Source organism: Nannocystis punicea, assembly GCF_026965555.1.
GTDB classification, from domain to species: domain Bacteria; phylum Myxococcota_A; class Polyangia; order Nannocystales; family Nannocystaceae; genus Nannocystis; species Nannocystis punicea.
On record NZ_CP114040.1, the window covers coordinates 8982853 to 9040523 of the forward strand.

Genomic DNA, 57671 nt, shown 5'->3' on the forward strand with positions numbered 1-57671 from the left:
ACGCGCCCGAGGGCCGGGCCGCGGAACAGGTCGTACGATTCGCAGGCTCCGGCGCTGCAGGTCGCCGGCATCGGCCGCGTATCCGCCGCTCGGGCGGCGGCGTGCGGGACGACGTCGGGGGCTCGGCGCGGCTTCGGAAGCTCTTGGAAGGCGGAGGCCCTGCGGACCACGAGCGACTCGATCCGGCGCTCGGCGTTGGCGAACGAATACTTGTACGGCTCATTCCCGCGGAGAAAGTCGTAACGCACGAAGCCGAGCTCGATGGCGGCGCGGATCGAGTGGGCGTGGAGCAGCATGCCCGGAGAGGCGTCCTCGGCGGCGGGATCGCGGGCGCCGAGCTGGAACATCATCTCGCGCTTCTCGCGGTCCATCATGCAGGCGGCCCCGCCGATCGGCGTGTCGCCGCGCCAGAGGATCGGCAAGAACAAGGTATCGTTCGCCAGAGCGTCGGCCAGCTCCTCGCGCGAGCTGCTGAGGATCACCTCGAGGCGGTCGCCCTTGCGAGACGCCCATCGCTCGCGCCACATCCCCAGCAGGATCTCGATGTCACGCTTCAGCGTCGACGCGTCGGCGTGCGTGATCCGGAGCGTCGTGCCGTCGAGCGTTCGCATCAACCGGCGCAGCCGCTGGCGAGTGTTCGCGCTCAGCTGGGCGAGGTAGCCGTCCCAACTGTCGGGCAGATCGGCGTAGGGGCAGATCGCGTTGTCGACGCCCGACGACATCACCATCGGCTCGCGGGCGATGCCGAACCGGCGGGCCGCGAAGACGCTCAAGAGCCCGCGCATCCGCTGCGCGGACGCCCGGAGGCACTCGAGGCTCAACACCTGCCAGTCGAGCCCCAGGAGGTACGCCGCGAACGCGTGCCCGGCTCGCTCGTCGTGGCCGGGTTCACAGATGAAGCCGGTGTAGTCGGCCGCACCGCGGCCCGCCATCATCAGCTCGGTATGGGTGTGGCCGTGGCGGTCGGTCCGGGGCCGCGGCCGGATGGGGAAGAACGCGACCGGCGCGGCGTCGGCGGTGGGGCGGGCCACGAGCACGATCCAGCCGGGGCGACGCTCGAGGCGCTTCGACATCCACGGCCACGAGAGAAAGAACTGCCCCTCTGGATCGGCCGCATACACCCGCGTCCAGTCGGCCTGGAGCTCGTGGAGCGCAGAGAGGCTACGGACGACATCGACCTGCATGCGGATTTTTGTACGCCAACCTCCAAAACGTGCCACACAGCGGGGCTGCGTGAGAGGGTGCCGCGCACACACCCGAGACGGCACGGCCTCCCGGGAGGGACCACCGATTGCCGAAGAAGCCGACCTGTGATCGCCGCGACACCGCGGCCTCGGCGACCACGCTCGACGAGGGCGGTCGGCCTGTCGAGGCGCCGCGCCCCGTGCTGCAGCGCGGTGAACGAAATCGACCGTCCTTGGCGATGCCGCCATCACCGGTGACAGGCGAACACGCTCGACGCTCGGTCTGTCGCCGCGCCGCGCCCCGGGATGTCGAACATTGTGAACCAGGAGCTCGAAGGCCCTCGATTCGCCCCCGTCCTCGCGAGTGACGGACATCGCACCGGCGGCGGGCCGCGGAGGCGCCTGGGCATGAGCGACTATTACGAATCTCCAATCATGGGTGTCTCACGACGACGCGGCCGTATGCGCCGAGGAGATGGGCCATTACACCGAGCTGCTCCCCTGCCCCGCGGATCGACGAAGGCTCGCATGACCACCTCGACGAGGTGCCCGTGTGCGAGAAAACCAAGCTGCAGCCGAGCGTGTTCCATGGCTGGCAGCGGGCGCTGTTCGAGCGCCCGCCGCAGGTGTTCGTCGAATCCCGCGCGACGCCGGCGGAGACCGTGACGAGCAAGCACGCGAGGACTCGGCCCGGCGTGGTGGGGATCGGGCTCGCCCGCCGGCACCCGACGCCGCGGGCCGGCCTCAACCGGACGTTCGCAGCGCCGCCAGCGTGAGCTGCACCCGTCGCCGCAGCGCCGCCTGGGACGGCAGCGTGTGCGCGTCGCTCAGCGCGCCGATGCAGAAGGCCGCCAGCTCGGGCGGCGGGATGTCCTCGCGCACCAGCCCCTCCTCGATCGCGTCGACCAGCAGCGCTTGCAGGAGCGAGTTCAGCTGGATAAACCCGCGCGCCACCGCCTCGGTGTGCCGCATCCGGGCCACCAGCTCCGAGCCGTGCTCGGCGTGGGCCAGCCGCGCGTAGGTCTCCAGCACGCGCTCCAGCCGCTGCCAGCGCGTGCCCTGGCGCTCGCGCGCGGCCTCCAGCTCGGCCAGGTGGCTCGCCACGTCGCGCTCGTGGAGCGCCACCAGCACCGCGTCCAGCTCGCGGAAGTACTTGTAGAGCGTCGCTCGACCGATGCCCGCGCGCTCGGCGATGGCCAGCATCGTCGTCGCCCCCAGCCCCTGCTCGGCGATCAGCGCAGCCGTCGCGTCGAGGATCGCCGCGCGCATGTCACGCCGGTGCAGCGCGATCGTGTCCGTCCAGATCTTCGGCACTGGTAGATCCTACCCTTCCTTCGGTCTTGCCGAGTACGGCTGTTGCCCCGGAGGAAGGGCAGGACCCCCGTTCAAACCGTGCATGCGGATTTCCCGCACACGGCTTACCGGTGGACTTTCGGGCCGTTGCATTACGCTGCCTCCGGGTACTGCACGGTCCCCCGCAGACGATGGAGGCCGTGGTTGTGGAAGAAGTCGCGTGTCCAGACCTCGGCCTCCCCCGCGTGGAGATGTCGACCTTTGCTCTTCACCATGAAGGCGCGGAGTCGACTCCATACGTAGGTGTCGATCTGGTTGAACTTCGCGGCGGCGTTCCCGGTGAGGAAGTAGTTGGCCCAGCCGCGCAGCACCGGATTGATGTCGCGGATGATCACCCGCACATCTTTGACCCCGTGGCGGTTACGACCGGTCAGCTCCTTCACACGCTGTCGCACCCGCGTCAAGCTGCGCGTCGAAGGCCAGCGCTGGAGGAAGTACGCCCTGCGGCGTTCCTTCTCCCAGATCAGACCGGACATGCGCTTACGCAGGTGACAGCCGAGGAAGTCGAAGCCTTGCCGTCCCCGGCTCAGCTCGACGCGCCTCGTCTTCTCCGGATGCAGCTCGAGTCGAAGTCGACGCAGGATCTCGCGGACCCTGACCTCGGCCTCCTCGCACGCCTTCCTGGTCCTGCACAGGATCACGAAGTCATCGCAGTAGCGCACGAGCTCGCCCAGGTGGGCGTGCCGTCGCTGCCACAACTTGTCGAGGACGCCGAGGTAGATGTTCGACAGCAGCGGTGAGATGACCCCGCCCTGGGGTGTCCCCGAGAGCATCGCCGTCACCTCGCCGTCTTCCATCACGCCGGCTTCGAGCCATTGCCGCACCAGCTTGAGGACCCTTCGATCCGAGATCCGCATCTCGACGAGCTTCATCAGTCGCTCGTGATCGATGCTGCCGAAGTAGTCGCGGATGTCGGCGTCGAGCACATGGTTTCCACCTCGCGCTCCCAACACGCGCAGTCGCTCGAGCGCCTGCGTCGCGCTGCGCTTCGGCCGGAAGCCGTACGAGCACGGAAGGAAGTCCGCCTCGAATATCGGCTCCAGCACCAGCTTCGCCGCCATCTGCACCACTCGGTCCCGGACTGTCGGGATCCCCAGCGGCCGCTTCTTCCCGTCCGCCTTCGGGATGTACCGCCGCATGACCGCGCTCGGCCGGTACGTCCCCGCCTCGAGCTCTGCACCGATCGCTTCGAGGAAGCGATCGACGCCGAGCTCTTCCACCTCGGCCAGCGTCTGGGCATCGATGCCCGCTGACCCCCTGTTCTTCTTCACCCGCTTCCACGCCTCCTTCAGGACGTCACGCCTGAAGATGCGGTCGTACAGCGCATGGAAGCGTCTACCCGGATGCCGCTTGGCTGCGGCCCACAGTCGGCGTCGAAGTTCTCGCACTTTGTCACGCGGCCTGCGCCGCGCGGGGTTGTTGGGACCTGTCCTGCAGGCCATGCCCTCGCGCTTACCTTCTTCTCCGACACGACCACCCCAGGGGCCCTTCCCTCCGGCGGCGTTGTTCTGCGCCGCCATCGCCGGTACTACGACCCCCTCGGACTCCCGCTGCACAGCGCTCGACTTCGCCTTCGGCTTATACGAGCCACCTTGCCCCGACACGGACCGTGCAGACGGGCCTCTCCTGTTCCGCATCGCTCCTTGAACGCGTGCTGCGCCCCGTACCCCGGGAGGACCCATCGCGCTTTCTGTTCCGGACTCGTGCGCGGTGGACGTGGCCTTCGCCGCGAAGTGATCGGCTCGGCTCCCCCATTGTTTCTCTGACGAGGCTGCAGGCTTCACTTGATGTTGCGGCCCGCGTTCTTGCTCCCTCCGTAGAGGCTCTTGACGCCCCGCTCGGGCCACGAGGATCTCTCCTCGCGCCTGGGGCCTGCTACCGGGCGCTCCGGCGCTTACCCGGACGGGACTTTCACCCGCTGGAACGGTGCAGCATGACGCGGCCGACCCGCCCCCTCCGGGGTCCTGCTCGTCCGTGTCTTCAGGACGCACCACCGGCGCAGCATATCGCAGCCGCCGCCGGACGGTCCGGCATCTTCGTACACAGAGTGAATTTGACAGTAGACACTGTGTCTTGATAAACGATCGCCCGCGGCGCTCCGGGCCGCGAGGAGACCTCTTCATGCTCACGATCATGGCGTTCCTGGCCAAGCGGCCCGACCTCACGACCGAGGCGTTCATCGACCACTACGAGAACCACCACGTGCCGCTGATCTGCCGGCTGGTCGGACCGCCGCCGGTCTACCGCCGCAGCTACCTGCGCCGCGACCACGCGGTGCTGCCCGGCGCGGCGATCGGCTTCGACGTCGTCACCGAGCAGAAATTCGCCGACCGCGAAGCGCTGGACGCGTGGCTGGCCGCGGTGTCCCGGCCCGAGGTGGCCGCGCAGGTGCGCGCCGACGAGGAGCGCTTCCTCGACCACCGGCACTACTTCGCCTACGTCGTCGAGGAGCACGTCACGACCGGCACCTGACAAGGTCGACGGGGTCACGCTCGGGCTCGTCGAAGAAATGGCGGCGCAGGGGTTTCACGTCAACATCTCGAAACTCTGAACGCTGCGCCTCGGCGCGCTGACGGCCGCCACGAGCCCTCGCCCGGGGCGGCCGTTCGCCGTCCGCACCCGACCTAGGGTCCGCCTCCGCGTCGCGCCCGTCATGATTCGGGGGACAGGCGAGCGTCCCCTCGAATCCACGAAGACGACGCGACGACCGAGGCCGACGCGCCGCCGCGCCGCGGGAGCCCGCGTCACTGCAGGCGGATCAGGCGAATGTCCTCTTCGGCGACGTTCACCCACACGATCGCGTGAATTTCTGGGAAATACTCGAGCTTGGTCTCGGTGTTGCCATTCACCACTGCGGGGTAGTCACCCGCGATCTCGGCGCGCTCGAGCGTCCACGTGTTCTCGTCGATCCACGCCCACAGCATGCCCTCGCCGCTCGCCTCGAGGTTGGCCAGGTACTGGCCGGTCTCGGCCACGTGCGCGAGGGTCCTGCCGTCGAACCCCGACTGCGGATCGAACTCCAACGCCATCGCCGACGGGCCGTAGGTCAGCTCGTGGCCGACGATCTCGCGGGTGTCGAGGTCGGTCACCAGCATCGAGGCCGGGCGCCCGGCGTCGTATTGCAGGGTGTGCAGGGTCTGCCCGCGTTGATCCATCGCGTTGCTGAGCGCGGCCCACCCGCCGCTCGGGTAGCCGCCCTCCCAGCGGAAATCGGTGCCGCCGGCCAGCACCGACCAGGTCTGCGCGGCGTTGTAGTTCTGGGTGGCCGACATGTAATAGCGGCCCTCGGCGGCGTTCCACCACCCGTGCATGTTCTCGCCGGCGTAGCCGGTCTCACCGGAGTAATTCGCCGCGGCGTCGAAGGGGAACTTCGGCAGCGACCAGGTCGCGGTCTCGACGTCGTACTCCCAGTAGCGGCGGCAACCCATGAGGATCTTGCCCGCATTGCCGAGCTCGGGCACGAACACGGTCGAGCCGTAGGTGTGGCGCGAGGTCGGGGTGCGCGACGAGATGTCCGGGTTGTCGGGGTCGAAGAACTCGTCGCTGTACACGCCCTCGGGGTTCTCGGGGTTGTTCTCGTAGTACTCGACGGCCGGGTTGAAGTTGGTGAAGTTCGCGCTGTACGCCTCGGGCCACTTCGAGCTGTCGCTGGGCAGCCGCTCGATGCTCCACTTCATCGCCCGCAGGTCGAGCTTGTACACGCCGTCGTTCGACGAGCCGTCGTGGCCGCCGCCGACGGTGACCCAGCCGCGCTCGCTGCCCTTGCGCGTGTCCCAGGCCATGCCGACCCAGTCCGCGAGCACGCCGTGCCAGTCCTCGTTGCCGCGGTCGCTCCAGCCGGGGATCGCTGCCTTGACCTCGGCGTCGAGCGCGTCGAGCCGGGTTCCGACCACGCGCACCCAGCGATTCAGCGGCACTGTCTGCCACGAGACGCAGTTGACCCGGCCGTCGCCGTCGCGCCCCGGCGTCCACGCGTCGCCTTCGAGCACGCCGACGTCGTCGCCCATGCCCCAGGCGCTGTCGAGCTCGGCGTCGCAGTCGAAGCCCGGCGTGCCGGTGGTCCCGGTGGTCGTGTCGCCGCCGTCGGTGGTGCTCGTGGTCGGGACGCCGGTGGTGACGCTGCTCGCCGTCTCGCCGGCGCCGCCGGTCGGGTCGGTGCCCGCTGTCTCGCTGGCGCCGCCGGTCGTGTCGGTGCCCGACGTCGACGTGCTGCTGTCGGTCGCCGTGGTCGATCCGCCGCCGCCACCGCACGCAGCCACCAGGACCAAACTCCACACACCCATCCTCGTCCCTGTCGTCATGCCGGCGACTCTCCTCCAAGTGCACGCCGGTGGTGCGCGGCGTCGGCGTTGGCCTGCGCGGGGGCCTACGACCCCGCGCGTGCGCCTGCGCCAGGCTCTCGGTCGCGCGGGGCGGCGCATTCGTGGGAGTCCCGAGGGCGAAGGCGAACCCCGGTCCGAGACGCAATACGGCGCTCGTTCGTCGCTGTATTGTCGCTCGCTCGCGGACAATCGTTCGTCGGCGATCCACGGGGGCTGGTTCGAGCATTCGTCGCGAGCGTCACCCGGCGACGACGCATCATTTCGCGCCAGGGCGAGCGAGGAGAACAATCGAAGGAGTGCTCCGACGCTCACACTCGAGCTCGTCGAGCCGGTGGCTCCGCTCCGGCGATCCACGCACCCCGATCTCGCGCTCGCCGTGAGCGTGTCGTCGCGCCGGCAGATCGGCCGCACTCGACGGCGCGTCGCCGAAGCGACGCCGCGAAGGCTGCGGCGCGCCGTCGGCGATCCGCGGCATGAGTTGCGAGAGCTCGAGTCACGACGCGATCCGCGGTGCGGACGCGATCGCCGGGCGCCAGAGACCGGCCAGCGAAGGCGCGCGCAGCACCAGCGCTGCGGCCGCGGCCGCCGCGGCGAGGCCGAACACCCCGCTCACCCCCGCGTGCTCGAGCAGCAGGCCACCGAGCGCGGAGCCGGTCGCCATGCCGATGAACACCACGGTGAAGAAGGTCGCGTTGAGCCGGCTGCGGGCGGCGGGGTCGAGGCTGTAAACGAGGGTCTGGTGCGCGATCAGGGAGGCCTGCACGCCGAGGTCGAAGCCGACGGCCGCGAGCGCCACCAGCCACAGGCCAGCGGTGCGGCCGAGCAGCGGCAAGGCCAGCAAGGCGAGGAACGAGACCAGCACGAGCGCCGCGCCGCGCCGCGTCACGCCGTCGGGGCCGTGACGGTCGGACAGGCGCCCGGCCAGCGGTGCCGCCAGCGCCCCGGCCGCGCCGGCGAGGCCGAAAGCGCCGGCCGCGGTGCTGCCGAGGTGGAACGGCGCCGCGTGCAGCCACACCGCCAGGGTCGACCAGAAGGCGCTGAAGGCCACCGACAGCAGGCCCTGGGCGAACGCCGCGCGGCGCAGCGTGGGATGGCTGCGCCACAGGGTTCGTAGCGAACCGAGCAGCGCGGGGTACGGCAAGCGGGTCGTCGGCGCGAACCGGGGCAGCCGCCAGCGCAGCGCCAGGGCGACCAGCGAGAGCGCCGCCGCGGCCAGGGCGAACATCAGCCGCCAGCCGAGCTGCTCGGCCACCGCGCCGCTGACCACCCGCGACAGCAGGATGCCGAGGAGCAGCCCGGTCATCACCGAGCCGACGGCGCGACCGCGACGCGCGTCGGGAGCGAGCGTCGCGACCGCGGGCACGATGTCCTGCGCGGCGGTGGCGACCACGCCCACCGCGAGGCTGGCCGCCAGCAGCAGCGGCAGGTCGGGCGCGAGGCTGCTCGCCAGCAGCGCGGCCGCGAGGAGCAGGACCTTGACGACGATGACCCGCCGGCGGTCGAAGCGGTCGCCGAGCGGCGTCAGCAACAAGATGCCGAGCGCATAGCCGAGCTGCGTCAGCGTCGGCACCAGGCCCACCGCCGACGGCGTGGCGTCCAGAGTCTCGGCCAGCAGCGCCAGCATCGGCTGCGCGTAGTAGATCGAGGCCACGGTCAGGCCGGTGCTTGCGGCCATCAAGCCGAGCAGCGGGGCGGACAGGCGGTTGTCGGCGGGAGGATTCGCGAGCGCCGTGGGGTCGAGCGGGAGGTCGTGCATGCGAGGTCCTGCGGGGAGGATCGGTGTCGTCACTGTGCAGGACGGGCCCGGCGCGGTGTAGGCGCCCGCGCGACACAACTGTTATACGCTCGCCGCATGACCGCGGAGCCGACCTCGACCGACCGGATCGCGCTGATGCAGACGTTCGTGCGCATCGTCGAGGCCGGCAGCCTGTCGGCCGCGGCGGCCCAGCTGCAGACGACGCAGCCGACCATCAGCCGCCGCCTGCAGGCGCTCGAGCGCTTCTTCGGCGTGCAGCTGCTGCAGCGCTCGACGCACGCGATGAAGCTCACCGAGGACGGCGAGCGCTGCTACGAGCAGGCCAGGGCGCTGCTCGAGAGCTGGGCCGCGTTCGAGTCGCACCTGCGCGGGGCGAAGGACGAGGCCGAGGGCCTGCTGCGGGTGGTGGCGCCGCACGCGTTCGGCCAGCTGCAGCTGGTCGAGCCGCTGCTCCGGTTCCTGCAGCGGCACCCGCGGGTGGACGTCGAGTGGCTGCTGCGCGACGACTTCCGCGACCTCATCGGCGGCGGGGTCGATTGCGCGATCCAGGCCGGTGAGGTGCGCGACCCGTCGCTGGTGGCGCTGCGCTTGACGGAGATCCCGCGCATCGTGGTGGCCGCGCCGGCGCTGGTCGCCGCGGGCCCGCCGGCGGACGACCCCGCCGCCCTGGCCGAGCTCCCGTGGCTGGCGTTCAGCACGTTCTACCGCCGCGAAGTGGCGCTGACGCACCGCACCACCGGCGAGACCCGCCGCCTGCCGATCCGCCCGCGCCTGGCCACCGACAGCCTGTTCCCGCTGCGCCAGGCGGCGCTGGCCGGCACCGGCGCGGCCATCGTCTCGACCTGGCTGGTCGAGGAGGACCTCGCCGCCGGTCGACTGGTGCACCTCGTGCCTTCGTGGCGCGCCGTGCCGCTGCCGCTGTGGCTGGTGTACCCGTACGCGCAGTTCTACCCGGCGCGGCTGCGGCGCTTCGTCGAGGCGGTCAAGGAGTGGGCCGAGCAGCCGCGCTGATTCCCAATCATCGCAAGCGATCGACGGTCTCACGAATCTTCGAGGACGAATTCACTCTTGTCCCTCGGCCAATCCCGCCACGCGACGTCCGGCTCGTCGAGCGCCTGGCCGCGCTGGGCCAGGAACTCGCGCAACAGCTGAAAGAACGTCACGAGGTTGTTCTGACTGCCGTCCCCGGCCTCGATGTGGCCCGCCCAATCCAGGTCCGCAAGCCGCCCCTCGCTCCTCGCCCTCTCTGCGAGCCACGCCTCGAATTGCGGCAGGAGCGAATCCTCGCCGGCGCCGAAGGCAGGAGCCCCGAGATCGCGCCGACATGCGGCGATCCCTCAAGGCCTCGAGCTCGCGGAACTGCGACCCGGGCGAGGACCCCAACGCGAACAGCCCGCGCCCGCGCGATCCCGACGCCGAGCAGGCCCCGATTGAGTGAGTTCTTCGAGAAGAACCCGCGGGGCCGGCGGCCCGGACAGCCGATCGCCACGATCAGGGGGCGGGTGCCACGGGGGGCGCGGCCGGGATGCGCTTGAGCGTCACGACCTCACGCCCGTCGGCGGCGGGCTCCATCGTCGTCGGCCGCGGCTCGTTCGGATAGGTCAGGCTCAAGAACAACCGGTCGCCGTCCACGACGATGATGCCGACGCGATCCCACCCCTTCGCGTCGCTGGCCTGTCTGAGGTCGATGGCCTGCGGGCTGGTGCCGGGCGGCAGCGTGATGATCTTGGTCGTGGTATGCGCGATCGGCTGGCCGTGCATGTCGTTCCAATACTCCGTATAGACGAATCGATCGCCGTCAATGCTCACGGTCTGACCGACGAGGGCCGCGAACACGCCGCCGTCCTGATCTCGGACCGAAGACGAGAGCACCTTCCAGCTCCCCTGGATCCGCCGCTCGATCGGCGGCTCGGGGTCCCGCTCGGGCGGTGTGGCCGGCGCGGCCACCTCGGGCGGGGCCTCCGCGGTGGTCGGCGTGCAGCGCACCGCGAGCAGGGCGCTCGCCACGGACATCACGGCACGCACGAAGGTGTTCGACGGGGCGCTCGGCATCGCGGCGCCGAAGATAGCAGAGCGCCCGGCCTCTCGCAGGTCACTCTCAAAGGCGTGCGCATTCACGCCGAGCGAAGCTGCCACCGGTGGGCGCGGCCGTGGCCGATCGGGGACTCGCTTCGCCGCGGCGCGGTCGGATGAGGTCGGTCAGGCGACGTCGAACGAGTAGTTCAACCCGTAGCGGCTGTCCCACGCCGAGCAGCCGGTCTGGTCGGTGTTGTGGAACCACACCTCGACCCTGGTGGTGCTCGCCGGGATCGTGAACTCCGCGGGCCCGGTCGAGACCGCGGCGGACTGGACCTGCTCGTCGGGGTAGAAGCGAACATACGCGGCGATGCTCCACGCGGCCTGGCCGTAGCGCTCGGACCGGCAGCAGGTGAGTCGGCCGACGTCGTATTCGATGCGCAGCGTCCCGCCGGGCCGCAAAGGGCTGTCCTGCTCGTGCTTCCATTGGGGCAGGAATCTTACTGTGGTCATTAGCGTGGTTCCTCCGCGGGGACTTTACTCGCGCCGCGAGCACCCTGTCAACGCGGGGCGCCCGGCGTCATTCGACCGACCCGAAGGGCGCGCTCATGCGTCGATTCTCACTCGAATGCTCGACGCGCGACGAGGGACGTCAGAGTCCCTTCTCGCGCGGATGCCGTCGGCTCGGAAATGAAACGTGGAGGTCATGAGTCGCCTGTTTGCTCGACACGCGGTCCCGACGATTGCCCTCGGCCCGCGAGCGCGGCGCGGCCGATTCGGGCGCCCCGCTCGAGCGTCTCGGCGCCCGCGAGGACGGCGCGGCGCGCCGCGTCGCCGTCCGCATACCCCGACAGGAAGAAGTCCCAGGCCGCCGCATAGAAGGCCGCACACGCCGCGGCCAGCGCGTCCTCGCCGAGCGCCTCGAGGCGCCGCACCGCGCTCGAGCGGTTCCCGCCCCACGCCTCCGCGTACGGCACGCCCAGCGCGCTGAGGGCCCGATAGCTGGTCGGCGACACGCGCCACGACAGCTCGCGCAGGCGGCCCCACAAAAACTTCGCGGGCGTGTCCACCACCGCCCACGGCAACTTCGCAACGTATCCCTCGTGCTCGAGGAGCGAGGCGGCGTCGATGCGGCGGATGCTCTCGGCGTCCAGCGCGGTCGTCGTCGGATATGGCTCGCCGAGCAGCACGCGGACGGTGCTCGCCACCGACGGCACGTACCACGGCTGCTCCTTCAACCCGTTCAGCGCGAGCAGCTGCGGGCGCGGCACGTGGAGCGGCCCCGGGAAGCGCTCGAAGTACAACCTCTCGGCGCGCGCCTGCAGATCGAGCGCGCCGCGCAGGCCGCCGAGGCTCGCCTCGAGGCGCGCCGGGTCGTGCACGAGGACATGCAGGTCCACGTCGCTGAGCTCCGGCACGTAGTCCAGCGGGGCGTCCCACGGCTTCACCGCGGAGCCCTTGGCGTAGAGGCCGATGATCTGCTCGCGCGGCACGCGTTCGACGAGCGCGGCGACGTACGCGCTCGTCATGCCCTCGACCTCGGCGCGGACGCGGGCCGGATCGGGGTATGGGGCGTCCCAGGTCACGGCGTCACTGTACCGCGACCGCCCGACGCGTGTGGCCATTTCCCGGGCCGGGCGAGCTCGTCGCGGCGCGCTCTCGGGCATCGGTCTCCGCAAGGACATCCCGACCCGCCGTCCTGGCAGGTCGCCCCGCGAGCGCCGCGGAGGCGGGCCGCCGGCGCGCTCGCGCCGCGTCACGTCCTGTCCGAAGGGACATGTCGACTTCGGCCGGGACCTTTCAGCGCCCCGCAGGTCCGCGGAGCCGATCCGCCGGCTCGCGCCCTCGACGCGAGCGGCTCACGTCGCCGCGCTCTCGAGGCTGGCCATGTCGATGACGAAGCGGTAGCGCACGTCGTTCGCCAGCAGGCGCTCGTAGGCCGCGTCGATCTGCTGGATCGGGATGAGCTCGATGTCGGAGGCGATGCCGTGCGCGGCGCAGTAGTCGAGCATCTCCTGCGTCTCGATCATGCCGCCGATCGCCGAGCCGGCCAGGCGCTTGTTCCCCCAGATCAGCGACATGGCGGCCACGGGCGCCGGCTCCGGCGGCACGCCGACGAGCACCATCGTGCCGCCGATCCGCAGCGTCCCGAGGTACTTGTTGTAGTCGTGCGGAGCCGAGACGGTGTCGATGATGAGGTCGAAGCGGCCGGCGAGCCTGGTGAAGGTCGACTCGTCCTTCGTGACCGCGAAGGCGTGCGCGCCGAGCCGCCGCGCGTCGGCCTCCTTCGAGGGCGAGGTGCTGAGCAGCGTCACCTCGGCGCCCATCGACGCGGCCAGCTTGACCGCCATGTGACCGAGGCCGCCGAGGCCGACCACCGCCACGCGATCGCCCTGCTTGCAATTGTACTGGCGCAGCGGCGAGTACGTGGTGATGCCGGCGCACAGGAGCGGCGCCGCGGCGGCGGCGTCGAGGCCGGCCGGGATCTTGAGGGCGAAGCGCTCGGCGACCACGATCCGCTTCGAGTAGCCGCCGTAGGTGGGCGTCTTGCGGTCCATCTCGGTGCTGTTGTAGGTCAGCGCCGAGCCCTTCTCGCAGAACTCCTCGAGGTCGCGGCGGCACGCGTCGCACTCGCGGCACGAGTCGACGACGCAGCCGACGCCCGCGAGGTCGCCGACGGCGAGCTTCGTCACCTTCGCGCCGACGCGAGTGACCCGGCCGACGATCTCGTGGCCCGGCACCATCGGGAAGATGGCGCCGCCCCACTCGTCGCGCGCCTGATGCAGGTCGGAGTGGCAGACGCCGCAGTAGAGAATGTCGATGAGCACGTCGTGCGGGCCGGGCTCGCGCCGCTCGATCGTGAACGGGACCAGCGGCGCGTGCGCGTGGGCGGCCGCGTAGGCGGGGGTCTTCAGCATTGGTTTTTCCTCTCCTCGGGCGGCAAGACTAGGCGCCGGACCGCGGGCGGGGAACGAGTAGAATGCGAACACGCCATGTAGTAAATCTTCACAATGGCCTTCACCCCTCTGAACTCCCTGAACACCTTCCTCGCGGTGGCGCGGCGCCGGAGCTTCGCCGCCGCCGCGACGGAGCTCGGGATCTCGCCGTCGGCGCTGAGCCAGTCGGTGCGCCAGCTCGAGGAGCGGCTCGGGGTGGCGCTGCTGTCGCGGACCACGCGGAGCGTCGCGCTCACCGACGCGGGCCGGCGGCTGTTCGAGCAGGCGGGGCCGGGGGTCGAACAGGCGCTCGAGGCGCTCAAGTCGGCGTCGGCCCAGGCGGACGAGGTCACGGGCAAGGTGCGCCTCACTGTGCCCGCCATGGCCGTGCCGTTCGTGATCACGCCGGTGTTGCCGCGGTTCGTCGCCAGCTATCCGAAGGTCGAGGTGGAGGTCCAGGTCGAGGACCTGCGGCGCGACATCGTCGCCGAGGGCTTCGACGCCGGCGTCCGCCTCGAGGAGTACATCGAGCGCGACATGGTCCAGGTCCGCCTGACCCAGGCCTCGCGCTTCGTCGTCGCCGGCGCACCGTCCTACCTCAAGCGGCGGGGCACCCCGGAGGCCCCGAAGGACCTGCTCGCGCACGACTGCATCACCTGCCGCTCGGCCACCACCCAGGCGCTCTACGCCTGGGAGCTCGAGCGGGGCAAGAAGAGCTGGCGGATCCCCGTGCACGGCAACGTCATCACCAACGACGAGGGCCTGATGGTCGCCATGGCCGAGGCGGGCCTCGGCCTCATCTACGCGTTCGAGCCGTCGGTCCAGCCGCTGCTGAAGCGCGGCAGCCTGCGCCTGGTCCTCGAGCCCTACGCCGCCGCGGTGCCCGGGCTGTTCCTCTACTTCCCCAATCGCGCGCAGGTCTCCCCTGCCCTCCGCGCCTTCATCGACACTGCCCGCGAGGTGACCGCCTCGCTCCGCACGCGGGCGCCGAAGTCCCAAGATTGAAGCGCCACCACCGCCCGGCGCAAATCACCGGATCACGAGCACGTCGATGCGCACCCACACCGGCTGCTGCGAGGTAATCTCGAGCCAGACCTCGATCTGCCCCTGCACCGGGGCGACGTTGTAGATCGCCGTACGTACGGGGCTCAGCACGACCGGCTCGCCGTTCTCACCCGAGAGCTGGCAGATCGTCGCAAACACCGCGTCGCTCGGACGGATGTGCTGGTAGGTCAGACGCAGAGGGATGATGATGCCGTTCTGCATCAACGAGAACGACACCTTGTAGGCCCGCGCGGACCGCCTCGCCTCCGGCGGCAGCGGCTCGCCCGACAGCGTGCGCACCGAGCCCGGTATCAGGGTCGGGGCAATCGTCTTGGTGATAGGATTGTCATGGGCCTCGGACATGACATTCAGCATTGGGCGGGGCCCGGCGATTTCAATCGATTCGGGTCACGTTACCGCCGGCCGCACAACTCGAGGGCGCGGCCGCCCTCGTCCCGCCGCACCGCCCGCCTCGATCGACGGCGGCCCCCTGGCCCGTGCTCACGCCGCCGGTAGGCGCGAACCGATGAACTCGGCGGCGTTGACGGCGGCCGGGTGCCCGCGGTTGCACAGGACCACCGTCGCGTAGTCGCGATAGACCGCCAGGTCGCCGTTGACGCCCGGGGCGCTGCCGCCGTGCCCGTAGTAGGTCTCGCCGTTGCGGGTCCGCACCGCCAGGCCGAGGCCCCAGTGCGACGTGCCTGCCACCACCCGCGGCGTCGTCATCGCCGCGAGGGTCGGCGCGCCGACCAGAGCGCCGCTGCGCAGGGCGACGACGAAGGCGTGCAGGTCCTCGACGGTCGAGTAGCCGCCGCCGGCCGGCAGCCCCGCGTAGGGCTTCAGCGCCTTGCGCCCGGTCGCCCCCGCGCCGGTGTACGGAATGGCGGTCGGGCGCGAGGAGGCGAACGACTGCGAGGTCGACTCCATCTTCGCCGGCCCGAAGATCCGCTCCTGGAAGACCACCTCGTAGGGCTCGCCCGTCACTCGCTCGAGGATCGCCCCCAGCAGGACGAAGCCGTAGTTGCTGTAGCCCCAGCGCGACCCCGGCGCGAACGCGGGCTCACGCGCGCCGTAGAAGCGCACCAGCTCGGCGATGGTCGTCAGCTGGTCGGCGTTGGCGTCGTACTGCGGGCCGAAGATGTCGCCAGTGCCGCCCGTGTGGGTCAGCAGCTGCTCCACGGTCACGCGCTCGGCCAGGGCCCTGTTGGCGTAGTCGGGCAGGTGCGTGGCCAGCGTGTCGGCGAGGCCGAGGCGACCCTGCTCCACCAGCTGCATGACCGCCACCGCGGTGAACATCTTGCCCATCGAGCCGACGCAGAACCGCGTCGACGGCGTGACGCGGAGCGCCTGCTCGTCGTCCGCCGAGCCATGGCCGACGCGGACCAGCACCTGCTCGCCGCGCGCGATCGACACCGCGCCGTTGAAGCGACCGCCCCGGGCCTCGTCGCGGAGCTTCGTCTCCACCGCGGCGAGGGCCGCACGCTCGTCCAGCCGCGCGATCGTCCCCTCGGCCGGAGCGCCGGCGAAGGCGATGTCGTCCAGCCGGTCCGGGCCCGAGGCCGTCAACACCACCTTCGAGCGCCGGTCCCACGCGCGATCTTTCACGAAGGCCGTGATCTCCTGCGGACCCGTGACCTGCGAGGACACGAGCTCGAACCCGCCGGTGACCTCGCGGACCGACAGGTCGTCGTCGATGTACGGCCGCACCGTCGGCGCGAGCGCCTCGACGAACCGCTCGTAGACGCCGAGGTCCGGATCGTTGAACGCCGCCAGCCAGCGCTCCAGCCAGGACTGGAGCACGTTCGGAGGTTCGACGGGCGGGCCCTTCGCCGGCGCGGAGCGACGCGCCCGGCAACCGCCGAGGACCGCTCCAGTCACCAGCCAGCCGGCGCCTGCACCCACGGAGACGAGAAGGTCGCGCCTGTTCATGGCCGGGGCGCATCATAACTTCGCAGGCCTCGCGGGTGAGGAGAACCCGTTCGACGGCGCAGGGAGCGGCCCTCACGAGCTTTCGCTGGGGGTCCTCCGGAGGATGCGACCTCGCGGCCGGAGATCTCGCATGACTTGCGAGACACGAAGAGATGCCTCGCCGCCGCTCGTCGCCCGGGAATGCGACGACGCTTCAGGCGCGGCGTGCCGCGACCCGACGCAGCCGCGGCGGCCACGGGGCGGCCCGCGCCGCGGTCATCAGTACCCGCGCCAGGCGACCGCGCGGCGGCAGCGGCTGCACCAGCGCCCGCGGCCGGCCCTCGCGGGCCCACACCGCCTCGGCCGCGCCCCAGCCCGAGGCCGCGGCGCTCTCCATCGACGACGGCAGGCCGGTGCGCGTCCAGTCGCCGGCGAGCAGCAGCCCGTCGATGGCGGTGAGCGTCGACGGTCGGCGGGCCTCGAAGCCGGGCAGCGGGGCCTGCACTGCCAGCGGGATCCGGTGGACCGCCGCGTGGCGCAGCCTCGCAGTCCGCGCCGCCGGCAGGTTCTCCGCCAGCTCGCGCCGCGTCCGCTCGACGATCGCCGAATCGCTCCAGTCGGCCACCCGATCGGCGTCGATGATGTTGCTGCCGATCAAGGACGGCCGGCCGGTCCAGCCGAAATAGATGTTGGCGTAATCATAAAAGTCGCAATTGAGATCGTCGGGTGCATAGGCCCGGGCCCAGAATTGCCGGGCGGTGATTCGCCGGTCGAACCACAAATACACGCTGACGTACGCCACCGCCGAGAACCATCGCAGCGCGGCGAACTCCGCCCGGCCCTGCCACGATTCGGGCAGCAGCGCCGCGAGGTCGCGCGGCGGCAGCGTGCTGACGACGTGGCGCGCGCGGAGGATCCGGCCGTCGGCGAGGCGGACCCCGGTCGCGCGCGCGTCGGTCCCGAGGATCTCCGCCGCCGCGGTGTTCGTCCACACCGGGTGGCCCGCCGATTCGACGGCGGCCCGGGCTGCGGGCGCGAACAGGTCGCCCAGCCCGACGCCGGGGAAGCCGACCCGCACCGCGTCGCGGGTGATCGCGTGATGGAAGGCGCGGAACAACGAGCCGGCCGAGCAGCGCCCCAGCGGCGTGTTCAGGATCGACATCGCCGCGAACTGCCAGTAGCGGCGCTGCATCGCCGGCCGCACGCCGAGGGCGGTCAGCGCCGCGCGGCCGTCGAGGCCGTCGAGGCGGAGCACGTCCTGCTCGTCGATGCCGAGCGCCACCCGGGCCGGCGCGCCGTTCGAGGCCAGGTCGAGCAGCCCGAGCGACGGATCGGCGCGCAGGCTCGCCAGCAGCTGCACCGGCGGCGGCAACCACGAGCGGCGCAGGTCGATCGCCCGCTCGCCGTCGAACATGGTGTAGAGCAGCGACTCGGGCTCCCACACCACGCGGTCCGCCGTGCCCAGGCGTTCGAGGAGGCGGAAGAAGTTCGCATAACAATCGGTGACGATGTGCGGCCCGATGTGCACCGGGTCGCCGGTGATCGGGTCGGTCCAGCTGCGCGCGCGGCCGCCGAGCAGGTCGTCGCGCTCGACGACGGCGAGGCGCAGACCGGCGTCGAGCAGGCCGACCGCGCAGGTCAAGCCGGCGATACCGCCGCCGAGGATCACCACATCGAACTCGAGCGGCGCGTGCACCGGCGCCAAGCGTCGCACCGCGCCCCGCGCCCGTCAAACCGCGCCGCCCGGATCGCGTCTGCTAGCTTCCTGGCGCATGCCCGCGTTTCACCTCCGCAGCGAATGGACGTTCCTCGCGCCACCCGCGACGCTGTGGCCGGTGCTCGCCGATTCGCCCGGCTACCCGCGCTGGTGGCCCGGCTTCGAGCGGGCTGAGCCGCTCGACGACGCCGGCGACGTCGTCGATTGTCGCGTCCGCGGCGACCTCGGCCTCACCCTCGAGTTCGTCCAGCACGTCGTGGTACGCGAGCCGCCCGCGCGGCTCGAGTTCCGCGCCGCCGGCGACCTCATCGGTCGCGGCACCTGGACGCTCGCACCCCACGACGGCGGCGCGCGCGTGGTCATGCTCTGGGAGGTCGACCTCGGCCGCCGCTGGCTGCGCGCGCTGAGCCGGCTGCCGCCCGTCAAGCGATGGATGGCGCGCAGCCACCATCGAGTGATGGAGCAGGGCCGGCGCAGCCTCGCGGCGATGTTCGGCGAATGATCGCCGCGGCACGACGAGGAGCCAGCGAGCGCTACAGGACGCAGATGCGAGCCGAATGGCGCGATCGCCTGGGCTCGCAGTCCGCGCGGCGAGATCCAGTTCGCCGGCTACTTCACGTGCTGGTAGATCTGGATCAGATTCCCGCAGGTGTCGGCGAAGATCGCCACGGTGACCTGGCCGGTGTCGGTCGGCTCCATCGTGAACACCACGCCGTGCTTCTTCAGCCGCTCGTATTCTGCGCGGATGTCGTCGACCTCGAACGCGGTCAGCGGAATGCCCTGCTGGAACAGCTCCTCCTGGTACCTCTTCGCCGCCGGATTCGCGTTCGGCTCGAGCGAGAGCTCGACATCGGCCGGGCCTTCCGGCGAGACGACGGTCAGCCAGCGGAACTCGCCGACCGGGATCTCCTTGCTTTTGACGAAGCCGAGCACCTCCGTATAGAAGCGCAGGGCCTTGTCCTGGTTGTCGACGACGATGCTGTTGAGCTTGATGCGCATGAGACCTCCTGGATGAATCGGCGCGGTGGCCGTCGCGCGAGAGTCTGACAGCTTCGCCGCTCAGTGCTTCTTGAAAATTGCGGGGGCCAGCGCCGCCTCGCCGCACATCAACAGCAGGCACCCCGGAATCAGCGCCCGCGGCAGCGAACCCGCCCGCGAGGGCACCTGCCAGCGCCGACGGTACATCGACGGCGCCACGCCGACGCGCCGCGAGAACAGATCGCTGAAGCTGCCGAGGCTCTCGAAGCCGACCTCGAAGCAGACGTCGGTGACCGAGTGATTGCCGAGCGCGAGCAGCCGCTTCGCCTGCTCGAGCCGCGCCTCGATACGATACTGATGCGGCGTCGCGCCGAACACCGCGGCGAACTGGCGGATGAAGTGATACGGCGACAGCCCGGCTTCGCGGGCGATCTCGGCGATCGGTGCCCGACCATCGGTCTCCCGCAGGCGGTCGCGCGCGCGGCACAGGCGGATCAGCGCATCGTGCGTCAGCATGGTCGAGGCCTCGCGACCGGGAGTGTAGCGCGGGACGCGGCTCGCAATCACAGCGCGGACCGAGGTCGCCGTGTCTGAAAGGTTGCGACCTGTCGCCCTGGTCGGCGGCGGAGGCGTCGGTCGACGTCGAAACCCTCCGCGCCGTCCGCTCGGGACATGCTCCGTTCGGCCTCGCGTTCCGCGCGTAGCACTCCTCACGCTCGTGTCGCGGTCCTCGCGCCGACGCCTCCATGAGCCCGGGCGCCCACGATCGCGAGGCGAGCCGTGTTGCGAGGGCCGGGCTGGACGCGAGGCCGCGGCTCCCAGGAAGCTGCAGTCGACCGCGGACCGTCAGCCCTGCGGCGGCGGCAGCGGCCGCGCCGACTTCGGCACCGCGTCCATGCCCTCGACGATCACCTCCACCTTGCGCGCCCGCAGCTCGGCGAGCACCGCGGACTTCGCCTGCCCGCCCGCGAGCAGCAGCCGGGCCCACCGGAGCTCAGGCAGCTGCTGCAGCGGCTGCAGGTCCGCGTCGGTCGCCAGGGTCAGCTTCCTGAGCCCCGCGAGCCCCTCGATCCCCGCGAGCGAATGCACGTAGAACGTGTCGTCCTCGCCGTGCCACAGCGGCCACACCTGGTGCTGCACCTTGTGCCCGCCGCCCTCCCACCACAGCTCGTGGAGCCCCGCGAGCGCCCTGTCCGGCACCGCGAGCGACACGAGCGCTTGCAGAGTCTTGGTGTTGACGCGGTCCTGGCCGGTCGCCTTTGGGATCTTCCCGAGGTCGAGCTTGCCCGCCCTGCTCAGCGTCTCGACGACGGCGAGGCGGAGCGCGGGGTCTCGCAGCGCTTCGAACTTGCTCATGCCGCGACGATGCCCGCCGCGCCCGCCCACCACAAGCCCGGTCGATCACCAGCGGCCGGAGCCCGATGAATCACACCTTGCACATGCATCGCGTCAGGCGGATCGACGCTCGCGCCCGACGAGCGACTCGAGCGACTACCTGGCGGCGCGCTTGGGGCCGGGGTGGCCGAGCAGGCGCCTGCCGACCGCGAGCAGGTTCTGGCGCAGCGTGTCGTCGTCGAGGTTCGCGTACTCGGGGGCGCCGCCGGCCATCGCCAGCCCTGTGAACACCACGTGCACGGAGATCGCCTCGGCGAGGCTGGGATGGTCGCCGGCGAGGACCTTACGCATGCGGGTCCGGATGTCCTCGCCGCGCGGCGCCTGGAACGTCCTGTCGACGACTCGGCGCATCCCCGGGTCGCCGTTGTACAGGCCGAGCAGCAGGCGCTGGCGCATGATGAGCTCGACGAATCCGCTCAGCACGTGATCGATCTGCGCACTGCGGTTCGGCTTCGTCCGCGCCGCCTCGATGATCTGCTCGAGCTCGTGCAGCGTGGGCGCCGCGACCGCCTCGGCGATCTCGTCCTTCGTCTTGAAGTAGTAGTAAACCGCCGCCTTCGTCACGCCGAGCTCGTCGGCGATCATCTGCAGCGACGTGCCCTCCACGCCGTGCTCGCTGAACAGCTTCAGCGCGGTGTCGAGCAGTCGCGATCGGGTGTCGTTGGCGGCGGTGTTGGCGGTCATCTGTCCTCCTCACGGAGAGCGACACAGTACCGCGCTCCTCGCCGTCGGGCGATGTCCGAGGATCGGCGCGCCGGCAACAAACCACACACTTGCCGATCGGCTTGCACGCCACTAGCCGATCGGCTAGCCTGGAGCCGGCTCGCGGAAAGGGCACACTTTCCGCATTGGGACCGAACCGAGGTAGACATGTCGTCCGAGCTCATTTCGCCGCTTTCCATGACCCGAACCTGCCCGTACGCGCCGCCCGCCGAGCATCGCCGGCTCCGCGAAGAGGCGCCCATCGCCAAGGTGAAGCTGCCCAATGGCAGGACAACGTGGGCAGTGACCAAACACGAGCACATCCGGGCGATCCTGTCCGATCCGCGGTTCAGCTCGAACCGGCGCGATCCCGGCTTTCCCTCGCTGTCCCGTGAGCCTCCGCCCGCGAGCGACCTCAAGAAGCTGCTGCTCGAGCTCGACCCGCCCGAGCACGGGCAGGCGCGCCGGACGGTGCTCGGCGAGTTCACGGTCCAGCGGACGCAGGCGCTGGGGCCGCGGATCCAGCAGATCGTGGACCAGCACATCGACGCGATGCTGGCCGGCCCGCGCCCGGTCGATCTGGTGCAGGCGTTCTCCCTGCCGGTGCCCTCTCTGGTGATTTGCGAGCTGCTCGGCGTGCCCTACGCCGATCACGAGTTCTTCCAGACCCGCTCCGGCACGCTCGTCAATCAGAAGAGCACGGCCGAGGAGGTCGCGCGGGCGACCGGCGAGCTCATGATGTATCTGGGCAAGCTGGTGGCCGCCAAGGCGCAGGAGCCCACCGACGATCTGCTGGGCCGCCAGATCGCCAAGCAGCGCGAGACCGGCGAGGTCGACTTCGGGGACCTGGTCGCCATGGCGTTCCTCCTGCTGATCGCCGGGCACGAGACCACCGCGAACATGATCTCCCTCAGCACCCTGGTCCTGCTGCAGCAGCCGGAGAAGCTGGCCGCCCTCCGCCAGGACCCCGCGAAGACCCTGGCCGCCGTCGAGGAGCTGCTGCGCTACTTCACCATCGCCGAGCAGGCGCTCGGCCGGGTCGCGCGCGAGGACGTGGAGCTGGGCGGCGTGCAGATCCGGGCCGGAGAGGGCGTCCTCTTGCTGGCCAACACGGGCAACCGAGATCCGCAGGTGTTCGAGAACGCGGACGAGCTCGACCTCGACCGCGGCTCCCGCAACCACCTCGCGTTCGGCTTCGGCCCGCACCAGTGCCTCGGCCAGAACCTCGCCCGCCTCGAGCTGCAGATCGTCATCGACACCCTGTTCCGGCGGATCCCCGAGCTGCGGTCCGCGGTGCCCGTGGACGAGCTCTCGTTCAAGACCGACGCCACGGTCTACGGCATCCGCGAGTTCCCCGTCACCTGGTGAGCAGAGAGGAAGAAGAATCATGCGAGTCCTTGTCGACGAGAACAAGTGCTGCGGCGCCGGTCAATGCGTGATGATCGCGCCGCGAGTGTTCGACCAGCGGGACGACGGCATCGTGATCCTGCTCGACGAATCGCCGCCGAAGGAGCTGCACCCGGCAGTCCGCGAGGCGGCGTGCGTGTGCCCCGGCGCCGCGATCGTGCTGGAAGAGTGAACGCGGCGCTCCGCGCCTGCCACGATTCTCGCCTGCTACGATTCGCGATCACCGCGATCGCCGGGGCCCTCTCGGGCCGCGGCGGGTGCCCTCGGCCGTTCGCGCCGACCACCAGCCGTCTCGCGGGTCGCGCAGGGCCCCCGGCGGTCGGCCGCGGGCCAAATCCCCCGGGGTGACGCCGCCGGCCCGATCGCCCACGGCCAGGCGCTGGCGCTCTTCGGCGTCTAGAGGGGCTGCCGGGCGCCGGCGAAAGTGGGCTTGTCCGTGGCGATCGGCTGCATGAAGAAGTCGAACCGGGGATCCCCTTCCTCCCACATCGCCTTGTCTTCAAGGGGGCCGTTCTTGGGGGTATACACGTCTTCCACCGGCGCGTTGAACCACTCGGTCATGACATTATTGACATCGTCCTCGTCGACCGCCTCGTACATCACACTGTGCTGGAAGGTGAGCCCTTGGCCGCATTCCGAGTCGACGAACTCGGCGACTCCGACGACGGCAGAGTTTCGCACCAGGACTTCATGCATATCCCCGTTACACGCGAACGTCGAAACGCCATTAATCAGTCGATTTCGCGCGATGGTCGAGTACGTGATGAGAGCTTTGGCGCCATTGAGGAAGTGGAACGCGGGCTGCTGCGCCCCCTGAGCACCGCTGTCGAGGATGAAGCTGTTCTCGATCCAAAGATTTCCGCCCGACAACTTTAACCCCGCCCCACACCGCGCGATTCTTGCGCGATGAATAGACACATCACAGGACGACGCATCGATCGCCAGCGCGTTATTGATATTATTTCCTTCCCAGAAAGTATCATGGGCGTAGAACCTCCCCGCCGTACACTTGACCAGCGAGATTGAAGCGAAGCGGAGCTTTACGGATGACAGATACAATCGGCTATTGGAAACCGTCAGGGTCGGGCCAATAATGTTGGCGCCGTTGATCTCGGGCGTCAACGATTTGTGCTTGACGATGGCCACCGCCTTCCCTTCGTCAATCGACAGCCCCCCGGGAGCTTGAGTGCCGGAGATCAGGCGGATCGTGACCTTCGGCAGCTCGGAGGGCACATCCGTCAATTTGCAGAACGCCGAATCCTCGCTCAGGCCGGTCTTCGCCTGACAATCGACATTGCTGCCTTGTACGTAGACGACCGCCTCCGGTTCGTCCGGAAAACAGGCCCCCTCCAGGATGTCGCACGCCGAGTCGGGGCACTGCGCGTGTTCGGTGCACGGGACACACTTGTTCGTCAGGGGATCGCAGGCCGGCGTGTCACCGCTGCACAACTGCGCGTCGTCCGGCGTGCACTCGACGCACTTGTCGCTCGCGGCGTCGCACACGGGAGCCAGCGCATCGACGGCGGCGCAGGGCGTTTCGGCCGGCAACGACGTGCACCCGACGCACTGGCCGGCGACGCAGTACAGATCTCCGCAAGCCAGGTCTTTCGGGTTGTTCGGGTCACACTCGGGACCGCCCGCGGAGGACGAGCTCGAGCTCGCCTCGGTGGCCGACTCCGACTCGCTGCCGGCCGAGGAGCTCGTCGTCGTGCTCGTCGTCGTGCCCGTCGTCGCGCTCGTCGTCGTGCTCGACGTGAGCGCAGAGGGTTCGGTGTCCGAGCTCGGAGCGTCGGTGGTGTCGATCGCGGACGTCGAGCCCGGCTTGTCCTGCAACGTCGGGTTGTAGAAGCAACCGAGCGCGAGAGAAGCCGCCATCACCCACGGCGCCGCGGCCCACCGGGCTCCTCTGCGCAGAATCACGGCTCCATGGAGCAGACGTCTCGGTGGCGAAGACACGGCGAGCTCCTTCGAATCAGAAATGAAACGACCAGACGAAACCGGCCGTGTTCCGGCCGAGGACCGGGGCGGCCTTGCCCGCGGCGCGGCGACGAGCCGCCACGGCGAGCAACGCCGCGCCTGCTCCGACGAGCAGCGGGCCGACGACCAGCCCGGCGACCGCGAGGTTGTTCGCCGCCCGTCCCCTGTCATCGATCTCCGCGCAGAGCCCCTCGGGCGGTCGATAGCAACCGTTGGCGGGGTCTTCGATCTGGCGCTCGACGACGTCGGCCCGCGCGACGCCCGCGGCGAACAGCGCCAACATGCCGACGCCGCCCCCCAGCGAGACCCCGCCGGCCGCTGCGAGCCCCTTCCAGGGCTTCACGGGTCGCGGGCTCGGAGGCGGCGATGCGACCGCTGGCGCCGGTACGTACAATTTCGCGGCCTCCTCGGCCTGACGCCGCGCATCGTACGCGTCGACCATGATGCGATACCTGTCGCGCAACTCTCGGACCGCGTCGGGCAGCGGCGTCGGCCCGTAGGCCTCTGCCAGCTGCGCGGCATAGCGGTCGAACACGGCCAGCGCTTCGCGGATGACGTCCTCCTTGACCCCGTTCGGCTCGGCGCGCCGATAGGCGTCGGCGATGTACTCGTAGAAGCTCCTCCGCTGCGCCCGGGTCTCTTGCGTCTCCGGAACCATCTCGACCGCGTCCGTCCATGTCCGCGCCGCCGGCAGGAACTTTCCCGCGTCGTAGAGGGTTTGCGCCGCGAGGTGCGCGGCGTCGAGGGCGGCCGCCGCCGAATCGATCTTCGGAGGCGGCCCGGCAGCCGCCGCCGGAATCGGCGCAAGAACGGCCAGTGAGATCGAAAGGCCGAAGCCGATGACGCGATTTCTCAAAGAGGGCACAGCATCCCATGGCCCCAAATGAGCACTTGTCAGCCATCGCGCGAACACGAGGCAATCTATCATGGGACGGCGCCCGCGAGCAACGAGCGCTTGTGCGCCGATCCGTCGTTCGTTCGCCGGCGCGACATCGTCCCTGGCCGCCCGCTCGAATCGGCGCACTCGTCCGCGCGGCGGAATGGTTGCAGGCATACGAGCGACAGGTGTAAAAAAGATCGGGCGTGGACGCCGAAATCGCGCCAGATCCTCTCATTGGGGTGTTGTTCGACGGACGGTATCGGGTCGTCCGCCGGCTCGGCGGGGGCGGCATGGGCAGCGTGTACCTCGCCGAAGAGACCCGCTTGCGCCGACAGTGCGCGCTCAAGGCGCTCCACCCGCATTTGGCCCGAGAGCGCTCGCACGTCGACCGATTCCTGCGGGAGGCCCAGATCATGGCCCAGCTCTCGCATCCCAATATCGTGAGCATCTTCGCCTATGGCGAGGAGCCGGCCGGCGTGTTCTTCGTGATGGAGTTCCTCGCGGGGGAGGACCTCGATACGCGGATGCGCGCCCGCGTCGAACGCCCCTATGGCCTGCATGAATGTCTGTCCTGGGCGATTCAACTCGCCCGCGCCCTGAATCAGGTCCACCGGGCCGGCCTCGTCCACCGCGACCTGAAGCCCCCGAACGTCTTCCTCGCGCGGCAAGACGGCGGCGAGGTCGTCAAGCTGCTCGACTTCGGCATCGCCCGGCCGGTGGATGGCTCCGAGCTGACGGGGACGGGGGTCACTCTGGGTACTCCGAGTTACATGGCGCCCGAGCAGATCCTCGACGGGTCGGTCGATCATCGCGCGGATGTCTATTCTTTCGGGGTCTTGCTGTTCAAGATGCTCACCGGGCGGCTCCCGTTCCGCGGCGATGCGGTTCAGGTGACGACCCATCACTGCATGACTCCTCCGCCGCCTCCGTCGACGCTCGCCCCCGAGGCCGGGATCACGCCGGCGCTCGAGGCGATCGTCCTCAAGGCGCTGGCGAAGCGACCCGAGGAGCGCTTTCAGTCGATGCTGGAGATCGAGCAAGCCCTGAACAGCGCGCTCCACGGCCGGAGCAACGAGCACGATTCGACCGATCCGACGATTCGGTGGACCGGCAAGGCGGTGGAATCAGGCGCCCACGCCAGGACGACCGAGCTGACGGCGGCGCTGGTGAGCCTCCCGGGAGCGCCACCGAGAGCGCCTGATTCGCCGGAGAGAGCCGGTGCCTCGCGGCGAATCAGGACTCTCGTCGGCGTCGGCGGGGTCGTCCTCGCGGGCGCCCTCGTGGCCGTGATGTTCGCCCGACCAGACGAGGGCGCGTCGGCCTCTCCGTCGTCCGCGGAGACGCTCGTGCCCCCTCCTCCCGAGGTCGAGCGAGTCCCGATCGACCCGTCGCCCGACCCGGTCCAGGCCGCGCCGGAGCCCCCGGTCGCACCGCCGGTGCTCGAACCGCCGGCGCCGCCGGGGGTCGAGGCAGTCGCCGAGCCGCGGAAACAGCAGACTCGGAAGCTCGGCGCGAAACCGGCGAAGTCCGACACCTCGGCCGGTCCCACCGCCCGAATCAACAAAGACGCCGCGGGCTGTCGCCGTAAGTTCAACGCCGAGGGCGGCGCGAAGATCACGATCGATTATGCAGTCGGGATCGATGGAAAGGTCAATCGCTCGATCCCTTCCGTCCACGACCCACTCGGTCGCTGCCTCGCGGACGCCGTCCGGAGCGCGGCCTTCCCCTCCGGACGGGCCAGGTACGGGGAGAAGATGCATCTCTAGCCGCCTCCGACTCGTGGCCGCGAGGCGCCGATCGACCTGCTCGGCCCGGGCCGCGCCCGCCGCCGAGCTGCGTCGTCAGCTCGTGGTCGGCGGGCAGCCGCCGTAGATCGCCGCCAGCCAGATCTCGAGCAGCACGTCCACCACCCGCGCCTCGTCGATCATCGGCGCGTGGCCGGCGAAGCCTGCGTGGAGCACCCTCTCGTTCATCCAGTTCAGCGCGACCGCGAGGTCTCGCGCCGGTACCTCGCTGCGGGCAGCGCCGCGCGCTCGCTCGGCCTCGATCGCGGCGGCGGTCTCCTCGACGAGGCCCGTCATGACCTGCGACCACAGCGCGCGGACCTCGGGGTTGGTCACTCGCGCGTCCGCGGCCGCCACGCTGACGGCCCGGTGGGCGCGGAAGATCCGGTAGTACGTCTCGATCGCCGCTCGCCACGCGCGGGCCGGGTCGCCTGCCGCCTCGGCGAGCGCCGCGTCGCGTTCGGCTCGCGCCTGCTCGACCATCCGATCGAGCAGCGACAGCAGCACCGCGTCCTTCGACGGGAAGTAGAAATAGAACGTCGGCCGCGAGATGCCGGCGCCGCGGGCGATGTCGTCGATCGAGATCTCGGGCAGCGCTCGCCGCTCGAGCAATTCCTCGAAGCTGGCCAGGATCGCCTGTTCGCGGTCGTCGCCGCTCGTGCGGCGGGCCCGGCGTGCGCGCGACGGGCGGTCCTTGCCCTCGCTCATCGCGGGCCCCGCACCGCCGCGGTCAGCCGGCGACCGAGCGCCACCGCGGCGCGCTGATAGGCGACGGGGAACGCCCGCACCAGGACATCGACCACGCGCGCGTCGTTGCCGACCAGCACCCGCGCCTGGTCGCGCGCCACGCCGGCGAGGATCGTCTCGGCCGCGCGGTCGGGGCTCAGCGTCAGCAACTTCTCGTTGTACATCCGCTCGCGCGCCTCGTCTTCGCCGGTCACCGCGCGCCCCGCCGCCCGGGCCCGCGCGAGCGCGGCGCTGGCGATGTTGGTCTTCACGCCGCCAGGATGCACGACGGTGACGCACACCGGCAACCCCGCCGCCAGCATCTCGATCCGCAGCGACTCGGTGAAGCCGCGGACCGCGAACTTCGCGGCGCAGTAGTGGCTCATCTGGCCCTGCGCCATGAAGCCGTTGAGGCTCGAGATGTTGACGACGTGCCCGTCGCCCGACGCCACGAGGTGCGGCAGGAAGGCCCGCGTCCCGTGGATGACGCCCCACAGGTTGACCGCGAGCACTCGCTCGTAGTCCTCGCTCGTCGAGTCGATCACCGAGCGAGAGAACGCGATCCCGGCGTTGTTGTAGATCTGATGCACCGCGCCGAAGCGGGCCGCGACCGCGGTCGCGTACGCCTTCACCGCCTCGCCGTCGCTGACGTCGAGCCGCGCCGCGTCGACCTCGGCCGCGAGCGTGCGGGCGACGCGGGCGGTCTCGGCGAGCCCGACCTCGTCGACGTCCGACAGCGCCAGCCGCGCCCCCCGTCGCGCCAGGCCCAGCGCCAGCGCCCGCCCGATGCCCGACCCCGCTCCGGTCACCGCCGCCACTTTCCCGTGAAACGTGCTCATGGCGGTCATTCTGGGCCATCTCGGGTCGACAATCAACACCATGTTGACAGACTCGACACGGTGTCGAAGAATGTCGAGGTCATGACGCGCGAACACCTCGACGTGCTGATCATCGGCGCCGGCCTGTCCGGCATCGGCGCCGCCTACCACTTGCAGCACGGGTGCCCGGGCAAGCGCTTCGCGCTGCTCGAGGGCCGGGCCGACCTCGGCGGCACGTGGGACCTGTTCCGTTACCCCGGCGTCCGCTCCGACTCGGACATGCACACTCTCGGCTACAGCTTCCGCCCGTGGACCGAGGCGCGGGCGATCGCCGACGGCCCGTCGATCCTGCGGTACCTGCGGGACACCGCGGCCGAGTACGGCATCGACCGCAAGATCCGCTTCCACCACCGCGTCGTCGCCGCTCGCTACTCCTCGCCCGACGCGCGCTGGACCGTCGACGTCGTCCGCAGCGACACCGGCGAGGAGCTCCAGCTCACCTGCGACTTCCTGCTCGGCTGCACCGGCTACTACCGCTACGACGAGGGCTACACCCCGCGCTTCGCCGGCACCGAGCGCTTCGAGGGTCGCATCGTCCACCCGCAGCACTGGCCGGCCGACCTCGACCACGCCGGCAAGCGCGTCGTCGTCATCGGCAGCGGCGCGACCGCGGTCACGCTCGTCCCGGCGCTGGCCGAGACCGCCGAGCACGTGACGATGCTGCAGCGCTCGCCGACGTGGATCTCCAGCCTGCCGACCCACGATCGCATCGCCGGCTCGCTGCGCCGCTGGCTGCCGGAGAGCGCCGCCGCGGCCGCGGTGCGCTGGAAGAACATCCTCTTCCAGCTCGGCATCTATCAGACCTCGCGCCGCCGCCCCGAGGTGATCAAGCGGTTGCTGCGGCGGGCGCTCGAGCGCCAGCTGCCGGCCGGTTACGACATCGATCGTCACTTCACCCCGCGCTACGACCCGTGGGACCAGCGGCTGTGCCTCGCGCCCGACGGCGATTTTTTCAAGGCGATCCGCCGCGGCCGGGCGTCGGTGGTCACCGACGAGCTCGAGACCTTCACCGAGCACGGCCTGCGCCTGAAGTCCGGGGCCGAGCTCGCGGCCGACATCATCGTCACCGCGACCGGCCTCAACCTGCTGCTGTTCGGCGGGATCCGCATGTTCGTCGACGGCGAGGAGGTCCAGGTCTCCGCGCGCAAGGCCTACAAGGGTCTGATGCTCGAGGGCGTGCCCAACTTCGCGTTCGCGATCGGCTACACCAACGCCTCGTGGACGCTCAAGGCCGACCTGACCGGCGAGTACGTCTGCCGCCTGCTCAAGCACATGGACGCCCGCGGCCACCGCCAGTGCGTGCCGATCAACGACGACGCGACCATGAGCGAGCGGCCGCTGCTCGACTTCGGCGCCGGCTACGTGCTCCGCTCGCTGGCGATGCTGCCGAAGCAGGGCGAGCGCGCGCCGTGGCGCCTGCGGATGAACTACCCGACCGACCTCCTCGCCCTGCGCCTCGGGCCGGTGACCGACAAGGCGATGCGTTTCTCGAGCCCGCCCGCGTGAAGGCCCGAATCGGCCGCAACGAACGCGACCCCCTCCGCGACACGAAGCTCCGACGCGCGTATCACCGAAGCGCTCGCTCTATCCGTTCCCCGGTCCGGGGTAGAGCCGCTGCAGCTCGGCGATCGTGTGCGACCGCCCGGGGTGGCCCTCGGGGAAGCGGTCGATCACCACGATCAGCGCGCGGACGGCCTCCTCGATCGCCGCCGCCGGCTGCCCGTTGCTCGCCAGACACGCCAGGTGCACCGGCCCGATCTGCAGCGCGTGCTCCCACAGCTGGCCCGCCAGGGCCGCCTGCCACGCCTGCGCGCTGAACCGCAGCGCGTCCGCGGGGCGCTGCACGCGACGGAGGCACAGCTGCGCGAGCATCCCGAGCGCCGGGATCGTCTCGACGTTGGCGGGGGTGCCGTGCAGGCGCTCGCCGAGCTCGACCTTGCGGTGCCAGGCTTCTTCGGCCTGGGCGTACTGCCCGAGGTTCACGTGCACCATCGCCAGGGCCTGCAGCGTCGGGCCCGCGTCCGCCGGCCACTCCGTCCCGGTCGCGCGATGCAGCGCCTCGAGGCTCGCGTGGAACACCTTCATGGCCTCCTCGAACTTCCCCTGGCGCGCGAGCGCTTCGCCCAGGCCGTGGAGCGAGTTGGCGACCGCCTCGTGCGCGGGCCCGCCGAGGACCTCGACCTTCACGTCGACGCTCTCGCGCAGGATCGTCTCCGCCTCCTCGAGCTTGCCCTGCTGCACCAGCGCGATCGCCAACAGGTCGAGGCTCTCGGCGACGCTCGCATGTCGCCGGGTGCCGAGCCCCTGGACCCAGGCGTCGATGCACGAGCGCAGCGCCGCCTCGGCCGCGGTGTAATTGCCTTCCGACAGGTACGCGCGGCTGATGGTCTCGAGCGCGAGGGCGACCTGGGACGCTTCGGCGGAATCTGTCATGGTACCTGGCTACCACAGGTGAAATCGCCCGCCGAGTCCTCGGCCAACCCCTGGATCGCCTCGACTTCCCTCTCGGCGCGTCGTGGGCCATCCTCGACGGCGAGGATGGCTCTGCTTCGCGCTCGCCTGTCGGTCGGGATGTTCATGGCGCTGGTCGGCTGCGCCGGCTCACGACCGCCCGATCGACAGCCACCTCGAATCGACCGACTCGCGTCGTTGGCCGCGGAGACGGACCGGCTCAGCCAGCAATGCGTGGTCGCCGACGAGGAGACCGTCGCAAGCGTGAAGCAGCGTTGCTCCCACGGAGAGTCGTCGGAGCAGGGGACCCCGACGCCCTCGCTCCGGGCGGAGCTCGTACCGGAGCGCGTGGTGGTCCCCTCGGGGGCCCTCGCGCGTTTCGCCGTGCGCCTCACCAATGCCGGCCAGCGACGGGTTCGGCTGATCTTGAACTGCTCGTTGCGACATCACGTGCGCGCCGCGGACGGGACCTCGACCCTCCCGCCCGAGGTCGAGGGCGAATCGGTCTGTCCGGCCGAAGGTCTCGCGGTCGACCTCGAACCCGGGGCGACGCTCCGGTTCGAGGAGGAGCTCGAGGCGCGGCGGTGGGTGCCGATGGATCCCGGGCCGGACGCGAACGGCTTCAGGTGGGTGACTCATACCCCGTGGGAGCCGGGCCCTGCCTTGCCGCCGGGCCCCTATGCTCTCGAGGTCGACCTGCCGGGGATCCCCACCGCCGACGGATCCTCGATGACGGTCCGCGGCGTGCTGCAGGTCGAGTAGCGCGGACCGCAGCGAATCGCGGTCGAGCTCGGTCGCAGAGCGACCTCCGACGCGCGGTGACGGACGCATGCGAACTCGGGGCGCCACTGCCAAGCCTGGGCGACGAGGGTCTTCCCCGCATCACCGCTCGCGGCGCATCATGTCCGCGAGCGGGACGACGCATGAAGGCCACGATCCACCGCACCTGGACCTCCCTCCTCCCGGAGGACGACGCCCACCCCTATCGCACCGGCGCCTGGCGACCGCAGTTGAACGAGTGGGACGCCGACGACCTCGACGTCGTAGAGGGCGCGATCCCGGACGACCTCGCCGGCCTCTACGTCCGCAACACCGAGAACCCGCTCGTCCCTGCCTTCGAGCGCTACCACCCGTTCGACGGCGACGGCATGCTCCACGCGATCCGCTTCGCCGGCGGCCGCGCCCGCTACCGTAACCGGATGGTCCCGACCCGCGCGCTCGCCCAGGAGCTCGCGGCCGGCGGCCCGCAGTACGCCGGCATCGCCGAGGACCCGCGCCTGTCCCGGCACCCCGGCTGGGGCGCGCGCGGCGGCATGAAGGACGCCTCGAGCACCGACGTGATCGTCCACCGCGGCCGCGTCCTCTCGACCCATTACCAGTGCGGTGACGCCTACGCCTTCGACGCCGAGACGATGGAGCACCTCGGCGCCGAGCCGTGGGTCCCGCAGGACACCGGCATCTCGGCGCACCCGAAGGTCTGCGCGCGGACCGGCGAGCTCCACTACTTCCGCTACGGCAAGGCCGCGCCCTACCTGCATTACGGCGTCGTCGACGCTCACGGCGAGCGCGTGCACGACGTCGCGGTCCCGCTGCCCGGCCCGCGCCTGCCGCACGACATGGCCCTGTCGGAGCGCTTCGTCGTCTTCGGCGACTTCCCGATCTTCTGGGACCCCGCGCTCCTGCCCCGCGGGATCCACCGCCCGCGCTGGGACCCCGCCATGCCCTCGCGCTTCGCAGTGCTGCCGCGGCGCGGCCGCACGGACGAGGTGCGATGGTTCGAGGCCGCCGCCACCTACGTCCTCCACTTCGTCAACGCCCACGAGGACGGCGACGAGCTCGTGCTCGACGGCTACGCCCAGCGCGACCCGATGCCGCGCCCGCAGCCCGAGCTGCACGGCGAGTACGCCTGGCTGATGCGCCAGGTCGACATCGCCAGCCTGCGGCCGTCGCTGCGGCGCTGGCGGATGAACCTCGTCACCGGCGCCTGCCGCGAGGAGGACCTCTCGCCGACCCTGACCGAGTTCCCGTCGATCGACCCGCGCGTCGCCGGCGTCCGTCACCGCCACGTCTGGTCGATGACCGGCCGGCCCGGGTGGTTCCTGTTCGACGGCATCCTCCACACCGACCTCGTCACCGGCCGCGAGCGCCGCTTCGGCTTCGAGGACGGCGTCTACGCCAGCGAGGTCGCAGTCGCCCCGCGCCCCGGCGCCGCCGGCGAGGACGACGCCTGGATCGTCACCTTCGTCAGCGACACGATCCGCGACGTCTCCGAGTGCCAGATCTTCGCCGCCCACGACGTCGCCGCCGGCCCGGTCGCCCGCGTGCGCCTGCCCGAACGGATCGCCAGCGGCACGCACGCGACCTGGAGCGCGGCCTGATCTTCCGCCGTGCGTCACCGGTCGAGCCGGCGACGGATCACGCAGGCGTCACTCCTGGTGCTGGCCGGGCAGGTCGCGCTCCACCTCGTCGAGGAAGCGGAGGATCTCCGCCCACGCGGCCTCGTCGAGGTGTTCCTCGTCGGGTGTCGGAAGCTCGAGCACACGCAGCGGGACCGCCGTGTCGTTCGCGATCACGTGTCGCCGCGGCGCTCCGGACCCCGTGAGGACGATCGCCGCCTGGACCCCGAACGGAGGACGTGCGCGCAGCACCGCGAGGGCTTCGGCGACGTCGCGATCGTCGAGCATGAACACGGTCATGACGGCCTGCCTCGCGGCGCCTTGCTCGATCCGCTGGCGATGACCCAGGCCCTTGTCGTTGGCGATCATCGCCGCCACGTCGACGCGGAGGGCGAGCGGCCGCGGCGAAGGCTCCACGAGGGCGTGGTTCAAACCTGCGTCGAGGAAGCGGTTGGCGACCTCGGCCAGCTCCGGGGGCATCGAGGAGCTCGCCGGGAACACGACGACCACGCCGCGGGGATCGACGCCCGAGCGCCACGACGCGACGAGCCTCACCTGTTCGGACGCGTGGGAGACGCCGCGATCGGCGACGATGAGCGATCGGGCTCGGTCCACCGCGCTCGACTCCGTGTCTGGCGGCTCTGCGCCGATCTGCTGCCCGGGAGCGTCCGTTTCGGCAGGAGCGGCGCGGCACGCCACGAGCACGGCGACCGCCACGAGCGACCGAATCGGGCCGGTCCATGCGTCTCGTGCTGCTCTGGCCACGAACGAGTCATAGCACCGACGGATCGACTTCTCATCCTGGTTCAACGCCCCGACCGCGCAGCGCAGTCGAGGGAGCCTGTCGCACCGCGCACGACCGCTCAACCTTCGCGAGGTACAGGGCGCGAGCTCTCGCACCGCGACCTCGAACGAGTCGACCATCCAATATTTTAGGACATGTTCGAACAAACATGTCCAAAAGGACAACCCTCACCGCCCCGACGCGGCCGGCGGGTGCGCGGCGAGCCAGCTCAGCGAGCGCTGGACGTCCTCGGTCCGCGACTTGGCGCGCCAGATCGCCAGCGCCGCCTCCGCCTCCGCCCGCGCCTCTGCCGGGGCCGCGGTCGCCTCCCCGGTCAGCGCCTGCGCGCGGGCGAAGCGGGCCCGGGCCACCGGCAGGTGATCGGGCTCGGCGACTGCGGCGTACATCGCCAGCGCCTGGGCGGCGAGGTCGGTCGCGTCCTCGAAGCGGCGGCGGGTCAGCGACAGCTCGGCGAGCGCGAGCAGGTTGCGGGCGATCTTCAGGTTGCCCGGCGGGACGACGCGCTCGTAACTCGTGAGCGCCCGCCGGAGGTCGGCCTCGGCCTCGTCGAGCAGGCCGAGCTTGTGCCGCAGCTCGCCGAGCAGCAGCGACACGTCCGCGATGTCGATCGTCCGCTCGGTCGGGGTCAGCGCCGCGAGCCGCTCCTCCAGCGGCGCCAGCGCCTCGGCCGTGCGCCCGAGCGCGTCGAGGGCCCGCGCGCGGTTGTACAGCAAGCAGGGGTACTGGCGGCCGAGCGGGTCGGGCGGCGCGGGCAGCCGCGCCAGCGCGCGGTCGTACTCGAGCTGCATCCCGGCCGCATCGCCCTCGACCCCGAGCAGGTGCACGCGCTCGCACAGCACCTCGTCGAACACCCACGACGTCTCGGGCACTTCCTTGTACGCACGGTCGAGGTGCTCGCGCGCGGCCGCCAGCTGGCCCTCGTCGATCTCGAGCATCGCCAGCTTGTGCAGGAACATCCCGTGCACGTAGTCGTTGCCGACCGGGCTGAAGCGCCGCTCGAGCTCGATCAAGCGCCGGATCGCCTCGCGCGGCCGCCCGAGCTTCCCGAGGCCGCCCGCGAGGTAGAACGCGCGGCGCATGTGCACCGCGTGGTGCGGCCCGAGGAGCCGCTCGGACAGCGCCGCGGTGCGCGTGTAAATCGCGATCATGTCCTCGTCGCGGCGCTCGGCATCGGCCAGCCAGCCGAGGTTGGCCTGGGTGTTGAGGCTCTGGATCGTCTCGCCGCGGCCGTGGCTCTCGAGCAGCGCCACGGCCTCCTCCCAGTGCTGGCGGGCCGCGGCCAGCTCGTGGCCGGTGGCCTCGACCGCGCCGAGGTTGGTGAGGAACTCGGCGTACAGGTCGACCTCGCGGCGCACGCGGAGGTTGAGCGCGGTCGCCAGCGGGAGCTCGGCCCGCGCCTGGGCGAGCTGGTTCAGCGGCACCGCGCGCAGGAAGGCGTGCTTCGAGCTGGCGACCGCGGCGACCGCGTCGTGATCGGAGCCGAGGGCCGCCAGCATCGCGCTGGAGAACGCCTGCTCGGCCGCCGCGTGATCGCCCGCCTCCATCGCCAGGCTGCCCGCGCGCAGCAGCGCCTCGGCGCGCAGCGGCTCGTAGACCAGCGTAGAGCTGTCCGCGAGGACATCTTCGACCAGGGTCCGGCCGAGCGCGTACTGCCCGGCGTCCTCGCGGACCTGCGCGCGCGCGAGGGTCTCGCGGTGGGCCTGGACGCGCAGGCTCAGCCGCGGATCGTCGGGCGGCGGGATGTCGGCGGTCAGCGCCTCCACGTCGGCGCAGCGGTCGAGCACGGGTAGCTCGGCGCTCGCCTGCACGACGCTGTCGAGACCGGCGGCGTCGACCTGCGTGAGCGCGGCGGCCAGCGCGTCGAGGCCGGCGCGGCGCTGGTCGAGGCAGGCGGTGCGGAGGTCGAACATCGGCGCCGACTGCCGCGCCTCGGCGTGGGTGAGGCAGGCCTCGTTGCGCATCGCTACCCACGCCGCCGCGTAGGCGTCCATCCGCGGCAGCACGGTCGCCAGCGCGTCCGCGGCCGCCGGGGTGTCGATGGCCGAGAGCGCCGCGCGGACGGCCGTCGCGCGGGCGTCGTCCCACACGCCCGCGAGCTCGGCCGACGCGTCGGGGCAGCGCTGCGTCTCGACGCCGCCGCGGTCCGCGGCGAAGAAGCCGGCGACCGCGGTGACCGCCGCAGTGACCGCCAGCGCGATCCATCGGCGGTAGGCCGCGCCCGGGTCGCGCTCGAGCGCGGCGAGCAGCGCGGTCATCGACGGGAAGCGGTCCTCCGGCGCGAGCGACAGGCCGCGGCGGATCGCTCGATGGACCCACGCCGGCACCGGCGTGCCCGCGGGCGGCGGCGCCACCCGGCCGCGGCGCAGGTCGGCGAGCAGCGTCGCCAGCGACGTCGTGTCGAACGGCGGCGCGCCGTAGAGGCACTGGTACAGCGACACGCAGAAGCTGAACTGGTCGCTCGCCGCGGTCGACGACTCGCCGCGATGCGCCTCCGGGGACATATACGCCGGCGTGCCGAGGACCGTCCCCGTGCGCGTGAGCGGGGCCAGGTGCGAGTCGCTCTGCGCGATGTGCCGCGGCAGGTCGGACGGCGCCTGCGCGACGTCGTCGGCCGCGCGCGCCAGGCCGAAGTCCAGCACCTTGACCGCGCCGTCGTCGCCGACCATCACGTTGGCGGGCTTGAAGTCGCGGTGGATGAGGCCCGCCCGGTGGGCGGCCTCGAGGCCGCGGCCGGCGCGGACGAAGGTGGCCAGGACCTCGCGCCAGGGGCGGTCCTGCTGCGCCCACGCCTCGAGCGTGGTCCCGCGGACGAACTCCATGGCCACGAACACCTGGCCGTTGTCCTGCCCGACCTCGTGGACAGTGACGATGCTGGCGTGGGACAGCCGCGCCATCGCCTGCGCCTCGCGCATCAGTCGATTGCGGGCCAGCACCGGATCGCGGGCCGAGTCCGCGAGCAGCACCTTGACCGCGACCTTTCGGTCGAGCTGGTCGTCATAGGCCGCGTAGACGACGCCCATGCCGCCGCGGCCGACGAGGCTCAGGATCTGGAAGCGACCGATCTGGACCGGCGTGGTCCGGCGCGGGAACAGGGCCCGCTTGACCAGCTTCTTGTCGAGCGGGTCTTCGTCCTGCTTCAGCGACGCCATCGCGCGCGGCAGCGTGTCGCTGTCGCCGCGGACCGCGGGCGTACGCTCGCTGGATCCCTCGACCTCGTCGCGGGTACCTTCGTCGCTGGCCAAGGAAGGTCGACTCCGCCGGTTAGTGTGGCCGAATCACGGTGGGTCCGCCGGATCGAGGGCACCCGGCGCTCGCTCGCGCCTCGTGCGTCAGCGCGCGTGAGGCATCGATCGAAGCCGTGACGGAAACCCGGGCGCGCGGTGCCTCACCACCCATCACGATCACCCGCCCGCGCCGGGATTCGACCGGCGAGCCCGCGTGGCCGCCCGCGGTTCGTGGCGGCCACGCTCACGCCTCGAGCGCCCGCCCGACCGCCATCACTCCTGCATTGGATCCGAGCGCCGGACCGGCGCGCGCCTGCGAGGTTCGTCGGCGATCGCGGGTGATTCGCCGCCCGTGCCCCGTCGGTTTCGGTTCGAGGGGGTTCGGCGAAAAAACTCGAGCCGGCGAAATTGATCCGCGGCCCGCGATCACCTCCCCGATGTAGTTCGGGCACTACCATGAGCACCACGACACACAGACTCTCTCTCCTCCTCGCTTCCACGTTCACCCTCGGCGTCGCCTGCGATGACGCTCTCGGGCCGGAGTTCGCCGCCGACGGCGACGGCGCCGTCGCCTTCCGGGACTGCGACCCGTCCTGCCCTCCGCCCATCGAAAACACCTCGAAGATCGGCGACCACTACGTCAGCAACCTGGCGATGACCCGCAACCTGGCGGCCGACAACGCGACCTCCGACGTGCGGATCGAGGGCATCGTCGCCGACTTCGGCGGGACGCTCGAGTCGGTCGATCAGTACGTGGTCGGCGACAACGGCGAGCTCCGGCTGCAGGGGTCGGTGTCCAACACGGTGATCTCCGGCGAGGCGGTCGAGGGCGCGACCTTCTTCATCTACGTCCGCCCTCACGACTCCGAGCGGCCGCAGATCGCCGCCGAGCTGAAGATCGCCGACGTCGAGTGCGAGCCCGGCCTCTACGAGTCCTCGCTCTCGATCTGCCGCTACGTGTTCCTCACCAACATCGTGCCGCCGGACACCGACACCTATCCGGAGAGCGAGGCGCTCGACGACTGGTACCACACCTGCCCGAACGAGAACGAAGGCGGCGAGCTCGGCGTCGATTACAAGTTCAGCTCCGTGCTGAGCCCCAACGTCGTGCTCGACCTCAGCGGCGGCACGCCGAGCATCGAGCTCGCCGCGGGCAAGTTCATCAACGGCTGCCTCAACGGCGCCGTGTCGAAGGGCCAGTACCGCCTCAACGCGTTCTACGACGCGACCGTCACCCGCGGCCTCGACCCGAGCCAGCGCACGCCGATGCTGCTCATGTGGATGGCCTGGTACGACGGCGCCTCGCGCACGGTCCCCGGCCAGCAGATCTCGCCCCACGACCCGATCGGCGGCCTCTTCACCTGGACCTCCGACAGTCACTGGGACATCGAGGCCGGCTACGGCGAGGAGGGCGCGGCCTGCCGCGGCGGCCCGCTGACGACCGGCCTCCACCGCTACGTGGTCGACCCGGTGCTCACCCTGCTCGGCTGGGACGATCTGCCGCACTGCGACGAGACGGACCTCGACGACTACGCCGTGCTCGGCGTCAAGGTCCAGAACTGACGCGTCGCGCCCGGCGAGGGTGACGACCTCTTCGTGCGCGGCGAAGTTCCGCGCGGACGAGGTCGTTCACCCGCGCGATCGCAGCGGCCTCTTCAACCTGCACCCGCACCCGCGCGCGTGACCGCGGAGCATCCTCGTGCGCCCGCGGCCGCGCGCGTGACACTCCGCGGCGGAGCCGGTAGAGTCGGGCGTCATGCAGCATCCTGGCCGCATCGCCCTCCTCGTCCTCACCCTCGCGGCCTGCGGGGGCGACCCGGCGGCGTCGGCGAGCGACGGCGGAGCGGGCACGACGAAGGCGGCCACGAACGACGCCACGAGCACGAGCCCGACGAGCGGCGACGACACGGGCCCGGTCCCCACGGGTACGACCGCGACGGGCGGCGACGTCACGAGCACCGCCGCCACGGACGCGACCACCGACGAGCCCACTGGCGAGTGGCAGTTCGTCACGCTCGCGGAGCAGGCCTTCCCCCTCAACAACACCGAGGTCACGGTCGAGTTCATCCGCGCCGAGCGTCCGGACGGCGGCCGCTCGTACCTGCTCTACCAGCACGGGCCGGCCGCCAGGGCGCCGCTCGTCATCCAGACCCAGCCGTACGCCGGGATCGACTGGACCGGCGAGGAGGTCGACGAGCGCTGGGCTGCCATGGGCGACGGCGCCCACCCGGACGTCGACGCCCCCAATTACAACGACCAGGACAGCGTCGCCTACCAGTTGCAAGATCCAGCGGAGGCGGTCGGCTCCAACAACGTGTGGGCGTTCAACGGCTTCGCGGCCATTCACGCGTATGGCCGCTTCTACGCCGGCGGCACCCTCGCGGACGACGTCCTCGACGCGGTCGCGCCCTACGCGTTCGCCCGCACGCGGCCCGACGAGATCGACCTCGAGCGGATCGGCGCGTTCGGCTCGAGCTGGGGCGGGATGATGGCGCTGTTCGGCGCGAGCCAGGCCCCGCCGGACGCCGCCCCGCGGACGGTCGTGCCGATCTCCGCGCCCTCGGACTTCGTCGACCTCTGGACCTGGTCGACCGACACCTTTCTGATGGCCTCGGCGAACCCCGGCATGGTGACGGGCTTCTATTCGCCGTACTGGCGGCGCGCGACCCCGATTCTCGGTACCCCGCCCGACGGCGCGCCCGCCGGGCCGTACACCCACGCCGGCCTGTGTCCGGGCCTGCCGGGTACGATCATTGTCCCGCACGACACCTGGGACGCGATCATCCCGGTCACGCAGACGCAGGGCCTCGCGGCCGCGTGCGCGAACGTCGAGCCGATCTACTGGCCGCGCGCCACGCCGCTCGACCTCGGGAAGGCGACGATGACCCACGGCCCCTTCGCCGGCGAGGGCCTGGTCCCGAGCGTCCTCATCTACACCTACGCCGCCCTGGCCCTCTCGCTCGCGCCGCCCGAGGCCACGAACGTCTATTCGCTGACGAGCGGGCCCTCGCTGGTCCTCCACCTCCAGCTCGTCCTCGCCGAGCAGAAGGCGGGCAAGGACGTCGCGTGGATCGTCCCGCGCCTGCGCGAGCTCGCCGACCCGCGCCTCCAGACGCTGGTCGCCGAGACCAACCAGCTCCAGCCGAGCGCCGACGTCCTGGCGACCGCCGTCAACGAGGTCTGGAGCACCGCCTTCGACGCGAACAGCCTGCGCACGCAGCTCGAGACCGGCCTCCCCGACCCGCCGTGAGATCGCGGCCCGTCGCAGAGCCCCAGGCTCGACCCGTCACCGCCGACGAGCGCGGCGGCGACGGGGGTGACCGAGCGACGACCGTCAGATCGTGAACATGCGGATGAGCATGATGAACCCGTCGCCGACGCCGCTGAAGCTCGAGTCGTGCGCACCGGCGGTCGCCAGGCCGTCGCCGCCCACGCCGGCGACCGCCGCGTGCGCGAACGTGCCGGCGACGCCCCCTGCGCGGTCGAAGGACGTCTCGTCATCGCTGGCGATGTACGTGGCGAAGAACGCGTCGCCGTCGCTCGCGTCGAGGGCGACGAACATGGCGTCGTTGGTCCCGCCGAAGTCGGTCCAGAACGCGTCGGGCGTCGAGATCAGGTCCTCCGAGGTCGTGTCACCGCTGAGCAGCACCGCGCCCCCCTCGACCTCGAGGTCCCAGAACATGTCGATGTTGGAGCCGATCGAGGACGAACCGCCGTAATAGCGGCCCCACACCCGGTCGAGGTTGGTGTCGAACTTGGCCACGAACCCGTCCCGTTCGTCCTGGAGCGACGTCCCGATCGTGTCGATCAGGTCGAGGTTGGTGTCGGGCGACTCTGTATAACCGGCGATGTACACATTGCCGCTGGCGTCGAGGTCGATCGCGTGGCCGGCGTCCTCCTCGGTGCCGCCGTAATAGGTCGCCTCCAGGAGGAACCCGTTGGTGGTGAACTTGGCGAGGAACGCGTCGCCGCCGCCCGAGTTGGTGTTGTCCCAGCCGCTCTTGGCGATCCCCATGGTCGCGGAGGTATCGCCGACGACGTAGATGTTGTGCGAAGAATCGACGACACAGCCGTGCGCGACGGTGCTGCCGCCGGTGCCGCCGTAATAGGTGAACCACAGCGGAGTGCCGCTGCTCGAGATCTTGGCGATGAAGGCGTCCGTGCTGCCGACCAGGTCCTCCTGATGCGACGAGGTCGCCGTCGGCAGATCGGTGGAGGTCGTCGAGCCGACGACGTAGATCGTGCCCGTCGATCCGACGCACACCCCGTTCCCGTGGTCGACGCCGTTGCCGCCGACGTAGGAGCCCCACGCGCGCGAGCCGTTCGCGTTGAACTTCACGAGCATCCCGTCGATGAAGCCGCCGAAGGTCGTATCGTTGACGGTCGCGATCACGTTGTTGGTGTTGCTCGACGTGGTGTCGCCGAACGCGATGACGTTGTTGCTGCCGTCGACCGCGACCCTGTTGAAGAAGTCCAGCCCGGCGCCGCCGTAGTAGGTGCCCCACTGCCGCGCCCCGGAGAAGTCCAACTTGGTGACGAACCCGTCCTGTAGGGTCCCGCCGCCGAACGTCGAGTCATGAATGACGTTGCCGGGCGAATTTCCGGCGATCCCGCCAGTCGCCCAGGTGGCGCCGACGTTGACGAGCGCGCTGTTGCTGTCGAACGCGACGTCGGAGGCCCCGGTGGCATCGGGGCCATCGCCGTAATAGGTGCTCCAGAGCAGCGTCGGATCGGCCCGGGCCTCCGTCGCGGCCGCGGCCGCGACCGCGACGCCGAGCCCGAGCGCGAGGCGGAGAGACAGGCCTTTGTGCACGAGAATAAGCTTCATGTTCGTCTTCATGGTGTGTCCTTGGGGCGAAATGCATCGACGAACCCGCAGGCGCGTGACTCGGCGATGGTTCGTCGCCGGGCGCATCAGCAACCGATGTGCCGCGAGTTTCTCGTGCAGTTCCGGCGTGCCGGCGGCGATGTGGCGGCGCCTGACCGCAGGTCGGCCCCGGGGCGCCCCATGGGGCCGCGAAGGGCGAGCGAAGCCGCTTCCGCGGCCCCATGGACCGGCCCTGAAACCTGGCGCAGTGGGCGTGGAGTCCAACCCACTGCCTCGCCGGCGCGCCGCCCCGACGCGGTCCCCAATCGATGTCCTCCCGCACGCATCTCCTGCTCACCTCGCTCGCTCTGACCGCCCTCGCCTGCGCCCCGCGTCCCGGCCCCGTCGCGAGCGAACCCGAGGAGTCGCCGGCCGAGCCCACGGCCGCGGCCCCGACCGCGAGGCCCGACGCCACCCTCGTCCCGCGCGCCGTGCTGTTCGGCAACCCCGACCGCGAGGCCCCGGAGCTCAGCCCCGACGGCCAGCGGCTGCTGTACCTCGCGCCGGTCGACGGCGTGCTCAACGTCTGGGTCGGCCCCGCCGGGCAACCCGACGCCGCCAGGCCGATCACCCAGGACCGCCTCCGCGGCATCTACGAGGCCACGTGGAGCGCCGACGGCGAGCGCGTGCTCTACCTGCAGGACCGGGCCGGCGACGAGAACTGGCACGTCCACGCCGTCGACCCGGCGAGCGGCGAGTCGAAGGACCTCAGCCCCTACCCCGGCGTCCGCGCCCAGATCGTCGGCATCAGCCCCCGCCGGCCCAGAGAGCTCCTCGTCGGCATGAACGACCGCGATCCGGCCTGGTACGACCTCTACCGCGTCGACCTGCGGACCGGCGCGCGCACCCTGGTCCACCGCAACGAACAACGGCTCGGCCGCTACATCGCCGACGACGGGTACAGGCTCCGCTTCGCCACCCGCGCGCTCGCCGACGGCAGCAGCGAGCTGCTCGCCCCCAGGGGCAAGGACTGGCAGCGAGTGTTCGTAATCGGCCTCGCCGACGCGATGACGACCAAGCCGATCGGCGTCGACGCGGCCGGCGAGACGCTGTACCTGCTCGACAGTCGCGACCGCGAGACCGAGGCGCTGGTCGCCCGCGACGTCCGCACCGGCAAGCAGCAGGTGCTCGCCGAGAACGCCAAGGCCGGCGTCGGCACCGTCCTCACCGAGCCCCGCACCCACCGCCCGCTCGCAGTCACCTTCACGCACACGCGCCAGCAGTGGCAGGCGCTCGACCCCGCGGTCGAGGCCGACCTCGCCGCGCTGCGCCAGGTCCGCGACGGCGACTTCACGATCACCAGCCAGACCCTCGACGGCAAGCAGTGGATCGTCGCCTACAGCGTCGACACCGGCCCGAACCGCTACTACCGCTACGACCGCGCGACCCGCCGGGCCGACCTGCTGTTCGTCGCCGACGCCGAGCTCGCCGCCCTCACGCTCAGCAAGATGCACCCGGTCGTCATCCCCGCGCGCGACGGCCTCGAGCTGGTCAGCTACTACACCCTCCCCCTGGCCGCCGACCCCGACGGCGACGGCGTCCCGAGCGCCCCCGTCCCGCTGGTCCTGCGGGTCCACGGCGGCCCGTGGTTCCGCGACCATTGGGGCTTCGACCCCGTGCATCAGTGGCTCGCCAATCGCGGCTACGCGGTGATGAGCGTCAACTTCCGCGGCTCGACCGGCTTCACCAAGCGCCACCTCAACGCCGGCGACCACGAGTGGGCCGGCAAGATGCACGACGACCTGCTCGACGCCGTCGCCTGGGCCAACGCCAACAAGATCAGCGACCCCGCCCGCGTCGCAATCATGGGCGGCAGCTACGGCGGCTACGCCACGCTGGTCGGCATGACCTTCACGCCGGACGCGTTCGCCTGCGGCGTCGACGTCGTCGGCCCGTCGAACCTCGAGACGCTGCTGCGCAGCTTCCCGCCGTACTGGGCCGCCAACGCGGCGCGGTGGGCCGCGCGCGTCGGCGACGTCGCCACCGAGGAGGGCCGCGCGCTGCTGCGCGACCGCTCGCCGCTCCATCGCGTCGACAAGATCCAGCGCCCGCTGCTGATCGGCCAGGGCGCGAACGACCCGCGGGTCAAGCAGGCCGAGTCCGACCAGATCGTCGCGGCAATGCAGGCGAAGGGCCTGCCGGTGACCTACGTGCTCTACCCGGACGAGGGCCACGGCTTCCAGCGGCCGGCCAACGAGATCTCGTTCAATGCCATCACCGAGGCGTTCCTCGCCCGCTGCCTCGGCGGCACCTACCAGCCGATCGGCGACGATTTTAATAATAATAATGGCGCGAGCCTGGAGGTCCGGGCCGGCGCGGAGCACGTGCCCGGGCTCGCGGAGGCGCTGCAGGCGCGCGGTCGCTGACGCGAGAACGAGCCCGCGATCGAAGCCTGTCCGAATGGACAGCTTTTAAATTGTCCGGGATGCGCCGACGGCAGCCGGGTGTGTAGAATGGAATCGCGCCGCGCGGGAGCGTGAATCTCGGGGACAGGGGCACGGCCCAGCTCGTCGACGCGCGGGAGGCCGCCGGCGGCCGCCCGGCGGGCACAGATCGCCGGGTCCGCCAGCGTCTCTCGCTCTTCACGAAACCGCCGTGTGTCGGACGCGCCGGCCCGGAGCCGCTCCAGGGCGCACGGATGCGTGGAATGTGACGTCGATCGCTGCCGGCGAGAACCGCGAGCCTCAGAAGAAGCGCGCAGGAAGCCATGCGAGTCGAACACTTCGTCACTGTCATTGCCGCCGTCTTCGTGCTCGAGGATGCGAGGGCGGCTCCCATCGACGCAGGAGAACAAACGCAGCGCGCGAGCGACGTGCAGGCGGCCGGAGTCGAGGAGCCGGCCGAGCTCTCGGTCGACGCCGACCAACCCGCTACCGACGAAGCCCCCGCAGAGGACCCTCGGTTCTGCGCGCTGGACGGCTGCGAGGTCGAACATCAGGGCTGCGTCTGCAGCAACACGGGCTGGAACGGCTATTGCGGCTGGGGCCCGCACCATCCCGGCTGCCTCTACTGCCGCTGCGATTGAGCGCCCGGCAGCCGGGCAAACAGACCGGATGTCGAGCCTGCGTATCTAGCAAGACGGGCCGGCATTGCGGCTGGGCCCGCACCATCCCGGCTGCCTCGACTGTCGCGGCACTCGAGCGACCGGCAGCCGGACAGGCCCCTCTGCATGGATTGGAACGCGCACGACCGCCTGAACCTCGCGCGTGCGCCACCGAAACGAGCAGCCGCGCAAGCGACCAATGCTTCGTCCGCGGACCTGTCGCAGGCCGTGCCAGCGCGACCGCGCCCCGGGCGATGCCCGCCCTCAGCGTTGCGTCTTGCGCTTGCTCCCGCCGCGCTCCGCCGCCAGCGCCGCGAACGTCGGCGCCGGGACGAACAGCCACCATTGCGGCACCACCTCGTCGACGATCTCCAGCCCGCCCGGGTACCAGTAGCTGAAGCTCAGCCGGTTCTCGCGCTCCGCGCTCACGCCCCAGCCGCCCGGCAGCGGGCGCGCCTTGCCTCCGGCCTCGCGCTCGCTCGCCAGCGCCGCTGCGAACTCCTGGCGCGTCGCCTTCGCGTCGCCAGAGCCCGCCTCGGCCAGCTTCACCAGCCAGGCGCGCGCGTGCAGCTGCAGCTCCGCGCTGGACTCCGGGGACGCGGCCTTTATAAACACCTCCGGCGAGCCGGGCTGCAACGCGCTCCGGTTGTAGGCGACGAGCAGCGCCGCCGGAGCGCCCTCGATCGCCCGGTCCAGGGTCGTCAGGGCGGCGGGCACGTCCCCCGCCAGCGCCTGCACGACTGCAGCGTTGTTGAGCAGCAGCGCCCGCTCCCGGCCGCTCTTGCGGGCCGCCTGCGCGGTGAACGACGCCAGGGCTCGCTGCAGCGCCGCCGCGTCGCCGAACCGGCCCTGCAGCGCGTCGACGGTCGCGCGGATCGTCGCGACGACGTCGGCGTCGAGCTCGGCGGGCAAGGTCGCGGCCGCCTGCGCCGCCGCGGCGAGCACGGCCCTGTCCTCCCAGGTCAGCGCCACGTCGATCATCGCCCGCACCTGCTGGAGGCGGATGTCGGGGTCGTTCGCCAGCGCGGGCGGCAGCGGCGTCATCACCGTCGCCGCGGCCAGGTACGCGTCCGTCATCGTGCGCACGGTCGCGTAGAGCAGGCGCCACGCGTCGGGCGAGAGGATGAACTTCATGACCAGGCGCAGGGCCTCGCGCTCGAGGTCGGGCCCCGCCCCGCCCTCGCGCGTGCTCGCGGCGACCACGGCGACGAGCAGCTGGATCACGGCCGCTCGCGCCGGATCGAACTCGCCGTACTCGACCACCAGGGCCTGCACGGCCGCGACCTGACGCTCGACGTTCGCCGTCGAACGACCCTCGACCACCGCCATCAGCTCGCGCAGAAGGAGCACCCCCACGGTGCCGAGAGCGACCTCGTAGTACAGCTGATCGCGGTGCTTCAGCTGGCGCGCCGCCCAGATCTGCTCGCCCGCCGCGAGCATGTCCACGTCGCGCTTCATCGCCAGCACCGCCAGCCCCGTCAGCGGCCGGGCGTCGTCCGGGTGGCGGTGGCGCGCCACGATGAACGCCTCCTCGGCGTCGCGGTAGCGGCGGAGCTGCACCAGCAGGTAGCCGCGCTCGACCCGCTCCGCCACGTCCGTCGCCGACGCCAGCGCGACCGCCCGCCGGGCCTGCTCGGCCCGCGTGTCGAGCTCCGCCAGCCGCTCGGCGAACGCCGCCGCGTCGGCCGGGCCGGGGCCCCGCTCCCTGGCTGTCCTCAGGGCCATGTCGCCACATTCGCGGGCGAGCGCCCCATAACAGGCGCGGGCCAGGTCGGCGTGGTCCGCTCCGGTCGCCCGCGCCCCCTTGAGGGCGATCGCCAGCTCGTGCAGCCGGATCGCCGTCGCAGGGTCCTCGCCCTCCTCGCGGGCCACCGCCGCGCGCGTCAGCGCCTGGGGCACCTGCGCGTGCCGGGGGTGCTCGCGCAACAGCCGTGCAGTCGCGTGCATCTGCAGGGCCGTCGCCGACGCCACCGCCGAATGGAACGCCGACACGGCCTCCTCGAGCTCCTGCTCGTCGAACGAGCCGTCCCTCCGCACCTCCTCGACCAACGCCTGCAGCACCTGTGTGAACACACCTGGCCTCCGGAACATCTCGAAGCCACGCACCAGATCGTAGGCCACGGTCAGCGCCGCCAACAGCTCCGGATCGCCGCTGCCCGCCGCGAGGGCCCGCTCGGCCAGGACGACGCCGCGGCCGAACTCCAGCGCGACCGGCCAGATCTCCGTGACCGTGCTGCGTCGCTCGAGTGCCTGCGAGGTCGTGGTGATGGCCGCGCGGGCCGCCGCCACCGCGGCCGGCCCCGCCGCTGCCGAGACGAGCTCGGGGGCCAGCGACGCCTCGATCCGCACCATGAACCACCGCGGGAAGATCGCGTGCAACGGCGCCTGCGGCCCGGGATCGAGCTTACCCGCCAGCTCCGCGAGCTGCCGCTCGGTGCGCTCCGCCCCGTTTTCGGGCGGCTTGACCTCGCGGGGAGCCTGCTTGCACGCGACCACGAGGAACCCGACGAGCAGGAGCCGACGCATCATTGCCCGCATCATACCGCGACGTCGTGGCCGTCGGAGTTCGATGCGGTGCTCGTCGCAGCGCGCGGGCGAGCCGGGGCGCCTCAGCGGAGCCCGGCGAAGGTCGCCGCGATCGCGGCCCGCGTGCGACTGGAAGTCACCTGACGGACGAACTGATCGGCCGGCGGGGCGATCGTCACCAGGGCGATCACGCCGGCGTAGAGCACGGCCGTGCCGAACCACTGGCGACGACTGCCGAGCTTGAGCGCCGTACCGAACGATCGCTTCATTCGCGCGCCGACGAGGTCGACGCTGGACAGCTCGTCGAGCGCGAGGTGGACCAGGAAGCCGCCCGTGAGGAACACGCCCGCGAGCCAGGCCGGGGTCGGCGCGAGGCCGAATGCACGCGAGGCGACGTGCACCGCCAGGACGCCGACCAGCGCGGCGAACGGGAGCGAGTGAACGAGGCCGCGATGGACACAGAGCCAGGCCGTGAAGCCGCGCAGGCCGACGCGGACCGCCACGAAGGCCGCGACCGCCGCGAGCACCACCAGCCCCGGCGCGCTGTCGACGTGGAGCGCCAGGACGACCGCAGCCGCCGCGGCCACCGCCAGGGCGCCGAAGATGATGCGGGTCGGCACGGAGCTGTCGGCGTCGATGTCGGGGAGCATGCCTCCGAGCACGCCGAGGCCGAAGCACGCGCCGCCGACCAGCGGCGTCACCAGCTCGCCCGCGATCGCCAGACCTGCGGCGACCGCCGAGGGTATCGCCGCCCCGAGGAAGTGGACGCGAAAATTGGCCATGAACCGGGCGCGAGCTTAGGCCGGACCCGCCTCCGCCTTCAAATTTGTCCACGCGTGCCGCGGCCAGGGCTCACGAGCGCCCTCGCCGAAGCCAGGCTCGAACAGAAGCGCTCCCCGAGCCCCTCGTCGATCCATCCGCTCACAGCGAGCGCGCGAATGCTCCTCGCCGAGATGTACGTCGTACTCGAGCAAGCCCGGCCGCCTCGACAGGATGCACGACCAACGACTCGAAAATGCGTCGCCGTCAGCCCGCTGGGCAGCGAGTCGACGATCTGCGATCGTGCCGCCACCCATGACTGCGGAGTACACGGAGGATCCCGGCGGCGGTTACTTCAATTGCTGGACGGGCCGCTACCCGACCTCCTGCGTGCGGACGCTCGATCTGTACATGGCGTGGCGCGACGGCGAGGAGTTTCCGCCGCTGGCCGAGTTCGCGAACCTTACCCGCCTCGCGGTGCCGGCCGACATGTTGACGCGCTCGCGGGTCGCCGAGGTCGCGCAGACCAACATCGTCGCGCTCGAGATCTCCATGCACGACGGCCCGAGGCCGCCCCCCGAGGTGTTCGAGCTCCCGCGCCTCGAGGTCCTCGACCTGTCCGGATGCGAGCTGGAGGCGCTGCCCGACCGCTTCACCGAGCTGCCGCGGCTCCGGCGGATCGGCCTGGCGCACAACCAGCTGGTCGAGCTGCCGCCGAGCCTGCTCGCGTCGCCGTCGCTCACGAGCCTCGACCTCGGCTTCAACCAGATCGCCCAGACCCCGGCGTTCGCGCCCGACAGCCGGCTCGAGCAGCTCGACCTCACCGCCAATCCGCTCGGCGTCCTCGACGTCGCCCGCTTGCCCCGCAGCCTGACCGTGTTGAAGGCCCAGGCCGAACTCGAGGAGGTGTCCGACGCGATCGCCGAGCTCGTGCACCTCCGCGAGCTCGCGCTCGGATCGAAGCTGCGATCGCTGCCCGACCTCGGGCGACTCGCCCGCCTCACGACGCTCGAGCTCGCGGGCAAGCTCGGAGAGGCGCTGTTCGAGCGCCTGCCCGTCACGCTCGCGGAGCTGCACGGCTACGGCTCGCATTGCATGGGGCTCGACCGCATCCCGCCGGCGATCGGCCGACTCGCTCAATTACGCGTCCTGCACCTCCCGTTCGAAAAAATCACCGAGCTCGCGGTCGAGCTGCGCGAGGTCCCGCTCGAGCGGCTCGTGCTGTCGAGCACCTGCCTCGCGGACACTCCGACCTACGCGCATTTGCCCGGCTCGCTGCGGGTCCTGCAGCTCGCCAACGTCGGCATGACGCGCTGCCCGCCGCGGATCGCCGAACTAATGGAGCTGCGGGAGCTCGTGCTCAGCGCGAACCGGCTGACCGAGATCCCGGAGGCAGTGCGCGCGCTGCCGCGATTGACGAAGCTCAAGGCCAGCGACATGCGCCGGTGAGCGCGCGCGGGCGAACAACGCCGTGAGGCGCCGCGGACGCGCGTGAGCGGCGATGCGGCCCTCGCCGCAGACGAATGCGCGCGGTCGGTCCCGACCGCCGAAAACCAGCCGCGACCCGCCGAAAGCTGTCCCGACCCTCCTCGACCTATACCCCGCCCGCTTCGACTCACTCGAATGCCCGGACGACCCCGTGCGCGAAGGAGGCAAAATCGTTCGACCGACCCGGACGTGACGCCGGTCGGCACGCACGAGGTGCTCGCGCGGACTCTCGGCGCCCGCGCAGCGAAATCAGCCGCGACCCGCCGCGCCGCTCAGGGGTGTCGATGGTGATGCTGCAGCGCGTGCCCGGCGGCTGCCATGTAGCGGCGCGACTCGGCCTCGTCGACGGGCAACCCCAGCTCGCCGTGCAGGTGCGCCAGCCCGAGCGCCTGCATCGCCTCGGGGTGTTCGAGCGCGGCGGCCTGTTCGTACAGCGCCACCGCGCGAGGCAGATCCACCGGCGTCCCGAGCCCCGCGCGCGCCGCGTTCGCCAGCATGAACATCGCGTCCGCGGAGCCGGCCTGGACCGCCTGCTCGAACCACCGCACCGCCGCCGACCGATCGGCCGGCGCGCCCTGCCCGCTCTGACTCATCAGCCCGAGCTCGTAGGCCGCCGAGCCCGGGCGCGTCGCCTCGGCCGCGAGGAACAGCGCGCGCGCGCGTTCGAGGTCGCGCGGCGCATCCGGCGAGCCGCGCCGCAGCAGTCGCCCCAGGGCGACCTGGGCCGCCACGTCGCCGGCCTCCGCCGCCGCAATCATCGCCGGCAGCTCCGCGTGCTCGGCGTGCTCGGCGTGCTGCGCCTGCGCCACGGGCAGCGCCCGCTCGGGCGCTTGCCGGTGGTCCGCAGGCGTGCACGCGGCCAGCGCGACGACGAGGACGGCGCGTCGCATCGGTCTCACTCGCTCAGGTCGATCGCGTAGAGCGACAGCGACTTGCCGCTGCCGTCATCCTGCTCGAGCAGCGAGATCCCGGCGATCCCGGCCTCCTCCGCCTTCGGCAGGGCGCCTTGCGCCGACGAGAACGTCACCGGGCCCATCGTCGTCACCTTCGTGAAGTGCCAGCTGCGGGCCGAGCCGTTGGCCGCGCGGGTGAGGTCCGAGATCTTCTTGATGTAGGCGATGAGGACCTCGCGGTTGGTGTCGGGCGCCGCGAAGATCGTCTTGGTGCCGTCGAGGCCGGGGAACTGGCCGCCGCCGCCGGCGCGGTAGTTGTTGGTGGCGACGATGAACTCGGCCGCGGGGTCGATCGCCGCGCCCTCGAAGGTGAGGTTCTTGATCCGGCCGCTCGCCTTCTCGCCCATCGGCGGCAGCGGCTGGGTCACGTCGATCTCGTACGAGACCCGCGTGTCGGTGATCATGTCGAAGTTGTAGCCGGGCATCGCCAGGTTGATCAGCGACTGCGGCGTCGCGGCCTGCGGGTCGATCTGGTTGAAGCGGATCGCCGCCGTCTCGAGCCAGTCCTTCAGCTCCGCGCCGGTCACCTTCACCGCCTGCAAGGTGTTGGCGTAGAGGTAGAGGTCGGCCGCGTTGTTGATGGCGATGCCGCCGGCGGGCACGTCGGTGTAGTCGTTGCCGCCGCCGAAGCCCGACTTGAACGGCGCGCTCATCGACAGCACCGGCAGGCCGGCGTACTCCGGGAGGTTGGCCTCGACGTAGGCCGCGACGTAGTCGGCCTGGGCCTGGTTGACGATCTGGATCGCGCTGACGTCGCCGACGTCCGCGAACACCGTCGTCATCTCGAAGTCGCTCATGCCGATCGGCGTCTTGACGTAGGCGATGGTCGACTCGTGCTCGGTCGATACCAGCGGCGCGATCGACGGCTCGGCGGCGACGAACACCTTGGCCTTGTCGTTCTGCCCCTCGCACATCGTCGCGAACGCGCACGGCTGGCCGGTGCGCCAGTTCTGCTCGGCGTCGCAGGCGACGGGCAGCCCGCCCATGCACGTGGTGGAGATCGGGCGCGCCTCGACGATCGTCTCGCCGGGCTCGATCGTCCAGCGGCCCTCGCCGTACACCAGGCCGAGCTTCATCACCCCGAGGTGCTGCCCCCAGAAGTTGGCCATCATCGCCGGCACGCCGGCGACCGAGCCCGCGTCCTTGTCGACCATCGGCAGGTCGAATTGCGGCAGCGTGCTGGCGGCGTTGGGGAACACCTGGTGCGAGTGGCCCATCAGCATCGCGTCGATCCCCGGCACCTGCGCCAGGTACCAGGCCTGATTCTCGAGCGCCGGGGTGTACTCCTCGTCGTCGAGCCCGCCGTGGATGATCGCCACCACCAGGTCGGCCCCCTGCCCGCGCAGCGCCTCGACGAGCCCCGGCACGACCTCCTGGACCCCGTCGGTGGTGACCTTGCCCTCGAGCCACTTCTTGTCCCAGTTCATGATCGCGGGCGGCGTGATGTCGACGAACCCGATCGTCAGGGTCGACTCGATCGGCGCCTCGTCGGGGCCGACCGCGGTGATGGTCCGCGACAGCAGCGCGGTCGGCGGGAACAGCGTCGCCGCGCTGGAGACGCTGAACACGTTGCTCGACAGCTGCGGGAACGTCGGCCCGCCGCACGCGCCGGAGCCCGACAGGTCCATCCCGTCGATCTCGAACGGCGTGTGCGTCACCTGCGACAGGAACGGCAGCCCGTAGTTGAACTCGTGGTTGCCGATTCCGCCGACGTCGAACTCGAGGTGATTCATCACCTTGTACATCGCCAGGGTGTCGTCGCAGCCGATCGGCTCGACCAGCGCCTGGAAGTCGGCCAGGACGGTCCCCTGAATCGTGTCGCCATTGTCGACGAGGAAGTTATTGGCGAACTCCTCGCGCGCCTGCTGGATCAGGGTCGCGGTCCGCTCGAGCCCGAAGCTCGGGTCCTCGGTCAGCTTGAAGTAGTCGTAGCCGAGGATGTTGGTGTGAAGGTCGGTCGTCTCGAGCAGCGCGACGACCGCCCGCGCGCCGTCCGGCGTCGCCGGGTCGCCCGTGGTGCTCGTGCCCGCGGTCGTCGAATCGGTCGCCTCCGTGGTCGAGGTCGTCGCCTCCGTGGTCGAGGTCGTCGCCTCCGTGGTCGAGGTCGCCTCCGTGGTCGAGGTCGTCGCCTCCGTGGTCGAGGTCGTCGGGGCCGACGTCGAGGTCGTCTCCTCCGAGGTCGAGGTCGTCGGGGCGCCTGTGGTCGGACCGGTGGAATCGGTGGTGCCGCTCGATTCGGTCCCCGCGGTCGACGAGGAATCACCGCAGGCGATCGAGGCCACCGCCGGGGCGGCGAGCGCGAGGAAAAGGGGCGAGACGCGCAATGTCATGACTTCTCCGGGCAACGCCGTCGACTGCCGTCGCGGCGCGCGGATGGTGCCCAGGGCGACTCGATCGTGTCAAGGCGCGGGATTGCGACGCGCGCGTGGAATTATCGACATTGTCATGACGCTCGAGTCACACGCATGAATCCGCCGTGTTCGGCCTCACGGATCCTCGGCGAGTGGTTCGCTCGCTCGCATCATCGGGGGACGGACGTCGCCGGCCTCGGCGATCTCCAGCGCTCGCCGATGAACCTTCGGGTCGCGATGGTTCGGCTCGTGTCCGGTGACTCGACGACCCGGCGGACAGCGACGCACGGCCCCGACCCCTCGCGCAGTTCGACCTCGAAGATCTCGAGCGCCTCGTCGGCGCTCACGCTCGCTGCTCGTCGCCGTCGCCGGATCGAACCCGTCCCCCGTCACGCCGATGTCGAGCGACCAGCAGAGCAGGATGTCGTCGTCGACTCGCCTCGCGGAGCGTCCGTCGCTCCGCACCGAGCGCACGAGCCACGTCGCCGCGAGCGACGACTCCTCGAGATCGAAGGCCGCCCGCGAGCACCTGCGCGAGGTCCCTCGACGGCCCCGAGTCGTCCTCGACGTCGCCGACACACACCGAGGGGCACGACCTCGTGCCAACGGACCTGCGCTTCTCTGAACACGACTTCACGGTTGGCGACCCGCAGCATGAAGGTCGCCAACTTCCACTTCATCCAGCGCCTCCAGCGGTGCGCCACCGAACATCGGCGGTGCGGTCAAGTGTCCATCGTGCGAACAATTTTTCGCATTTGTGACGCGCTGTTATGGCGCAAGGCCCTCGATCGTGGGTGCGGATGGGCTGGGCGAACTCCCTGCCGCAGACCTCACGTCGTTTCGTGATCCAACTCGCTGCCGTCTGTGCTAACGGTTACGGAGTTTTCATGCGTCAGGGTGCGGGTCCAGGGGGGAAATCGGTGCTTGCACTGCTCATCGCAGTGTTCACCGCGCTCCTGTTCTCCGCGCCGCGAGACACGTGGGCGATGGAACGCGGTCGCGGCGAGGACAGTATCTCCGCCGGCAGCCACGATGTCCCCATCGTCTCGCGGCAGCAGGCGCCCCTCGATCAGTCCCCGCGGCGCGACCAGAGCGACCCGGCCCCCCCGCGGCTCGACTTCTTCGAGCTTCAGGCGGCCGCGTTCGCGTCGTGGCCGCTGCCGGCGCAGAGCCGGCCGCACCGCTCGCACCAGGCCCACTGCACGCGCGCTCGCGGCCCCCCGACCGTGTCCTGATCCGCCCGGGCGCCGCTCGATCGCCCGCACATTCCCGCGTCTTGCCGGTTTTCGCCGCAGGTCCGGGAGGTCATGTGAAATGACCAGGACATCACCGCCACTCCGAGTGACACGCGCCAGGCTGCGCCCGGCACCGTGTCCGGCCGCGCCATGGTCTTTCACCGCTCTGCGCACAACCCCGCTCGATTGCACGCGCGTGCCTGCTGCGATCTTGCCGCGAATCCAAGCCCTCGATGACTGACCCAACGCGAGTCTCCGCCCGCGTGCTCGAGCTCCTCGCCAAGAGCGCCGGCCACGAATTGTCGCTGCACGTGGCCCGCGAGGCCGCCCGCAGCGCGCGCCTGACCGGCGAGGACTGGCTCGGACCGGCGGCCAGGGCCATGCGGCGCGCCGGCCTCAAGGCGGCTCACTTCGCCTTTTCGACCCCGGCCGAGCTCACGCGCCTGCGCTCGCTCGACTCGCCGGCGGTGACCCGGGTCGGCGAGCGCTGGCTGCTGCTGCTCGGCGAGCGCGCCGGCGTCCTCGACCTGCGCGTCGTCGACGCGCTCGGCGAGCAGGTCCTGAACCTGCGCGGGCCGGGGCTGACCCGCTGGCTGGCCGACCACGGGGCGACCTGGCCGCTGCCCTGGTTGGCGATCGAGCCGCAGCTGATGTACTCGGCCCTGTCGCGCGCGCCCACCGACGTGCGCCGGCTGCTGCGGACCCTCGGCCTCGAGCGGCGCGGGATCTTCGTCGTGCTGGTCTACGGCGTCGCCATCGCCGTCGCCTCGCTGGCCGTCCCGCTCGCCACCCAGGCGCTGGTCAACACGATCTCGGCCACGGCCATGCTGCAGCAGATCGTGATCCTCGCGGTCCTGCTGGCGATCACCCTCAGCGCGGTCGCGTTCCTGCGGGTGCTGCAGCTGATCGCGGTCGAGCGGATCCACCGCCGCTGGTGGGTGCGCGGCGCGACCGACTGGATCCGGCGCATCTCGCAGACCTCGCGCACCTCGCGGCAGTCGGCCTCGAACCGCGACCTGACCAACCGCTTCCTCGACGTCGCCATGCTTCAGAAGGACGTCGCGGCGCTGCTGCTCAACGGCTCCTCGCTGGTGCTGGTGATGCTGGCCAGCCTGGTGCTGCTCGGGTTCTACCACCCGGTCCTGCTCGCCTTCGACGCGGTGCTGATCCTCGGCATCGGCGGCGTCCTGCTGGCCGGCTTCGGCGCGACCGCGGGGGCCAAGCGCGAGGCCAGCGCGCGCTGGGCCGTGTTCGCGTGGATGGACGAGGTCGCCGGCGGCCGCCTCACCTTCGCCGGCCCCCGCGGTCGCGCCCTCGCCGACGGCCGCGGCGAGTTCCTGCTGCGCGACTGGCTCAACGCCCGCAACCACTACTTCCGGCCGCTCCTCCGCCACGTCATCGCCGGCGCGGGCCTCGAGGTGGTGGCGACCGTCGCGGTCCTGGCGATCGGCGGGTCGCTGGTGGTCTCGCAGCAGCTGCAGCTCGGCCAGCTCGTGGCGGCCTCGGTGCTGGTGTCGCAGATCGGCTCCGGCGTCGGCCGCCTCGGCCGCCAGCTCGACCCGATCTACGAGGGCATCGCCTCGGTCTGGTCCATGAGCCAGGCCCTCGACGCGGACCTCGAGCCCAGCGGCGGCGAGGCCCTGCCGCGGCGAGCGGCGCCGCTCGCCGTCGAGCTGGTCGACGACGCCGGGGCCGTGGTCATGGCCGTCAAGCCCGGCGACCGCGCCGCGCTGGTGGGCGCCAGCGACAGCCACAGCCGCGTGCTCGACCTGCTCTACGGCTTCTTCGGCCGCACCCGGCTGCCGAACCTGTCGGCCCGGCTCGACGGCCACGACGTCCACCTGCTCGAGCTCGAGAGCCTGCGCGACCAGGTCGCCCTGGTCCGCGGCGGCGAGGTCGTGTGCACCACCGCGCTCGAGAACCTCGTCGGCGCCGGCTGGACGGGCCACCCCTCCGAGCTCGACGAATTGCTCGACCTGGTCGACCTGCAACCCGCGCTGCAGCGGCTGCCGAACGCCCTGCAACAGGAGCTGCTGCCCGACGGCGACGCCGGCCCGCTGACCGACAGCGAGGTCCGGCGGATCGTCCTGGTGCGGGCCCTCGTCGCCCGGCCGCGGCTCCTGCTCATCGACCTCGGCCTCGATCGGCTCGGCCTCTCCGCCCCCCGGCGCGCGGCCCTGCTCGACTGGCTCTTCGACCGCCGGCGGCCCTGGACGGTCCTCCTCGTCACCGACAGCGTCCACAGCCGCGACCTGCTGGCCCGCTGCGACCAGCAACACACGATCCGCATGCCAGGGAGCGAGCGATGAGTGCACCCACGCACCTGACCCCGTTGTTCGACACGACCCGCACCAGCCTGCTGTCGGTCCGCCAGCCGCACAGCACCCGCGTGGCCGTCCTGCTGCTCGCCGTCGCGCTGCTCCTGATCGTGGCGGCGCTGATCGTGGTGCCGTGGCAGCAGAGCGTGCCGGCGCAGGGCCGCGTCATCGCCTACGCCCCGCTCGACCGCCAGACCTCGATCGAGGCGCCGATCGACGGCCGCCTGCAGACCTGGCACGTCGAGGAGGGCTCCCACGTCAAGTCCGGCGACCCGATCGCCGACATCAGCGA

General features: G+C 71.1%; 48 protein-coding genes (2 of these 48 only partly in view). 19 read left to right on the forward strand and 29 right to left on the reverse strand.

Going from position 1 to position 57671, the window contains the following annotated elements; translation table 11 throughout:
* Positions 1 to 1184, reverse strand: partial view of a GNAT family N-acetyltransferase gene (locus tag O0S08_RS34325; RefSeq protein WP_269033656.1) — the 5' portion only. It extends 136 nt beyond the left edge of the window; 1184 of the gene's 1320 nt are visible here — the first part of the coding sequence; its start codon is at positions 1182 to 1184; the stop codon falls past the left edge of the window.
* 551 nt (positions 1185 to 1735) lie between these two features.
* Here O0S08_RS34325 and O0S08_RS34330 point away from each other — a divergent pair.
* Positions 1736 to 1960 carry a hypothetical protein gene (locus O0S08_RS34330; protein WP_269033657.1) on the forward strand — a complete coding sequence of 75 codons (225 nt, stop codon included), beginning with the start codon at positions 1736 to 1738 and terminating at the stop codon, positions 1958 to 1960.
* On the opposite strand, the gene O0S08_RS34335 is transcribed toward O0S08_RS34330, so the two are convergent.
* Positions 1929 to 2498 (reverse strand): TetR/AcrR family transcriptional regulator, encoded by a 570-nt coding sequence (locus O0S08_RS34335; protein ID WP_269033658.1) that lies wholly within the window; start codon positions 2496 to 2498, stop codon positions 1929 to 1931. The two genes, O0S08_RS34330 and O0S08_RS34335, sit on opposite strands and share 32 nt — an antisense overlap.
* A 131-nt stretch (positions 2499 to 2629) precedes the next feature.
* Positions 2630 to 4057, reverse strand: coding sequence for a group II intron reverse transcriptase/maturase (ltrA, locus tag O0S08_RS34340; RefSeq protein WP_269033659.1), 1428 nt, complete (start codon positions 4055 to 4057; stop codon positions 2630 to 2632).
* A 601-nt stretch (positions 4058 to 4658) separates the two neighbouring features.
* Between ltrA and O0S08_RS34345 the strand changes: the two genes are divergently transcribed.
* Positions 4659 to 5009 carry an EthD domain-containing protein gene (locus tag O0S08_RS34345; protein WP_269033660.1) on the forward strand — a complete coding sequence of 117 codons (351 nt, stop codon included), beginning with the start codon at positions 4659 to 4661 and terminating at the stop codon, positions 5007 to 5009.
* Between the two features lie 272 nt (positions 5010 to 5281).
* Here the strand turns inward: O0S08_RS34345 and O0S08_RS34350 are convergent, their stop codons facing one another.
* Positions 5282 to 6796: a hypothetical protein gene (locus O0S08_RS34350; RefSeq protein WP_269033661.1), complete on the reverse strand. Its 1515-nt coding sequence runs from the start codon at positions 6794 to 6796 to the stop codon at positions 5282 to 5284.
* 556 nt (positions 6797 to 7352) lie between these two features.
* Positions 7353 to 8615: an MFS transporter gene (locus O0S08_RS34355; protein WP_269033662.1), complete on the reverse strand. Its 1263-nt coding sequence runs from the start codon at positions 8613 to 8615 to the stop codon at positions 7353 to 7355.
* Between the two features lie 96 nt (positions 8616 to 8711).
* Here O0S08_RS34355 and O0S08_RS34360 point away from each other — a divergent pair, with 96 nt between their 5' ends.
* On the forward strand, positions 8712 to 9626 hold the full coding sequence (locus tag O0S08_RS34360) for a LysR family transcriptional regulator (protein ID WP_269033663.1): 915 nt from the start codon (positions 8712 to 8714) through the stop codon (positions 9624 to 9626).
* A gap of 29 nt (positions 9627 to 9655) precedes the next feature.
* On the opposite strand, the gene O0S08_RS34365 is transcribed toward O0S08_RS34360, so the two are convergent.
* From O0S08_RS34365 to O0S08_RS34385, 5 genes are all read right to left on the reverse strand, one after another.
* Entirely contained in the window at positions 9656 to 9778 is a 123-nt protein-coding gene (locus O0S08_RS34365) for a hypothetical protein (protein ID WP_269033664.1), read from the reverse strand.
* 328 nt (positions 9779 to 10106) lie between these two features.
* Positions 10107 to 10733: a hypothetical protein gene (locus tag O0S08_RS34370; protein ID WP_269033665.1), complete on the reverse strand. Its 627-nt coding sequence runs from the start codon at positions 10731 to 10733 to the stop codon at positions 10107 to 10109.
* An 81-nt stretch (positions 10734 to 10814) separates the two neighbouring features.
* Positions 10815 to 11144: a DUF6209 family protein gene (locus O0S08_RS34375; RefSeq protein WP_269033666.1), complete on the reverse strand. Its 330-nt coding sequence runs from the start codon at positions 11142 to 11144 to the stop codon at positions 10815 to 10817.
* Positions 11145 to 11335: 191 nt separating this feature from the next.
* Positions 11336 to 12217, reverse strand: coding sequence for a hypothetical protein (locus O0S08_RS34380; protein WP_269033667.1), 882 nt, complete (start codon positions 12215 to 12217; stop codon positions 11336 to 11338).
* 273 nt (positions 12218 to 12490) lie between these two features.
* Complete coding sequence (locus O0S08_RS34385) at positions 12491 to 13549, reverse strand: NAD(P)-dependent alcohol dehydrogenase (RefSeq protein ID WP_269033668.1); 1059 nt, start codon at positions 13547 to 13549, stop codon at positions 12491 to 12493.
* Positions 13550 to 13642: 93 nt separating this feature from the next.
* Here O0S08_RS34385 and O0S08_RS34390 point away from each other — a divergent pair, with 93 nt between their 5' ends.
* A complete protein-coding gene (locus O0S08_RS34390) occupies positions 13643 to 14572 on the forward strand; it encodes a LysR family transcriptional regulator (protein WP_269033669.1) in 930 nt (309 codons plus the stop codon).
* Positions 14573 to 14596: 24 nt separating this feature from the next.
* Here O0S08_RS34390 and O0S08_RS34395 read toward each other — a convergent pair whose 3' ends face one another.
* The 3 genes from O0S08_RS34395 to O0S08_RS34405 all read right to left on the reverse strand — a co-directional run bounded on the left by O0S08_RS34395 (position 14597) and on the right by O0S08_RS34405 (position 18215).
* Entirely contained in the window at positions 14597 to 14974 is a 378-nt protein-coding gene (locus tag O0S08_RS34395; protein ID WP_269033670.1) for a hypothetical protein, read from the reverse strand.
* 138 nt (positions 14975 to 15112) lie between these two features.
* On the reverse strand, positions 15113 to 16411 hold the full coding sequence (locus O0S08_RS34400) for a serine hydrolase domain-containing protein (RefSeq protein ID WP_269033671.1): 1299 nt from the start codon (positions 16409 to 16411) through the stop codon (positions 15113 to 15115).
* A gap of 322 nt (positions 16412 to 16733) precedes the next feature.
* Positions 16734 to 18215, reverse strand: coding sequence for a hydroxysqualene dehydroxylase (locus tag O0S08_RS34405; protein WP_269033672.1), 1482 nt, complete (start codon positions 18213 to 18215; stop codon positions 16734 to 16736).
* A gap of 76 nt (positions 18216 to 18291) precedes the next feature.
* On the opposite strand from O0S08_RS34405, the gene O0S08_RS34410 reads away from it, so the two are divergent.
* A complete protein-coding gene (locus tag O0S08_RS34410; RefSeq protein WP_269033673.1) occupies positions 18292 to 18738 on the forward strand; it encodes an SRPBCC family protein in 447 nt (148 codons plus the stop codon).
* A gap of 107 nt (positions 18739 to 18845) precedes the next feature.
* Here O0S08_RS34410 and O0S08_RS34415 read toward each other — a convergent pair whose 3' ends face one another.
* The 4 genes from O0S08_RS34415 to O0S08_RS34430 form a co-directional block, all read right to left on the reverse strand.
* Positions 18846 to 19235 carry a VOC family protein gene (locus O0S08_RS34415; RefSeq protein ID WP_269033674.1) on the reverse strand — a complete coding sequence of 130 codons (390 nt, stop codon included), beginning with the start codon at positions 19233 to 19235 and terminating at the stop codon, positions 18846 to 18848.
* 60 nt (positions 19236 to 19295) lie between these two features.
* Entirely contained in the window at positions 19296 to 19730 is a 435-nt protein-coding gene (locus O0S08_RS34420) for a helix-turn-helix transcriptional regulator (protein WP_269033675.1), read from the reverse strand.
* 330 nt (positions 19731 to 20060) lie between these two features.
* Positions 20061 to 20570: a DUF6892 domain-containing protein gene (locus O0S08_RS34425; protein WP_269033676.1), complete on the reverse strand. Its 510-nt coding sequence runs from the start codon at positions 20568 to 20570 to the stop codon at positions 20061 to 20063.
* A gap of 135 nt (positions 20571 to 20705) precedes the next feature.
* On the reverse strand, positions 20706 to 21293 hold the full coding sequence (locus tag O0S08_RS34430; protein WP_269033677.1) for a TetR/AcrR family transcriptional regulator: 588 nt from the start codon (positions 21291 to 21293) through the stop codon (positions 20706 to 20708).
* Positions 21294 to 21479: 186 nt separating this feature from the next.
* Here O0S08_RS34430 and O0S08_RS34435 point away from each other — a divergent pair, with 186 nt between their 5' ends.
* Complete coding sequence (locus tag O0S08_RS34435) at positions 21480 to 22679, forward strand: cytochrome P450 (protein ID WP_371879508.1); 1200 nt, start codon at positions 21480 to 21482, stop codon at positions 22677 to 22679.
* Between the two features lie 19 nt (positions 22680 to 22698).
* Positions 22699 to 22890, forward strand: coding sequence for a ferredoxin (locus tag O0S08_RS34440; protein WP_269033679.1), 192 nt, complete (start codon positions 22699 to 22701; stop codon positions 22888 to 22890).
* 224 nt (positions 22891 to 23114) lie between these two features.
* Here O0S08_RS34440 and O0S08_RS34445 read toward each other — a convergent pair whose 3' ends face one another.
* Positions 23115 to 24638, reverse strand: a complete 1524-nt coding sequence (locus O0S08_RS34445; RefSeq protein ID WP_269033680.1) for a hypothetical protein — start codon at positions 24636 to 24638, stop codon at positions 23115 to 23117.
* A gap of 52 nt (positions 24639 to 24690) precedes the next feature.
* A complete protein-coding gene (locus tag O0S08_RS34450) occupies positions 24691 to 25551 on the reverse strand; it encodes a hypothetical protein (RefSeq protein WP_269033681.1) in 861 nt (286 codons plus the stop codon).
* A 266-nt stretch (positions 25552 to 25817) separates the two neighbouring features.
* Between O0S08_RS34450 and O0S08_RS34455 the strand changes: the two genes are divergently transcribed.
* The gene (locus O0S08_RS34455; RefSeq protein ID WP_269033682.1) at positions 25818 to 27341 is read left to right on the forward strand and encodes a serine/threonine-protein kinase; all 1524 of its coding nucleotides are present in this window, start codon (positions 25818 to 25820) and stop codon (positions 27339 to 27341) included.
* 75 nt (positions 27342 to 27416) lie between these two features.
* Here O0S08_RS34455 and O0S08_RS34460 read toward each other — a convergent pair whose 3' ends face one another.
* Entirely contained in the window at positions 27417 to 28067 is a 651-nt protein-coding gene (locus tag O0S08_RS34460; RefSeq protein WP_269033683.1) for a TetR/AcrR family transcriptional regulator, read from the reverse strand.
* Positions 28064 to 28924: an SDR family NAD(P)-dependent oxidoreductase gene (locus O0S08_RS34465; protein WP_269033684.1), complete on the reverse strand. Its 861-nt coding sequence runs from the start codon at positions 28922 to 28924 to the stop codon at positions 28064 to 28066. Before O0S08_RS34465 ends, O0S08_RS34460 begins: the two co-directional genes overlap by 4 nt.
* 81 nt (positions 28925 to 29005) lie before the next feature.
* Between O0S08_RS34465 and O0S08_RS34470 the strand changes: the two genes are divergently transcribed.
* The gene (locus tag O0S08_RS34470) at positions 29006 to 30469 is read left to right on the forward strand and encodes a flavin-containing monooxygenase (RefSeq protein WP_269033685.1); all 1464 of its coding nucleotides are present in this window, start codon (positions 29006 to 29008) and stop codon (positions 30467 to 30469) included.
* Positions 30470 to 30547: 78 nt separating this feature from the next.
* On the opposite strand, the gene O0S08_RS34475 is transcribed toward O0S08_RS34470, so the two are convergent.
* Positions 30548 to 31396: a tetratricopeptide repeat protein gene (locus O0S08_RS34475; RefSeq protein WP_269033686.1), complete on the reverse strand. Its 849-nt coding sequence runs from the start codon at positions 31394 to 31396 to the stop codon at positions 30548 to 30550.
* 216 nt (positions 31397 to 31612) lie between these two features.
* Here O0S08_RS34475 and O0S08_RS34480 point away from each other — a divergent pair, with 216 nt between their 5' ends.
* On the forward strand, positions 31613 to 32176 hold the full coding sequence (locus O0S08_RS34480) for a hypothetical protein (RefSeq protein ID WP_269033687.1): 564 nt from the start codon (positions 31613 to 31615) through the stop codon (positions 32174 to 32176).
* A gap of 161 nt (positions 32177 to 32337) precedes the next feature.
* Complete coding sequence (locus O0S08_RS34485) at positions 32338 to 33792, forward strand: carotenoid oxygenase family protein (RefSeq protein ID WP_269033688.1); 1455 nt, start codon at positions 32338 to 32340, stop codon at positions 33790 to 33792.
* A gap of 48 nt (positions 33793 to 33840) precedes the next feature.
* On the opposite strand, the gene O0S08_RS34490 is transcribed toward O0S08_RS34485, so the two are convergent.
* Together O0S08_RS34490 and O0S08_RS34495 are read right to left on the reverse strand one after the other, a co-directional pair.
* On the reverse strand, positions 33841 to 34425 hold the full coding sequence (locus O0S08_RS34490) for a hypothetical protein (RefSeq protein ID WP_269033689.1): 585 nt from the start codon (positions 34423 to 34425) through the stop codon (positions 33841 to 33843).
* Positions 34426 to 34782: 357 nt separating this feature from the next.
* Positions 34783 to 37857 (reverse strand): serine/threonine-protein kinase, encoded by a 3075-nt coding sequence (locus O0S08_RS34495; protein WP_269033690.1) that lies wholly within the window; start codon positions 37855 to 37857, stop codon positions 34783 to 34785.
* Positions 37858 to 38295: 438 nt separating this feature from the next.
* Here O0S08_RS34495 and O0S08_RS34500 point away from each other — a divergent pair, with 438 nt between their 5' ends.
* Positions 38296 to 39402: a hypothetical protein gene (locus tag O0S08_RS34500; protein WP_269033691.1), complete on the forward strand. Its 1107-nt coding sequence runs from the start codon at positions 38296 to 38298 to the stop codon at positions 39400 to 39402.
* 193 nt (positions 39403 to 39595) lie between these two features.
* Positions 39596 to 41089: an alpha/beta hydrolase family protein gene (locus O0S08_RS34505; protein WP_269033692.1), complete on the forward strand. Its 1494-nt coding sequence runs from the start codon at positions 39596 to 39598 to the stop codon at positions 41087 to 41089.
* An 84-nt stretch (positions 41090 to 41173) separates the two neighbouring features.
* Here O0S08_RS34505 and O0S08_RS34510 read toward each other — a convergent pair whose 3' ends face one another.
* A complete protein-coding gene (locus O0S08_RS34510; RefSeq protein WP_269033693.1) occupies positions 41174 to 42667 on the reverse strand; it encodes an SBBP repeat-containing protein in 1494 nt (497 codons plus the stop codon).
* A 308-nt stretch (positions 42668 to 42975) separates the two neighbouring features.
* On the opposite strand from O0S08_RS34510, the gene O0S08_RS34515 reads away from it, so the two are divergent.
* Positions 42976 to 45072, forward strand: coding sequence for a S9 family peptidase (locus tag O0S08_RS34515; RefSeq protein ID WP_269033694.1), 2097 nt, complete (start codon positions 42976 to 42978; stop codon positions 45070 to 45072).
* A 341-nt stretch (positions 45073 to 45413) separates the two neighbouring features.
* Positions 45414 to 45731 carry a hypothetical protein gene (locus tag O0S08_RS34520; RefSeq protein ID WP_269033695.1) on the forward strand — a complete coding sequence of 106 codons (318 nt, stop codon included), beginning with the start codon at positions 45414 to 45416 and terminating at the stop codon, positions 45729 to 45731.
* Between the two features lie 282 nt (positions 45732 to 46013).
* On the opposite strand, the gene O0S08_RS34525 is transcribed toward O0S08_RS34520, so the two are convergent.
* On the reverse strand, positions 46014 to 48278 hold the full coding sequence (locus tag O0S08_RS34525) for a hypothetical protein (protein WP_269033696.1): 2265 nt from the start codon (positions 48276 to 48278) through the stop codon (positions 46014 to 46016).
* An 80-nt stretch (positions 48279 to 48358) separates the two neighbouring features.
* On the reverse strand, positions 48359 to 49057 hold the full coding sequence (locus O0S08_RS34530; protein WP_269033697.1) for a metal-dependent hydrolase: 699 nt from the start codon (positions 49055 to 49057) through the stop codon (positions 48359 to 48361).
* A gap of 292 nt (positions 49058 to 49349) precedes the next feature.
* On the opposite strand from O0S08_RS34530, the gene O0S08_RS34535 reads away from it, so the two are divergent.
* The gene (locus O0S08_RS34535; RefSeq protein ID WP_269033698.1) at positions 49350 to 50483 is read left to right on the forward strand and encodes a leucine-rich repeat domain-containing protein; all 1134 of its coding nucleotides are present in this window, start codon (positions 49350 to 49352) and stop codon (positions 50481 to 50483) included.
* 311 nt (positions 50484 to 50794) lie between these two features.
* Here O0S08_RS34535 and O0S08_RS34540 read toward each other — a convergent pair whose 3' ends face one another.
* On the reverse strand, positions 50795 to 51412 hold the full coding sequence (locus tag O0S08_RS34540; protein ID WP_269033699.1) for a tetratricopeptide repeat protein: 618 nt from the start codon (positions 51410 to 51412) through the stop codon (positions 50795 to 50797).
* Between the two features lie 5 nt (positions 51413 to 51417).
* The gene (locus O0S08_RS34545; protein WP_269033700.1) at positions 51418 to 53805 is read right to left on the reverse strand and encodes a 5'-nucleotidase C-terminal domain-containing protein; all 2388 of its coding nucleotides are present in this window, start codon (positions 53803 to 53805) and stop codon (positions 51418 to 51420) included.
* A gap of 941 nt (positions 53806 to 54746) precedes the next feature.
* Between O0S08_RS34545 and O0S08_RS34550 the strand changes: the two genes are divergently transcribed.
* The 3 genes from O0S08_RS34550 to O0S08_RS34560 form a co-directional block, all read left to right on the forward strand.
* Complete coding sequence (locus O0S08_RS34550; protein ID WP_269033701.1) at positions 54747 to 55061, forward strand: hypothetical protein; 315 nt, start codon at positions 54747 to 54749, stop codon at positions 55059 to 55061.
* 233 nt (positions 55062 to 55294) lie between these two features.
* Positions 55295 to 57370, forward strand: a complete 2076-nt coding sequence (locus O0S08_RS34555; RefSeq protein ID WP_269033702.1) for an ATP-binding cassette domain-containing protein — start codon at positions 55295 to 55297, stop codon at positions 57368 to 57370.
* Positions 57367 to 57671 carry the 5' end (the start) of an HlyD family secretion protein gene (locus O0S08_RS34560; RefSeq protein ID WP_269033703.1) on the forward strand. Its footprint extends 1021 nt past the window's final position, so the window shows 305 of its 1326 coding nt (coding positions 1-305); the start codon lies at positions 57367 to 57369; the stop codon falls past the right edge of the window. Before O0S08_RS34555 ends, O0S08_RS34560 begins: the two co-directional genes overlap by 4 nt.

What these genes read in the sequence shown, in the direction of transcription:
- ltrA (WP_269033659.1), bottom strand. Translation starts at nt 4,057, where the DNA reads ATGGCGGCGCAGAACAACGCCGCCGGAGGGAAGGGCCCCTGGGGTGGT.
- O0S08_RS34345 (WP_269033660.1), top strand. Translation starts at nt 4,659, where the DNA reads ATGCTCACGATCATGGCGTTCCTGGCCAAGCGGCCCGACCTCACGACC.
- O0S08_RS34355 (WP_269033662.1), bottom strand. Translation starts at nt 8,615, where the DNA reads ATGCACGACCTCCCGCTCGACCCCACGGCGCTCGCGAATCCTCCCGCC.
- O0S08_RS34360 (WP_269033663.1), top strand. Translation starts at nt 8,712, where the DNA reads ATGACCGCGGAGCCGACCTCGACCGACCGGATCGCGCTGATGCAGACG.
- O0S08_RS34375 (WP_269033666.1), bottom strand. Translation starts at nt 11,144, where the DNA reads ATGACCACAGTAAGATTCCTGCCCCAATGGAAGCACGAGCAGGACAGC.
- O0S08_RS34385 (WP_269033668.1), bottom strand. Translation starts at nt 13,549, where the DNA reads ATGCTGAAGACCCCCGCCTACGCGGCCGCCCACGCGCACGCGCCGCTG.
- O0S08_RS34390 (WP_269033669.1), top strand. Translation starts at nt 13,643, where the DNA reads ATGGCCTTCACCCCTCTGAACTCCCTGAACACCTTCCTCGCGGTGGCG.
- O0S08_RS34395 (WP_269033670.1), bottom strand. Translation starts at nt 14,974, where the DNA reads ATGTCCGAGGCCCATGACAATCCTATCACCAAGACGATTGCCCCGACC.
- O0S08_RS34410 (WP_269033673.1), top strand. Translation starts at nt 18,292, where the DNA reads ATGCCCGCGTTTCACCTCCGCAGCGAATGGACGTTCCTCGCGCCACCC.
- O0S08_RS34415 (WP_269033674.1), bottom strand. Translation starts at nt 19,235, where the DNA reads ATGCGCATCAAGCTCAACAGCATCGTCGTCGACAACCAGGACAAGGCC.
- O0S08_RS34420 (WP_269033675.1), bottom strand. Translation starts at nt 19,730, where the DNA reads ATGCTGACGCACGATGCGCTGATCCGCCTGTGCCGCGCGCGCGACCGC.
- O0S08_RS34425 (WP_269033676.1), bottom strand. Translation starts at nt 20,570, where the DNA reads ATGAGCAAGTTCGAAGCGCTGCGAGACCCCGCGCTCCGCCTCGCCGTC.
- O0S08_RS34430 (WP_269033677.1), bottom strand. Translation starts at nt 21,293, where the DNA reads ATGACCGCCAACACCGCCGCCAACGACACCCGATCGCGACTGCTCGAC.
- O0S08_RS34435 (WP_371879508.1), top strand. Translation starts at nt 21,480, where the DNA reads ATGTCGTCCGAGCTCATTTCGCCGCTTTCCATGACCCGAACCTGCCCG.
- O0S08_RS34440 (WP_269033679.1), top strand. Translation starts at nt 22,699, where the DNA reads ATGCGAGTCCTTGTCGACGAGAACAAGTGCTGCGGCGCCGGTCAATGC.
- O0S08_RS34460 (WP_269033683.1), bottom strand. Translation starts at nt 28,067, where the DNA reads ATGAGCGAGGGCAAGGACCGCCCGTCGCGCGCACGCCGGGCCCGCCGC.
- O0S08_RS34465 (WP_269033684.1), bottom strand. Translation starts at nt 28,924, where the DNA reads ATGAGCACGTTTCACGGGAAAGTGGCGGCGGTGACCGGAGCGGGGTCG.
- O0S08_RS34470 (WP_269033685.1), top strand. Translation starts at nt 29,006, where the DNA reads ATGACGCGCGAACACCTCGACGTGCTGATCATCGGCGCCGGCCTGTCC.
- O0S08_RS34475 (WP_269033686.1), bottom strand. Translation starts at nt 31,396, where the DNA reads ATGACAGATTCCGCCGAAGCGTCCCAGGTCGCCCTCGCGCTCGAGACC.
- O0S08_RS34485 (WP_269033688.1), top strand. Translation starts at nt 32,338, where the DNA reads ATGAAGGCCACGATCCACCGCACCTGGACCTCCCTCCTCCCGGAGGAC.
- O0S08_RS34500 (WP_269033691.1), top strand. Translation starts at nt 38,296, where the DNA reads ATGAGCACCACGACACACAGACTCTCTCTCCTCCTCGCTTCCACGTTC.
- O0S08_RS34505 (WP_269033692.1), top strand. Translation starts at nt 39,596, where the DNA reads ATGCAGCATCCTGGCCGCATCGCCCTCCTCGTCCTCACCCTCGCGGCC.
- O0S08_RS34510 (WP_269033693.1), bottom strand. Translation starts at nt 42,667, where the DNA reads ATGAAGCTTATTCTCGTGCACAAAGGCCTGTCTCTCCGCCTCGCGCTC.
- O0S08_RS34515 (WP_269033694.1), top strand. Translation starts at nt 42,976, where the DNA reads ATGTCCTCCCGCACGCATCTCCTGCTCACCTCGCTCGCTCTGACCGCC.
- O0S08_RS34520 (WP_269033695.1), top strand. Translation starts at nt 45,414, where the DNA reads ATGCGAGTCGAACACTTCGTCACTGTCATTGCCGCCGTCTTCGTGCTC.
- O0S08_RS34525 (WP_269033696.1), bottom strand. Translation starts at nt 48,278, where the DNA reads ATGATGCGTCGGCTCCTGCTCGTCGGGTTCCTCGTGGTCGCGTGCAAG.
- O0S08_RS34530 (WP_269033697.1), bottom strand. Translation starts at nt 49,057, where the DNA reads ATGGCCAATTTTCGCGTCCACTTCCTCGGGGCGGCGATACCCTCGGCG.
- O0S08_RS34535 (WP_269033698.1), top strand. Translation starts at nt 49,350, where the DNA reads ATGACTGCGGAGTACACGGAGGATCCCGGCGGCGGTTACTTCAATTGC.
- O0S08_RS34540 (WP_269033699.1), bottom strand. Translation starts at nt 51,412, where the DNA reads ATGCGACGCGCCGTCCTCGTCGTCGCGCTGGCCGCGTGCACGCCTGCG.
- O0S08_RS34545 (WP_269033700.1), bottom strand. Translation starts at nt 53,805, where the DNA reads ATGACATTGCGCGTCTCGCCCCTTTTCCTCGCGCTCGCCGCCCCGGCG.
- O0S08_RS34555 (WP_269033702.1), top strand. Translation starts at nt 55,295, where the DNA reads ATGACTGACCCAACGCGAGTCTCCGCCCGCGTGCTCGAGCTCCTCGCC.